Here is a 56,299-nt window from a genome sequence, read left to right as displayed (position 1 = left end):
ATTTAAGGTTTATTCTGAAAACTCTATTGAATTAAAAGATCTTGAACTAATACCTGAGGAGTTTTTAGAAAAAAAAGCCTCAGAGGTTTTAGCATTTAAGGCTTTGATTTTAAGAATAAAAGGAGAAACTTCTGAATTTGAAAAGCAGTCTTTAAAAGCCTATGAATTAAACCCTGAAGACAAATTAACCCTTACTGTAATGGGACTTCTAAAAACTGATAAAGGAAGATACAAAGAGGCGGTTGAGATTTTAGAGAAATTGACAAAATACAGTAATGATAGCCTTATTCTGCTTATAAAACCTTTAATTCATGCCAGAGCTGGAGAGCTGGATAAAGCAAAGGAATATTACAGGGAAATACCTGAAGAACTTTTAAAGACAAGAAATGCGCTATATAAAAGGCTTTTAAATGAGATAAGAGAAGTATTGAAATGAGCAAGACCTTCAAAATATTTTTTTTAATTCTCATAGCCTTGATACTCTGGACAGCATTGGCTTTTGTTGATGCTGGAGCAATTGGTATTGGAATAATTCTATCTGTTTTTGCATTTATTGATATAATCACAGGAAAATTCAAGGAAAATGAAAAAATAATCTGGATAGTTGTGGTCTTGATTGCTATTACCATAGGAATGCTTGGAATTTTATTAAAAAAACCCGCTGAAGATAACAATTCCATGAATTTTCTATTCGGTCTGATTGCTGTAATTTTAAGTTTATCTTATTTTTTAGTTGGCAGGAGAGGAAAATTGAAATAAAAAGGTGGGGTTCAAATGTGAAAATTACCTTGAAAGTATAAAAAAAAGAATAAAATTGCTTTATAGCCCATTTTAAAATATAAACAAAAAATAAATACTATGGAGGTGTAATATGAAAAATTTGATTACACTTATTTTAGTAGCAAGTCTATTTATAACATCTCAGCTTTTTGCTCGGACACCCTTTGAAGAAGCTGTGGACACAGCGATCGAGAGCAAAAGAGCAGAACAGGAAGGAAGATGGGGTGATTTTCCTGGTCCGGAACAACCACAGGAAAAAAGAGATGAATTTTTGAGACCAATTGAAGAGAAAATCCCTATACCAACTCCACACAAAGAAAAAGAAGATTCGAAATCGTTTAACAAACCTTGTTTTGAGAAGATTATTCTTGCAGCTAACAATGAAAATAGTTACTCTGAATGGAGCATGCAAACCAATGGATGTTATGAACGAGTATGCTGTTGTGATAAAAACGGACAAATGTGGTGTGAAAGATGTTGTCCTGATAGTTCAGGAAAATGCATAGCTTATAAGATCAGATGCCAGTGAAAGTAGTTTTTTTAAAAAACAGGATGGAACTATGGTAATACCAGAATGCTTTCTGGGATTGCCATATTCGTACAGTCGTTCACTGTTTTTTTAATGACAAAAGAGCAGTTAGAGACATATTATTTAGGAGCAGAAAAAGTGAAGTTGTAGAGGTTTTTGTGAAGAAAAATTTTTTAACCTCATTAACTATATTTCTTATTCTCTCCTGTTCATGGAAAACAGATTTCTTTGTGCTCAACAGTTCAAAAAACTCAGTATTAATCAACTTCAAATATTCAGTAGATTCCACAAAAACTACCCCTTATCTTGAAAAATTAAAAAGGGAAAAACCAGAACTTTACGAAAAAATAAAACGAACGCCCTGCAAGTTTGAAAAAGAAATAAAAAATGGCTGGTTCCCTATGCTATGTGATGAAAATTTAGAAAACTGCAGTTTATTGCAGGCTGATGAATTTATCTATAATCAAGATGAATGTTTTATAGAGGTAACATTAAAACCCAAGCAGTCCATAAAATTATTTGAAATTTGCTGTAACTATACTGGCCCAGAAGAAGAAAAAGAGACAGAAAAAAACGATAGTAAATCTGTTGCTAAAGACAGCAATGTCATAACCCTTACCATCAAATCTCCTGATGAGACAAAAGTGTACAAAGGGATTAAACTTATGAGGGCATTTGAGAAAATTGATAAAAAAATATGTGCTTAATTATGAAGGAGACAAAAAATGAGACAGATTAAACCCGGGCATGTTCCATCTAAGATAGGATTTTTTTCTTCAATAGCAGCTATAATCTTTGCGATATTTTGGATATTAGGCGCTGTTGAGATTGGGGCTCCATTTGTTTTCCCATTATTCGGAATAGTATTTATAATTATCGGAATAGCATATGCAAGGTACTCATACAAAAATGCATTCGGAGAGAAATTGATATCTGTATACGACATAGTCGATTATTCAGAAGAGAATGAGATTATCGAACGAAAAATAAACGATACTGGTGTCATCAACTACAGCCCCTATTGTGGAAACCCTGTAAAAGAGAGTTTTTCTTTTTGCCCCAAATGCGGAAAAAAGATTAAGTAAATATCTCTGGAGGTATATCATGGTTAATTTACCTAAATATTTTATGCTGGCAATCATACTTGTGGCAGTTTTCATTTTTAATCCCCTACCCTGTAGGGCTGAAGATATTGCTGATTCAAATAATAAATTTACATTTGAACTATACTTAAAACTCATACAGGGTAAAGAGGGGAGAAATGAGTTCTTCTCACCCTTCAGTATTGTTACTGCTATGGGTATGACTTACGAAGGTGCAAGGGGACAGACAAAAGATGAGATGCAGAAAGTCTTTCATTTCCCTTTAAATGATAAAACTCGGAGAGATGGATTTTTCAATCTAATCAACGAGATAAACAAAAAAGACAAAAAGTATCAACTCCACACCGCAAATGCCCTCTGGGTAGAGAAGACCTATAAACTGCTTGATGATTATTTAAAGGTGATAGAAAGGTATTATCAAGGCAAGGCAACAAATGTGGGATTTATTGACCCAACTGAAAGAGAGCAGGCAGTGTTTACGATTAACGGCTGGATTGAGGGTAATACAAACCGCAAAATCAAGAATATAATAACGCCACAGGCAGTTTCGCAGGATACAAGGCTTATCCTTACAAATGCGATATATTTCAAGGGGAAATGGCAAACACAGTTCAAAAAAAATTTGACAAAAGATGAGGATTTCAAGGTTTCACCGAATAAAAAAGTAAAGGTGCCGATGATGACAATGGATATGAAAGGATTTAATGAATATCCAGAGTTTAACTATACTGAAACAGAAGACCTACAAGCCATCGAACTTCCCTATGAAGGAAAGGAACTCTCAATGATAATATTACTTCCAAAAGTAGATCTTGAAAGCATAGAAAAGACATTAACCTATGAAAGGATAAGCGAGATAAAAAGAAAATTAAGTATGACACCCGTAGATTTATATCTGCCAAGATTTAAGTTTGAAAGGGAATATACACTCAAGGAAGTATTTGCAGGCATGGGTATGCCAACTGCTTTTTCTGATGATGCAGACTTTTCAGGCATGGATGGAACAAAAAAACTCAAAATAGATGATGTAATCCACAAGGCATTTGTGGAGGTCAATGAAGAGGGGACAGAGGCGGCAGCAGCCACCGCTGTGATAATGTTATCAAAAGCCTCTGTGGAGCGAACAAAGAAGCCCGTGGTCTTCCGCGCAGACCATCCCTTTATCTTTATAATCCAGCACAATACAACCGGTGCTATACTATTCATCGGTAAGGTATACGAGCCGAAAGAAAATTCTCACTGAAAATTTACAACTGATAAAGAAGAGATAAAGGTTACAGTAAAACTCACAGACACAGGTTCTGGTATTGGAGACATAAGGCTATATCTCAATGAAACAGCAGTTCTTGTTGACAGTGCAAGGGGAATAAAGATCACACCAAAGGCTGGAGAGAAGTCTATCTTTAAGACATATACGGTAAAACTTCTAAATGGTGAAAACATCATAAAGGCAGTAGCCTTCAATGGTGACAACACCATGCAGAGTAACCCTGCTGTGCACAAGGTAATTGCAAGTATAAGCATTAAAAAGCCTTCCATGTATGCAGTGGTCATAGGGATAAATGAATACAAAAACCCAAAGCTTGAGCTCAAATACGCAGTGGCAGATGCAAAACTCTTTGCAGAGACCATCACTCAGATTGCAAAGCCTCTGTTTGAAAAAGTAGAGGTAAAACTTCTCACAACAAAGGAAGAAACTACAAAGGAAAATATCAAAAAGACCCTTGAAGGCTATAAAAACCTCAATCCAGAGGATGTCTTTGTCTTCTATGTGGCAAGCCATGGAACAGTGGATGAGGGAGAGTATTTTCTCATAACGAGTAATGTAGGTTCATTAAGCACCTTTAGGCTTAAAGAAGATGCCCTAACACAGGCAGAGCTAAAAGAACTCATAGCCAATGTACCGTCAACAAAGAAGTTCATAGTGATAGACACCTGCAATGCTGGAAAACTTGGTGAGGCACTGCAGATGGCAATGCTTACCCGTGGTATGAGTGAAGAGACTGCGGTGAAGATACTTTCAAAGGCAGTTGGTTCCACAATTATTTCAGCATCCACATCCCTTCAGGAAGCCCTTGAAGGTTATCAGGGACACGGGCTGTTTACCTATGTGCTTGTAGAAGGCTTAAAAGGCAAGGCAGATACAGACAGAGATGGATTCATAAAAACCCTTGAGCTTGCAAACTATGTGGATAGTGAGGTTCCAGCCCTTGCAGAGAAGATTTTCAAACGAGCTCAGTATCCAACAGCTACACCGACAGGCCAGTCATTCCCACTTGGTAAAATAAGGTGAAAATTACCTTGAAATCATTTCCATAAAACTTTATAATTTGAAAAAAGCGAAGGAGTGCAGCATGAAAAAAACTCTGTTTCTTCTTTTACTACTATCTCTTGTCTTTTCTTGCGCTCCTGTTTCTGAGATAAAAAAAGAGGCTCCTGAAGTAAAAATATCAGATGAAGAACTTCCTAAAACAGTTGCAATCCTTCCATTTGAGAATAAAACAGAGGAAATAGGAATAGCAAATCAGGTTAGAAAGGCTTTTTACAATCACTTCAGTTCAAAGCCTTACAGGGACATTGAACTCAGCATCGTTGATGAGAAAATTATTCAGCTTGAAAAATCAAAGGGTAAAAACATTCTTGAAATTCCACCAGCAGAGATTTGTGAAGCTTTGGGATGTGATGGATTGATTTATGGAAGGGTTACTGATTACAAAAAGATTTATGCTGTTGCCTACTCTCAGCTTGGAGTGGAAGCTGAAGTCTGGATGGTAAACACCAGAACAGGAAAGGAAGTTTTCAGGCTGAAAGACTCTGTGAGATACCATGAGGGTGGAGTTCCACTTTCTCCATTGAGTGCTGTCATGACAGCAATATCAACTGCAATGAATATAAGAGACATTCAGCAGGTAAGAATGATCAACGAACTTTGTTACAAATTTAATGAAAAAATCCCTTCTCCTGCGGGAACTGTTGAAGAAAGACCAACTATTAGAGAGGTTCTTACAAATGCAAAGGACTCTCCCTTTGGAAAAGGAAAAGTCATACAGGTTGGTGTTGAAGGAGACAAAGGCATGGTTGCAACCTTTGACATCGGTAACTTTAAAAAAGGTATCCCGATGAAGGAAACACAGCCAGGGATTTACATTGGCGAGTATGTTGTTATGCCCGGTGATAACGTTAAGGAAGTTCCCCTAATTGTGTCTTTACGAAAACCCGGTGGATACGAAACTCAATGGATTGATGTAAGCGGATTTGTCACAATTGATACAACCCCGCCTCCTCAGGTAACAGGATTGAGGGCTAAAGGATTCCATGACAGAATTGAAGTATCTTGGCAGACCCTGAGAAATGTGCCTGACTTAAAGGGTTATAAGATTTTAAGAAGCGACAAACCCCTCACTGATTTTAAAGAGATTGGCATAACAGAGCTAAACTCCTATGAAGACAGAACCGCAGAGCACGGAAAAACTTACTACTACAGAGTTGTTGCCTACGATAATGCAGGAAATGAATCAGAAATACAGGATGCTGTACGGGCATCCCTGACAACAAAAGAGCCTCAGATGATTTCAGGAGAAATCACAAGAGATACTGTTCTTTCAGGAGTTTACATTGTTAAAGATAGCCTCATAGTTCCAAAGGGGCTAACTCTAACAGTTGAGCCAGAGACAAGAATAATGTTTCACGAAAACTCAGCGCTTTCTGTTGAGGGCAAACTCATCTTAGATGCGAAGGACTCTCCAGTAGAATTCATCTCAGTTTCTGATAAAAAGTGGAGAGGAATATCTGTAATATCAGGGCAGATAAATATAAGTGGTTTCAGGATTAAAAATGCAAAGACTGGATTAACCTTAAATTCATCACAGGGCTTTATTGAAAATGGAATAATTACAGATTGTGAAACAGGGATTTCACTAACAGGAATTCCTTCTCCATCAATAAAGAATTCAACAATTTCAGGTAATAAAACAGGAATTGGGCTCATAAGGACAAACTCCGTAGTTTCCATGAACAGCATATTTCAGAATGAAACAGGCATTAAAATTAATGGATTTTCAGGTGAAATAAGGGATAACAACATTTATGATAACAATCTGAATATTTCTTCGGAGACGGTTTTAAAAATTCATCCAAATTACTTTGGTTCAACAAATATTGATGAGATGAGGCTTAGAAATATTGAGATAAGCAAAGTTTACGATGGTAAAGTTCCAGAAGGAAGAGTTGTGAATGCAGTCTCAAATCCCTACTCAGGGCTTTCTCAGGAAGAAAGACAAAGGAAGGCAACAGAGCTTTTAATTGAGGCAGGAGCATACTTCAGGCAGAGAAACTACGGAAAAGCTGTTACACTCTTTGAGGAAGCGCTGAAAGCCTTTGCAACAGCTGAAACTTATTACTATCTTGCTATATGCTATCAGGAGATGAAGGAAGATGAAAAAGCATTGAACTATCTTAGAGAGGGGGTGGAAAAGTTTCCAAAGGATTCAACACTTCAGAAATCACTGGGATTAATGTATTACCAGACTGGCAGGGAGGAGGAAGCAAAAAAGGTATTTGAAGAGGTCCTGAGGCTCAATCCTGAAGACAGACAGGTAAAATTTTTACTTGAAAGATTAACAGCTAAATAAAAGGGAGGTTTTTATGGATAGTGAGAAAGGATTTTTTGCACAGCTTTTTGACCTGTCATTCAAAAGTTTTATTACTGTAAGAGTAATCAAAATACTGTATGTATTTGCGATAATTATTTCAGTACTTATTGGACTGGCTTTCTTAATCGGTGGAATAAACTCTATGAAATACTCACCCTTTGGAGGATTTTTGCGAATAATAATCGCTCCAGTGATTGTTTTTTTAAACATTATTTGGGCAAGGGTTGTTCTTGAAATAATTATCGTCTTGTTTAAAATAGAGGAAAACACAGCTAAAATTGCTGAAAAAAATTGAACTTTGAATTTTGAACTTTGAATTGCCCGAAGGGCAGTTGAACTTTGAACTTTGAATCACCCGTCAGGGTGGTTGAATTGCCCGAAGGGCAGTTGAACCTTGAACTTTGAATCGCCGAAGGCGGTTGAATAACCCGTAAGGGTGGAGGAGGAGTAAGATGAAAAGATTTAGTTTAATTACTATTTTAATGGTTTTAATACTTATCTCTGCTTCATCAGCGCTTTCAACCATGAATGTTGATGAAAAATCAGGTTTATGCAGTATTGGTTCTGAAAACTATCTTCTTGCAGCATCGGCAAACTGCAGTGAATGGAGTGTTCAGCTTAATGGTTGCTATGAGAGAGTATGTTGCTGTGATCAAAATGGTCAGCACTGGTGTGAAAGATGCTGTCCTGACAAAAGCGGTAAATGTATAGCACAAAGAGTAAAGTGTTAAGGCAAACTATGGGAAGAATTTTTTACCTTCTATTGATAATCCTGATATTTAGCTCTACTGCCATTGCTTCCCAGTCTGCGATAACAGAGTCAGAGGGATATGCCTGCATGAGTGAAGACAGGTCAAAGAGGCAAACAGAGGAAACAGCACTTCAGGATGCAAAGAAAAAGGCAGTTGAACAGGTTTCCACCTATATTCAATCTGAAACAAAAGTAAAAGACTTTGAACTTCAGCATGATTTGGTTAATGCCTATGCAAATGCAAAGGTAAGGATAATTGAATCAAAAGGTGCATGGGATAATGAACCACCAAGAATTGGAGACTGCTACAGGATAAAAATAAAAGCTGAAGTAGTTCCCGATGAAGAGGCAATGAAAAGGATTTCTCAATCAAAAGAACTTGATGATCCCACCGCACCACTTAAGGTTAATGTATGGACAGATAAAAAAGAATACAGGGCAGGTGAAAAAGTAAAAATTTATATGAAAGGCAACAAACCATTTTATGCAAGAGTTTTATACAGACAGGCTGATGGAAGCCTTGTTCAGATTCTTCCAAATCCATACAGAAAAGATAACTACTTTCAGGGAGGAGTTGTTTATGAAATCCCCTCAGGTCCAGACAGATTCGAACTTGAGGTAACACCACCTTTTGGTGAAGAAAGCATTATTGTTTATGCAAGCACTGGCATGCTCGGTGCAGTTGATGTTGAGCCAGCTGGTGGAGTTTACAAGATAAGAACAAATTTTGACGAACTTGGCGATAAAATAAGAGGAGTACAGATTGTTGAAAAAGGTGTTCAAATTACAGGAAATGGTAAGAGCAAAGCCTCTGAGTTTTACGAAACAAAGTTGAGTATTAAGACACAACGAGAGAGGTGAAAATTACCTTGAGAAAATTAGTTGAAATTTATACAATTTTATAGCTCCTTGAGGAGCTAACATCAAAACAGGGAGGTTGAAAATGAAGAAGAAATTTTTTCTGATTGCCCTGTGTCTTGTGATAGTTGCTTCCGGATTTTTATTCATTACACTCAACAAAGACACTGCTACTGCATCTCAAAAGGTTGATTACTGCCTTGCAATGAAAAGTGATGGAAAAATAGAAACAATGATAGCTGCAAAGCCATGCACACCATCTGGATGGTGGTGCACTTCAAACAGTCAGTGCTGCAGTGGCAAATGCACAAATAATGTATGCGATTAAACTAAGAGTAGGCAGGCTTATGCCTGCCTTTAAAATTAAAATTCAATGAAAAAGTTAAAATTTTTGATAAATTCGATAATTTTTTTATCCTTTCTTTTTACAGTATACCCTGCATTTTCAAAAACTCTTATTCTTGAGGGAACCCTTCAAAGCAGAATAAAAATAAACCAGCAGTTGCAATTTAATGTAACTGAGCCTCTTGAAAGCTTGAGTTTTAGATTTGCCCTTCCAAAGGATTTTTCAAATAAGTTTGTTTCACAAAGAATTTATAATCTTGACATAAAAATTGAACCAGAGCCTGAAAAATTTGAAAAAATAACTGACCGGTATGGCAATTATTGGGGTCTGGCAAGCTGGCGAAATCTCACAAGATCAGTCAGGATAACCATAACCTTTGAAGCCTCTGTTGGCTCAGAGTTAAAAGCGGAAAACTCTGTGACATCCTTTCCTCTGAAGGATATTCCTGAATCTGAAAAGATTTTTCTTCAATCTACACAACTTGTGCAGGCGGAACATCCTGATATTGTAAAACTCGCCAGAGAGCTCACAAAAGATGCCCAGACAGAGTATGAGGCAGTTACAAGAATTCTTAACTGGGTTGCTGACAATATAAAGTATACATACAATCCACCTCAATTTGATGCTCTATGGACACTTAAAACAGGAAAAGGAAACTGTCAGAATCTTGCTCATATTTCAATAGCACTTCTCAGAGCTTCGGGAATTCCTGCAAGAGTAGTTGGTGGACTTACTTTAAAACAGCAGTGGAAAATTCCTCTTGGAAAGAACTTTCTTGTTCAGAGCATGGGTCAGGGAGGACATGCCTGGATAGAGGTTTATTTTCCTGATCTTGGGTGGCTGAGTTATGATCCCCAGCAGTCAAAACAGTTTACATCATCGAGGCATATAAAACAAACCCATGCTCTTGAATCTGATGAGGTAAATGATACATGGAGAGCTTCTCCCTATCTTCCCTCTTTTAATGAAACTGTTGAGGCAAAATTTCTTTCTGACAGAGTTTCTCTTTCACCTAAGGCATCTGAAACCTCACCAAGAGTCTATCTTTTAAGCAATAAAATTCTCGTAAAAAAAGAGAGCATTGAAAAGCCTCCTCCACCGCCTCCACTTCCTCCACCGCCTTTGCCAAAAGAGAAGGTATTTGAATTCGGAAACATGGATTTTCCAAGTCTTGTTGAACTATACCAGATTTCAGGGGACAGGGCAGTGAAAATACTTGACAAAGAAACAGCCGAGTATGTCACATCAAAATATATCTATGCTCAGGCATTCAGAGTTGATGAACCAGTTGAAGTTGAAAAAATATCCCTTGCAATGAGAAAATTCGGCGGTGACGGAACTGTATATATTGATCTTGTTGAAGATGAAGGAGGTAAACCTTCACTTAAAGGATTCAGATCAAAGCCAGTTTTTCTGGAAAGCATTCAGAAACGTCCGGGTTATTACTGGGTTGATTTTACATTTCCTGAAAGGATTAAAATCAACAAGGGAAAATATTGGATAGTGCTCAGACACTCTGGTGATGTAGTAATGAACTGGTTTTACATACCCGGGAATCCCTACGGAGATGTCGATGATACTCGCTCAACTCTTAAAGGATATCAGTGGGAAGATATTTTAAACTACGATTTTGTATTTAAAGTAAGGGCAAAAAGATAGTAATGTCACCTGTTGGAGAGGTTTTACTTAGACAGATATACTTCACAGGAATTCAAGCATTGCCTGCAATAACAATTTCAGGATTGCTTATAGGTTTTGTTATAGTTCTTCAGACAGCTTCAATAGCAGGAGCAGGCTCAAGCAATGTTATTGGGAAAATACTTTTATGGCTTGTTTTAAAAGAAATTGGTCCGTTTTTTACAGGTCTCATAATTCTCACAAGAAGTGGCTCTGCAATTGCAACAGAACTTGCCACAATGAAACTTAACAGAGAGATAGAGTATCTTGAGGCAATGGGAATAAAACCTGAAGTTTATCTACTAAAACCAAGACTTTATGGAGTTTTAATCTCTGCCATTGTTCTTTCCATATATTTTCAGCTGTCAGCCATTTTTGGAGGAATCTTTCTGGCAACACTGATAAGTAACATCCCTTTTTCAGATTACGCAGATGTAATTATTCTTAATCTTTCCTTTAAAGAGATTGCAATGTCCTTTTCAAAGTCAATGATTTTTGGTATTTCAATATCAGTAATCTGTATATGGCAGGGGCTTTCTGTCGCGAAAAGCTCAACTGAAATACCACAGAGAGCAACTAAAGCCATTACAGGGAGTCTTTTCTCAATATTTTTATTTGATGTTTTTATCGATTTTGTTGGAAAATTTATTGAATGATAAAAGCATTTGGTTTAACTGGTGAGTTTATTGATATGGAAATGGACTTTGAAATTGAAAGGGGTTCAAGAAATGTGTTTGTTTTTCGAAAGGAAGAACAGGGAAGTGAATTTTTAAAACTAATCATAGGGCTAAAAAATCCTAAAAAAGGAGAAGTAATTATAATGGGACAAAAACTTAAAGAACTTACAAGGGATAAAGTCCTTGAACTGAGAAAAAAAATTGGCATAGTTTTTAAAACAGGAGGATTAATTAGCAATTTAAAGGCATGGGAAAACCTTACACTTCCAGCAATTTACCATAAAGTTGACAGGGAAGAAAATATTATCAGAAGAGGGATTGAAATTCTTAAAAATCTGAATTTTAAAAAAGAGCCTATGATTCCTTTATCAGAACTTACACTCTTTGAGAGAAGATTAATTGGGATTGCAAGAGCTTTTTTAATAAATCCTGAGATTGTAATTTTTGAGTATCTTTTTAATGGACTTGAGGAGTCTGAAAAAAGAGAACTCATTGGGAAAATACAAAAGATTGCAGATGGGACTACACTAATTTATATTCTTGATTCAGAAAGGGACAGTTTACTGATTGAAAAAGCCAGTATAATTAAATATGCAGAAAATTAGACAGACAGATCCAAGATTTGTTTTTCTTAAAAGCAAGATTTTTTTATTCATTTCAATAGCTCTGATAGGAACTATTATCATTCTATTTTTCATTGCAAAGCAAAAGGGAATCTTTACAAAAACAGAATATTTCTACTTTAAAACAAATAAAGCAACAGGGCTTTACAATGGTATGCCTGTTAAAGTCTCAGGCTTTAAAATAGGAAGACTACAAGAGATGAAACTTGAAGATGATGGAACAGTAAGAGTTATTCTTTCAATAGAACAATCCCACACAAAATGGTTCAGAGAAGGCTCAGTAGCACTACTTACAAAAGAAGGCTTCATTGGTGAGTCTTATATTGAGATACTACCGGGCAGTGGACAGCCCCTTAAGCCAGGACAGTCAATAAAGTTTTTCAGACAGGCAGGATTTGAAGAGATAGCAGCAGAACTTAAAACAGAAATATCGGAAATATTATCGGGCATAAGAGAGACAGTAAATTACATAAATAATCCAGAAAGTAATATCAGAAAAAGCATTGAAAATATTGAGAAAATATCAGAAAATCTCATAAAAACAACAGACAAGATAAATCAACTTCTTGATGAGCTAAATAGAAAGGCTCCTTCTATAACTGAAAAATCAGAAAAATCACTCGAAGAGCTCATACAATTAATAAAATCAGCAAAAAACCTTTTAAATGAACTTAATGAAACAGCTCAAACAATTAAAGGAACTACAAAACAAGATTTACCTGCAATGGTTGAACAGGCAAAAAAGAGCATGCAGGACCTTGATGAAATACTTCAGAGTATAAAAGGCCTATGGCCCATAAGAGAAGGTATAAAAAAGCCTGAAATAAAGCCTATAGAGGCAGACAGTTATGAAAGATAGATTAAAGATTACTATAACGTTTTCGTTTTTATTTTTTTTGATAATTTCTGGATGTTACAGAGCTCCAGTTGAACAACCTTTCATAATAAAAGAGTTGAATAGTTTGATTTTACAGGCAAACAAAGCCTTTCAAAGGGGTGAGATTGAGAGAGCAAAAAATTTATATAATGAAGCTCTAAAAAAATCCCGCCTTATTCAGGATGACAATGCAACTGCGATAATTTTAATTAGTCTTTCAAGACTTTACAGCTCAGAGAGTGAGATAGGGGAAGCAAAAAAATTCATTGATACAGCTATGGAACTTTCTAAAAAAGCATTGTTACCTGAAAATACTATTGAAGAGCTTGATTTTGAAAGAGCAAGAGTAGGTTTTTTACTTAACGAGGATGTGCAAGAGCTTTTAAAAAAATTAAGCCTCTCTAAATTCAACAACATAAAGATAAAATCATTGAATCTACTTGCAAGATTAAAAATAAGACAGAATAACTATGAAGAAGCAGATAGACTGTTACAACATGCTCTTGAGATAAATCAGAAAATAGATAAAATTGAAGAAGCTAACACATTAAGACTTCTTGGAGAGATTTATTCAACTAAAAATCAAAAACAGGCAGAAAGCTATTTTCTTAAAGCACTTGAGATTGACAGAGAAATTGCAAATCCTCAAAAAATAGCCCTTGATATGGAAACCCTTGGCAGATTTTATAAAAATACAGGGGATAAAAAGAAAGCTAAGGAATACTTTATTAGAGCCATTGAAGTATGGAAAGCTCTTGGGAAAGAAGAGGTAGTGATGAAAATTGAAAAAGAACTCGAACCCTGAACTTTGAACCTTGAACTTTGAATCGCCGAAGGCGGTTGAATCGCCCGTCAAGGCGGCGGGCTTTTGAATCCCGAAAGTGTGTGGAGGGAAACATGAAAAAAACAGTTTTAGTTATCATATCCATACTATATCTATCAACACTTGCCTATGCCTCGATTGGAGAGATTGAAAAAATTGATGGAATAGTTCTCTACAGGGAGCATTCTGGTATTCCCTATAAAAAAGCCAAAGCAGGACTTTCTTTAAACACTGGCTTCTGGATAAAAACAGAGGAAAAAAGCTGGGCAGTTATCAAAATGGTTGATGGAAGCAAGTTTACACTTGCCGACAACACAGAGCTTGAGATTTCAGAGTTTTTAATTGACAAAAGTAAAAAGAATGGAGTCTTTCATATAACTCAGGGCAAAATAAGAGCTACTGTAGTAAAACTTACAGGACAGGCAACAAACTTAAGAGTTAAAACTCCCACAGCAGTTGCAGGCATAAAAGGGACAGAATTCCTGATGCTTTCAAAAGGGCTGGCTAATGTATTTTTTGGCAATGAAAATACAGTCTATATTGCTGGTTACGACACTTCAGAAAAGACTCTCTTACCTGATACGATGGTTCAGAATACGAGAGGACTAACACCAACAGAGCCTGTAAAAGTAGAAGAGGGTAGTCTTCTTTATGATGCAAAAAAAGGTCTTTCAGAGATAACAGCACCAACTCCACCAGAGGAGTGGGAGATATCGGGTGTTCTTCCAGACATTATTGCAAGATGGAATATAAACTATGGACACTATCTTGCTGATAGTGGTAGATATGAGGAAGCTCTTTATGTATTTCAGATAGCACTTGATCTCAGTGACAATCCAGAGATAAAAGCAGATGCAAGACTTGAAAGAGGTACTGTTTATTCAAGGTTTCTCAGAAATCCTGAAGCTGCCTTAGCTGAGTATTTGATAGTTCTTGATGAGTATCCAGAGGTGCCTCAGAAAGAGGCAGCACTTTATCTTGCAGGAATGACACTTTACGAACTGGGATTTAAAGAGCAGGCAAAACAAAAACTTCTTCAATATAAAAAGAACTATCCCGATGGAAAATATCTGACAAATGTGGAGACAATTTTAAAACTTTTGGAAAATGAAAAATAAACTTCCGATTTTTCTTTGCATTGGATTTTTCTCAGCTCTATTTGTTTTTCTCTTATACATAATGAAGATTGATTTTTTAACAGCCCTTGACTACAAACTCAAAGACGCAAGATTCAGAATGAGAGGATCCATGGAGCCTGACAGCAGAGTTCTAATCGTAGCCATTGACTCAAAAAGCATTGACAAATTCGGTAGATGGCCCTGGGATAGAAAAATTACTGCAAAATTAATAGAAAAGCTTAAAAAAGCAACAGTTGTCCTTGATATAGTTTTTTCAGAAAATTCTGATCCCTACTCTGACAGGATTCTCTCTGAAACACTAAATAAAAACAATGTGATTGTCGGATACTACTTTAGAGAAGATGAAACATACATAAATTATAAATCTTATGAAAATCTGAGGCAATCAAGAATAAAAATAGTCAAAACCGAGCAACAACCTCCACCCATACGGATGATTCAACTGCCCTTCGGGCAATTCAAAGTTCAAAGTTCAAGGTTCAAGGTTCAAGAAACAATCCCTGTAAGAGAATTTCCTTATGTAGAGCTTAATATTCCATCTATAAAAGCTCAGGCAGGCTTTTTTAATATCTTTCCAGACAGAGATGGAGTTTACAGGAGAATAAATCTCCTCGCCATTTACAATGGAGAACTATATCCTCATCTTGCACTTATGGCAGCCTCAAAGTTCAAGGGAAAACCAATAATTGTTGAGATTGCTCAATATGGAATAAAAAGTATAAAGGTAGGAGATGAGACAGTGCCTGTTGATGAATCTGGTAGCCTTGCACTCAATTATTATGGAAAAGCTGGCACATTCAAAACAATATCAGCAGTAGAAGTTTTTGATGGAAAGGTGCAGGTGTCAGAGGATTCCATAGTTTTCATAGGAGCCACAGAGATAGGAATCGCTGATATCCGTAGCACTCCGGTTGATCCTGTTATGCCGGGAGTTGAGATATCTGCCACTTTAGTTTCAAATATTCTCAAAAAGCAGTATTTGATATCCAACGCATGGGTAACATTCCTTGATATTCTCTTTATTGCAGTTCCAGTTATTTTATTGAGCTTTATTTTTATGAAAACATCAAAAACTCTCTACTCTCTGAGCTTTTTTATGGTTTCTCTATTTTTAACTTATTCAATAAATCTTCTGCTATTTAAAAACTACTTCCTTGATCTTTCCTTAATCTATCCTTTTCTGGCTCTTTTACTGTGTTATGTGTTATCAGAGGTATATAGAAACTTAATCATTGAGAAAAAAAGCAGATTTCTCAAAAAAGCTTTTTCAAGCTATGTCTCACCTGAACTTGTCAACATAATAATAAAAAATCCCGATACTTTAAAGCTCGGTGGAGAAAGAAGAACAATAACAGTGCTTTTTTCAGACATACGAGGTTTTACCACACTATCAGAACAGCTTCTTCCAGAGCAACTTGTTATGTTTCTTAATAACTATCTTGATCCCATGACAAAAATTGTGCTTAAACACAGAGGAATGCTTGACAAATACATTGGTGATGCCATAATGGCAGTGTATAATGCACCAGTGGAAATTCCTGAGCATGCTAAAGAAGCTGTCTTAACAGCCATTGAGATGATAAAAGAGCTTAAATCTCTAAATGAAAAGTTTGTTAAATCTGGATTTCCCGAGATTGACATCGGAATAGGAATAAATACAGGAGAGGCAGTAATAGGAAACATGGGAACTAAAACAAGATTCGACTATACTGCAATAGGAGATACTGTAAATTTAGCATCAAGACTTGAAGGATTAAATAAAATATACGGAACAAGAATAATAATAAGCGAAAACACTTTTAATGCTTTAAAGGAGACAAACAACCTTACTGGTGAGTCAACCGCTCTGCGGGCGATTCAACCGCCTTCGGCGATTCGAAGTTCAAAGTTCAAGGTTCAAATAAGAGAGCTTGACCTGATAAGGGTTAAAGGGAAAAAAGAGCCTGTAAAGATATATGAAGTAATAGAAAACAATGATTTTGAGCCCGCAGTCAAGGAGTTTGAAAAGGCATTAGATCTTTATAGAAATTGCAGATTTAAAGAGGCAATGGAAATATTCACCAAAATTAAAGAAAAATTTAATGATAAAGCCTCATCTGTCTATGAAGAAAGATGCAGGTTTTATATTCAAAATCCTCCACCTTCAGATTGGGATAAGGTTTACACTGCCACAGAAAAGTAATACAATAATTATATGATCGACTTAAATACAGTGCCTTCTCTGCCAGGCGTTTATATATTTAAAGACAGCAGAGGAAAGGTTCTTTATGTTGGAAAAGCGAAAAGTCTTAAAAACAGACTGAGAAGTTATTTTCATGGCAATATTGACCAAAGAAAAGCAAAAATGGTTCAGCTCGTAAAAGACCTCTCCTACATCGTCACATCAAGTGAGTATGAAGCCCTTGTACTTGAGGCAAATCTCATAAAAGAGCATAGACCACCTTATAACATTTTATTGAGAGATGATAAAAACTATCCCTATTTAAGAATAACAATTACTGAAGAGTGGCCACGAGTAGAGGTGGTAAGAAAACCAAAAAGAGATGGAAACTTATATTTTGGTCCCTATATCCCAGCTCAATCAATGTGGGAAGCTCTATCTTTTATCAGAAAAAACTTTCAAGTAAGAACCTGTAAATATAGCTTAAATAAGCCAATGCGACCCTGTGTTCAGTATCAGATGAAAAGATGCCCTGCTCCCTGTGCTGGGTTTATCAGTAGAGAAGACTACATGAAAGGGGTTAATGAGGTTATTTTATTTTTGAAAGGCAAAAAAACTGAACTGCTTGATAGATTGTATGAAAGAATGCAAAAACTCTCTCATGAACTCAAATTTGAAGAAGCTGCTATAGTTAGAGATCAGATAAAAAAACTTGAAAAAATATTTTCTCAACAGAGAGTTGTATCTCAGAAGATTGAAGATATGGATGTGCTGACTTTTTATCAGGAAGACTCTAAAATCTCAGTCAATGTTCTTTTTGTGAGAGACGGACTTCTAATTGGCTCAAGAGACTGGATTATTAAGAAATCTATTTATGAAAATCGGGATGAACTTCTCAACTCAGTTATTGAAGCACTTTATCTTAAGGAATCTTTAATTCCTCCATCTGAGATCATTCTTGAAAATCTGCCTCAAAACCATGAACATCTTGAACTCTGGCTTAAAGAAAAAAGAGGAAGTGATGTTATTATCAGAACTCCTTTAATACAGGAAGAAAAGGAACTTCTTGAGATGTCTTTAAATAATGCAAGAATTCATCTGAAATCAAAGAGTTCGCCTGTAGAAATTGCCCTTGAAGAGTTAAAACAAAGACTCAGTCTTGATGAAACTCCATCAAAAATTGGTGCTTTTGATGTATCAACTCTTTTTGGAACTTATTCTGTTGGAAGTTTTATCTACTGGGAAGATGGAAACTTTAATAAAAGCTTTTACAGACATTTAAAAATCAAGGAAACTCACGGAATTGACGACTACTCTGCAATGAAAGAGATTGTTTTAAGAATAGTAAGGAAGTTTAATGCTCAGGAAGGCTTACCAGCGCCTGATTTAATTCTGATTGATGGTGGTCTTGGACATCTAAACACTGCATTAAAAGTCATAAAAGAATTAAACGAAGAAATTCCCTGCTTTGCCATTGCAAAAGAACCTGACAGACTTATTTTTCCTGATAGAAAAGAGATACTTCTTGAAGACAAAAAACCCTCTTCTCTTTTACTAAAGAAGATAAGAAACGAGGCTCACAGATTTGCCATTTCCTATCATAAAAAACTAAGAAAAAAAGCAACCTTTCAATCAGTTCTTGAAAAAATCCCAGGAGTTGGTAAAAAAAGAAGACTTACTCTCCTGAAACACTTTGGTAGCATTGAAAAGATAAAATCTGCATCTGCAGAGGAGATAGCAAGTCTTCAGGGATTTAATCTTAAGCTCGCAGAAAAAATTATTGAACAACTTAATAAGACATCCCACCCTGACGGGTGATCCAAAGTTCAAGGTTAAAGGTTCAAGGTTTGAGGTTTAGGGTTCTATTTAGAATTTCCTGGGCAAGCTCTTTGTATGCGATAGCCCCTTGAGCATCAGGTGCATAAAAAATAGCAGGCAGTCCATTCATGGAAGCTTCAGCAAGTGCTATGTTTCTCGGTATACAGGTCTCAAAAGTTTTTGAGCGAAAAACTTTTTTTATATCTTCTGCAATTGTTCTACTTAAATTAAGATGCCTGCTGAACATGGTAAGAAGAATTCCTTCAAGCTCTAGTGCTTCATTGAAGTTACCTTTTATTCTCCATAAAAGCTTAATAAATATTCTCAGAGCTTCCAGAGCAAATTGTTCACATTGAACAGGAATTATTACAGAGTCTGACGCAACAAGGGCACACAGGGTAAGAAACGAAAAAGAAGGAGGACAGTCAATAAAAATATAATCAAACTCATCTTTACAGCAATCAAGCAAAAATTTCAGTCTTTTTTCTCTCTCTTCAGTTTCAAATATCTCAAGTTCTGCCATGAATAAATCAATTCGTGAGGGAATTACATAGAGATTTTCTATTGGCTGAATTAATACCTCCTGCAATATAGCTTTGCCTGCGTAAAGTTCATATAATCCTTTGATTTTCTCTCCATTTTTTCTCATTCCCAAACCAAAGGTAAGACTTGCCTGAGGGTCTGAATCAATGACCAGAACTTTTTTACCTTTTACTGCCAGAGAAGCTGAAAGATTTATAGCTGTTGTTGTTTTACCAACACCGCCTTTCTGACTGGCTATTGCTATAATTTTACCCATTTATCTCAATTTGAACTTTGAATAACCCGAAGAGCTCTTGAACTTTCATATTTTTCAAGATAAAAATACACCAAAGTTTTTTAATTTTTCAATAAGTTTGTCTCTTGCCTCTTGTAGTGAAGCTTTTACTCTATAACCTGCTGCATTTTTATGACCACCACCACCAAATTCTACTGCTATCACACTTACATCAATATCTCCTTTAGAACGAAGACTTACTTTTACTAAATCTTTTTCTATTTCTCTGAAAAGAGCTGAAAGTTTAACATCTTTTAAAATTCTCAAAAACTCCACAAACCTTTCAGTATCTGACTCGGTTGTTTCTGTTTCTTTAAAGTCTTCTTTACTTATCAAAGCTGTTGCCACTGGAGGAGTTATTTCTACTTTGTTTAGCATTTTTACAAAGAGTTTAAATCTGTTTTCACTCCATGATTCAAAACTTTGTTGATAAATATATGAAGGTTTAGCTCCGAATTTTACCAATTCTGATGCTATTGACAAAACCTCTTCTGAAGTATTGTCAAACTGAAAATTACCAGTATCTACAATTATTGCCGTATAAAGATTTGTAGCAATTTGAGGTGTTATTTTGCCACTCATTGCTTTTATAAGATAGTAAATCATTATACCTGTTGCTGCAGCCTGAGGTTCAATCCATTTTATTGAGATGGACTCTCTGTTTCTCTCACTCTCAATATGATGGTCAATAATTAATTTGAGACTGAATGATGAAGTAAGTTCTTTAAGTTCTTTCCTGTAGCTAACTCTTGAAATACTATTACAGTCAACCAATACTAAAACAGAGTCAGGATTAAGTACATGGGGATTAAAACTTTCAATATTATTAATAAGCTCGATGCCTGGAAGAAATTGATATTGCACTGGAGGTGGTTCTGCATAAATTTCTGCTTTTTTATTGAATTGTTCAAGTAAAAACTTCAAAGCAATTGCTGAACCAAAGGCATCACCATCAGGAGTTGTATGGGTAAGTATTATAAAAAAATTGTTACTTGCAATCGTATCAATCAACTCCTTAGGTGGTTTCAAACCTCCTCCTCCGCCCTGCGGGCAATTCAACTGCCCTACGGGCAATTCAAAGTTCAAGGTTCAACAGGCTTTTTTATTTCTTTTAAAAGTTGATCAATTCTAAATCCACGCTCAATGGATTCATCAAAAACAAATTCAAAAGTGGGTATTATCTTTATTCTGAGTCTTTTAGCAATCTCACTTCTAATAAATCCTTTTGCTTCATTCAAAATTTGTAAAGTAAACTCTCTTTCCTCTGATTTAAGAACAGAGATAAAGACTTTAGCCTGCCTTAAGTCATCAGAAAGCTCAACATCAGTTACTGTAATAAACCCCAGTCTGGGATCTTTTATTTTATGTAAAATTATCTGAGCTACTTCTTCCCTTAATAGAATCCCCAGTCTTTGAGATCTTTTGTAAGGATGCATTTTAAAATCCTTTTACTGGAATTTTCTCAAGGACATAGTTTTCAAGAATATCTCCCTCTTTAAAGTCATTGAAATTTTCTATTGTTAAACCACATTCATAACCAGCCTGAACCTCTCTTACATCTTCTTTAAATCTTTTAAGTGAACTTATTTTACTCTCATAAATCACTATATTGTCTCTTATAACCCTTATTCCATCACTTGCTCTTGATATTACTCCATTTAAAACATAGCAACCTGCAACTGTTCCAATCTTTGAAATCTTAAATACTGCTCTTACTTCTGCTCTACCTATAACCTTTTCTTTAACTTCCGGTTCAAGCATTCCCTGTAGAGCTTTCTTCACATCATCAACTACTTCATAAATAATGCTATAAAGCTTTATTTCTACTCCAAGCTGTTCAGCCAATTCCTGAGCTTTAACTTCTGGGCGAACATTAAAACCTATTATTATTGCATTTGTAGTAGCTGCAAGATTTACATCAGACTCTGTTATACCTCCCACAGCTGTATGCAATACTTTAACCTTAACTTCAGGGTGAGTTATATCTTCTACTGCTTTTTTCAATGCTTCAATTGAACCCTGAACATCACCTTTTATAATCAGGTTAAGTTCCTTAACCTCTCCTTCTTTGATTTTTTCATATAAATCCTGTAATGTTAGTTTTTGAGCTTTCTGCATCTCTGCAAGTCTCTTTTTCTGTGCCCTTGCATTAGCTATCTGGCGAGCTATCTTTTCATCTTCAACAACTGTGAAACTGTCTCCTGCTTGAGGCACTTCTTCAAAACCTACAACTTCAACAGGTGTAGAAGGTGGAGCTTCATTAATTCTTTTACCTGTATCATCAATCAATGCTCTTACTTTTCCATAGGTTGTACCTGCAACAAAGGCATCTCCAACTCTGAGAGTTCCATTCTGAACAATAACAGTTGCTACAGGTCCACGACCCTTATCAAGTCTTGATTCAATTATAGTACCTCTTGCAGGTTTATTTGGATTTGCCTTAAGCTCCATTATCTCTGCCTGAAGAAGAATCATCTCAAGTAAGTCTTCTATTCCTATTCTCTTTTTTGCTGATATATCCACAAATATATTCTGCCCACCCCATTCCTCAGGAATAATACCGTAGTCACTAAGTTGAGTTCTTACTCTTTGGGGATTTGCCTCTGGTTTGTCTATTTTGTTTACAGCAACTACTATTGGAACACCAGCTGCTTTTGCATGATTTATTGCTTCAATTGTCTGTGGCATTACTCCATCATCAGCGGCCACTACAAGAACCACAATATCAGTAACTTTTGCTCCCCTTGCTCTCAAAGCTGTAAAAGCTTCATGCCCAGGTGTGTCGAGAAAAGTAATGTCTTTACCTTTAAGAGTCACCTTATAGGCACCTATATGCTGCGTTATCCCTCCTGCTTCCTGTTCTGTCACCTTTGTCTTTCTTATTGCGTCAAGAAGTGAGGTTTTGCCGTGGTCAACATGTCCCATAACAGTTACAATTGGAGGTCTTGGCTGAAGAAGTTCTGGAGCATCCTCTGTTTCTTCAATTACATCAATCTCTTCAGTCTGCGAAAGCTCTACTTTAACTCCAAAACTTTCTGCTACAAGTTGTGCAGCATCTAAATCAACAGGCTGATTAATCGTGGGCATGTATCCAAGTTCCATAAATTTCTTTATTACGTCAGATACTTTCTGCCCGATTAGTTCTGCAAACTCTTTAACTGTTGTTCCTTCCTCGATCTTTATAGACTTCTTTCTTGGAGCAGTTGAAGGAGTTTGAACTGGTTCTTCCTTTTTAATTTTGTTCTTAGCTTTCTTTTGGTCCTTAATGTCAAGCCACTTTTTTGGTTCTAACTTCTTAGGGGGGATTTTGGTTGTAATAGGTTTTGGCTTTATTTTTTCAATTTTTTCAAATGATATCTCTCTTCTAAATCTACCTGGAAGATGCAGTTCTTCTTCATATTTTTCTTCTTCAATAATTTTAGATGTTACTTCAACTTTTGGCTCTACTTCCTCTTTTTTTTCAACTTCTTCTATTTTTTCTTCTTTTACTTCCTCAATTTTCACTTCCTCAATCTTTTCAGCCTTGACAGTTTCTATTTTCTCCTCCATTTTTTCTGATTCTTTATCCTTCTTGAAATGCTCTATTATCTTTTCAACTTCTTCAGGTTCTATGTTAATGTTTGTGGTTCTCTTCTTAAACTGAACATTTCTGAGGGTCTCAACAAATCTTACAATATCTGAAGGCTTTACCCCGAGTTCTCGTGCTAATTCTATGCTTTTAACTACTTTATCAGACATAAATTACTTCTTCCCCCCTTGTTTTTTAAATGACCTGTTTCTGAGTCAATAAAAAATGTTATCATAAATAATTAAGTATATGCAAATTGAAGGAGGGCAAAATGGCAAGCTGTTATGTATGTGGTAAGAAGAAAGTAGTAGGACATAATGTAAGTCATGCAAATAACAAAACAAAAAGATACTTTTTCCCAAATCTTCAAAAAATGAAAATTATAACTGAAAAAGGTCCAAGAAGAGTCCATGTCTGCACAAGATGTCTTCGTTCAGGATTAGTTAAAAAAGCAATTTAAAGATGGAAAAAATAGGAAAAATTTTGCCTTACTTACTCAATGATTTTGGTATAGATAGTGCTGTAACATTAAAATTTATAAGAAAAAAATGGGGTGAAATATTTGATTTTTCTATAACAGAACATACTTTTCCGAAGAATTTGAAAGATGGCATTCTTCAGGTAACTGTTAACTCTCATACATGGCTTGTTCAACTAAGTCTGTTAAAAGATGAGTTTATAAAAAAACTTTCTCCCTATGGGATAAAAGATGTGGAATTCTGTTTTGGAAGAATTTACAGGACTCAGAGAGTAAAGAATGAGGAAGATGAGCCCATGAGCTTAACACTACAGCAGCAGGAATGGCTAAAAAACATTACAGAAAATATAAAAGACAGCGAAATAAAGACAACTGCTGAAAGTATCTTAAAAAAATACCTGATCTATACAAATCAAATGCTAAAGAGACAAAATATAAGTTAAGGAGTTTAACATGTCAGAATTCAACTTTATTTTTAAAGAATACTCAGAAGAAGAAAGCAGAATTTATGAAAAAGCTATCAAAGAAATAATGGAGAATTTTAAAAATGGAATGCCCTTTCAGGATGCAGTTGATAAAGTAGAGGTAAAGGATCAACAACTGAAGGCTCTAATAGAGGATGACGCATTAAAAATACTTATTGCAGAGCTTGCTTATGTTGCAAAAATTCCTTTTGAAGAACTTGCTGAGATTTTAAAGCTTCCAATTGAGAGAATTAGGACAGCTAACCTGGAGATGCTTGAGGATGTTCAATTGACTCTTGATAATACTTTTAACAAAAATAGGAGAGGAAATGCTTAGGAAAGTAAGATTATATTCATTAAGCACATGCCCTGTATGTAAAAAAATAAAAGAGTTTTTAGATAAAAACTCTGTCGAATATGAACTAATTGAAGTTGATATACTTGAAAGCGGAGAACAGTGGCTTGCCTTAAAAGAATTGAAAAAGATCAATCCTCAGGAAACATTTCCAACATTGGTAGTTGAAAAAGCTGTAGTAGGGTTTGATGAAGCAACTCTTAAGGAAATACTTGAAATAAATTGATATGACTCCTGAAAAACTCTATGAAATTCTGGATAAATATGCCAAATCAAAAGGGCTTGAGTTAAACAAAGATAAAGATTTTGTTCTTGAGCTTATAAAGGGATTGCTGAAAAATGAGGAACGTTATGGATACAGATCATGTCCCTGTAGATTGGCTTCTGGAGATAAACAAAAAGATGCTGATATTATCTGCCCCTGTATATATAGTGTAGATGATATAAAAGAGTATGGAAGATGTTACTGCGGGCTTTATGTAAAAGAGGAATATAATCAGGGTAAAATTCCAGATAAAATAGTGCCAGAAAGAAGAAAAAAATGAAAAGGAGGTGATATAAAGTGATTTGGGAAGAACTTTTAACTCTTGAAGATATCAAAAAAGAATCTTACTATATTCAACATATTCTATGGGATTACGATCCAACAAAAATTATGGAACCTATAGTATTGCAGGAAGGTTCAAAAATTGTACGTAAAGAGCCTACAAAGGGCTACTGTTTTTATATTGAAACATCTGGTAAAAAACCAGAACTTTTTCTGATGATGCTCAAGAGTAACTGTTTTGGTGAAACTATAGCAAAAATTGAAGAAATACCAAATGAACTGCTCAGGGAAGCAATTGAAGAAAATAAAAGTAAAATAAAATTTGGGATATGTCCTATAAATGAAAAAATAAAAATATGGTTAAAAAAAGAATTCGGGTTAATGTAATTAATTTTAAATAGTCCAAAGTTCTTTAAAATTTTTGATGGTTATAAAATGTTTTGACCTTTTTTCCTTAGCTTTAGAGCTTGATATCGCTCTTAATATGGGAAATTTTATCCCTGAATTTTTAGCTGTATGAAGAATTTCCTCTGTATCATCTATAAAAACTGAATATTCTGGTTCAAAGAAAATCTTTTTTCTGAGTTCTTCCCAGAATTCAGGTTTTTCTTTTGGATATCCAATGTCAAATGATGTAAAAGTGCCATGAAAATATTTATCAAAACCTGTTTTCTTGAGCTTGAGTTCCATAACCCTATTGTGAGCATTTGTCAAAAGATAAACTTTTTTGCCATTTGAATTTACAAATCTTAAAAAATCCTCTGCATCTGGATGAGGATTGATAAGATGAGCTACCTCTTTTTTTAGTTGAAATATGTTTAATCCTGTTTTCATTGACCAGAAATCTATATCTGTCCAGTTAAGAGTGCCTTCCTCTGCTTTGTACATAGAAAAGAGTATTTTTTGAGCTTCATCAAAGCTTATCCCTTCCTTTTCAGCATATTTTTGAGGAACATAAATCTCCCAGAAATAGTCATCATAAAATTTATCCAGTATAGTTCCATCCATGTCTAAAAAAACTGTTTTTATTTCATTAAAAATTCTCATCTTCTGCTCCATACCAGGACATATCAATGTAAAACCTGGTTTTTTCATAAATTGTACGGAGAATGTTGCTTAAATCAAAAAACATCTCTTCATAAAACTGAAGATCCTTTAATTCCTCTAAAGATGCCGGATAGGAATAGACAATCTCATATTCTTCTGAAGGCACTAAATCTTTTCCGATAAATTCTTTTTTTACTAAAACCAAATCTAAATCAGGATATTCATTCACTATCTCATCAAAAAGCTCACTCACATTGTTGTATCCTTCAAGAAATGGAAGATTTATGACAACCTCAATTTCCACCATATTCTCAAAACTATCAGAATCCTGATTATCTTCATCTTCATCATAAAACATAGAATAACTTGTCTGATGAGCATTATAAGAAAAAGACACTGTAGCGTTTATTGGATAGGGAGGTTTAATTTCAGGTAAAGTCATCGAAAGTCTGCTTTCTTTATTTAATGAGTATTGTTCAATGAATGTAGACATTTCATAAACATCCATGTAATTCTTTGCTGCATCCATTATTCTCATCTGTAACTCTTCAAATCTTATCACTATTCCTCCTCAATAGTTGCCTTTAGTTTATATAACATTATACCATATAACGATGAAATTCTTTTAAAAGGAGGCTTGCTATGAAAGCTGGATATTTTGTTACAGGAACAGATACAGGTGTGGGAAAAACTATTGTTACAGCTGCCATACTGAGAAGTTTTATTAAAAAGGGGTTAAAAGTTGGAGCTATGAAGGTTATTGAAACTGGATGCATTAACAAAGATGGAATACTGCTACCAAGTGATGGAATGTTTTTAAGAGACATGGCTGAAATGAATGACTCTATTGATTTAATAACTCCAGTAAAGCTTGAAAATCCTCTAAGTCCTCTTGTTGCATCAAGACTTGAAAATATAGAAATTGATATAGACCAAATCTTTAAATCTTTTGAAGTTTTAAAGAAAAAATACGACTATATTTTAGTTGAAGGTGTTGGTGGATTAATGGTACCTCTCTTTAAACAGGAAAAAAAGAAAGTTAACTTTTATTTTGTAAGAGACCTGATTAAAGATTTAGAATTACCAGCAATAATAGTAACAAGACCAACTCTTGGCACAATTAATCATACACTTCTTACAGTTGAAGCACTAAAGAACAAGAAGATTCCTATCAAGGGATATATTATCAATTTTTCTGAATCTGCCAGAAATGATATTGCTGAAAAAACAAATCCTGAAATTTTAAGAGAACTACTTGATATACCCTGTCTTGGAGTGCTTCCATATCTAACAGAACTTAATAAAGACAAAATAGGAGAGACAGCTCTAAAACATATTGATATTGAGACATTGATTCAGTTGTAAAATTATTTAGACTCATTAACTGAGCCAAAATAAATATTTACAGGATTGTTATTTTCATCAAGAATTATAATCTTTGGTTTGTGTGATGGAATCTCATTTTCCATAAGATAACCATAGGAAAAAATAACAATCCTGTCTCCTACCTGAGCTTTTTTAGCAGCAGGTCCATTAAGTCCCACTATTTTTGAGCCTCTTGGAGCAGGGATAACATAGGTATCAAATCTCTCTCCATTATTCATATTGCTTATCCATACTCTCTCATAAGGCAATATTCCTGCAAGCTCAATTAACTCAGTATCAATGCTTATTGAGCCTTCGTAAAATAAATTTGTCTCTGTTACTTTTGCTAGATGCAGTTTTGCTCTTAAAAAACTTCTAAGCATTCTATTCTATTATCTTAGGAACTTTAAAAAATTTATCTGTAGCCTGAGGTGCATTTTTTAAAACTTCTTCTCTTGGTAAAGACTCTTTAACAACATCTTCCCTGAATACATTATTTAGTTCAATAACATGGGATGTCGGTTCTATTGCTTTTGTATCAATTTCATTCAATTTTTCAACATACTCAAGAATACGACTCAATTGATCTTGATAAAGCTCTATTTCTTTTTCTTCAAGTTCAAGTCTGCTAAGCATCGCAATATGTTTTACTTCTTCCTTTGAAATTTTCATCTCTACACCCTCTCTAAGTTTACAATTTTTGGGGCTAATTTTTTAACCCCTATTCCGGGAAAGTTAACAACAACCTTTAAATCCTCTCCTTCACCATAATAGTCCCTGACAACTCCAATCCCCCATGTTGGATGTTTAACCTTACATCCTATCACAAACGGAGGCTTAACCTTCGGTGTCTCAACCTCTTTTTTATGTGGCGTAAATGTAGAGTAATCCTTTCTAATACATGTACAGTATTCAGATGGGATGTCTTTGATAAAGCTGGATGGCTCTTGCTTTTGAACTTTTGAATAAAGCTTTCTCTGTTTTGCACTTGTAATAAACAGGAGATTCTTTGCCCTTGTCATTCCCACATAAAAAAGTCTTCTTTCTTCCTGTAATTCAAGAGGATCTTCAAGAGCCTTAAAGTATGGCAAAATCCCTTCTTCACATCCTGCTATAAAAACTACTGGAAACTCAAGCCCTTTTGCAGCATGAAGAGTTAACAGAGAAACTCCATTTTTCTTCCTTTCCCATGTATCAACGCTTGAAACGAGAGAAACTTTATCAAGAAATTCTTTTACAGAGACTTTTTCAGCCGAACTTAAAAGCTCAAGGACGTTCTGAATCCTATCTTCTTCAATTTCCTCAAGATATCCTGTAAGATTCAGTATGTCCTTTATCATCGATGCAGCATCTTGATAGTTCTTCTCAGAGAGTTCATCTATAATTATGGTAAAAGACAAAAGCTTTTCTTTTAAATTACTTGCAACAGAATCGTCTTTTATAATCCTCTTTATTGCTTCATATAGTGAAATCATATGTTTTTTAGCTTCATTTTCAATTTTCAGTAGAGCTCCAGCTCCTATCCCTCTTGGTGGAGTATTTATAATTCTTAAAAGGCTAACATTGTCCTCTTTGTTTAAAATAAAACGCATATAGGCAAGTACATCTTTTATCTCCTTGCGATGGTAAAAGCTAACTCCGCTTATCACCTGATAGGGAATTCCTTCTATGCGTAAAGCCTCTTCCAATGCTCTTGCCTGAAGAACTAATCTGTAAAGGATTGCAAAGTCTCTATATTCATACTCACCTTTTAGATAAAGTTCTTTAATTATTTTTGTAATATACTTTGCTTCTTCTTCCTCATTGCATAATTGACAGTAAAAAATTTTCTCTCCCCAATCCTTTTCTGTCCAAAGATTTTTTGGTTTTCTTAATGGATTTTTTGAAATCATAGCAGTAGAAGCCAGAATAATGTGCTTTGTAGAGCGATAATTCTGTTCAAGTTTGACTATCTTTGTCTGTGGAAAATCCCTTTCAAAATTCAAGATATTAAAAACGTTTGCTCCTCTGAATTTGTAAATACTCTGGTCATCATCTCCTACAGCACATATATTTTTGTGATATTTGCAAAGAAGTTGCAACAGTTCATACTGAGATTTATTTGTATCCTGAAATTCATCAACAAGTATATATCTAAATTGCTCAGAGTATCGTTTCAGTAAATCCTCGTTTTCACTAAATAATCTGATTACACAAAGAATCAAATCGTCAAAATCCAGAGCATTGCATTTTTGAAGTTCTGTCTGATAACGCATGTATATTCTACCAAGTCTTTCTTCAAATTCATATCCTTCGGTAGTTGAAATATAGTCTTCTGGAGTAATTAAGTTCGACTTTAAGTTACTTATCTTATTTACCACGCATTTACATAGAGCTTCGTGCATGTTTAAATCTTTAAGAATTCTCTTTATCAATCCTGCCTGATCGTCTTCATCGTAGATAACAAAATCTTTTTTGTAACCAATTCTTTCAATATGAGCCCGCAGGATTCTCACACATAAAGAGTGAAAAGTTCCTATCCAGGTATTTTTAAGACTTCCATTGCACATCTTAAAAATTCTTTCCTTCATTTCATCAGCTGCTTTGTTAGTAAATGTTACGGTAAAGATGGAAGAAGGGTGAAATCCCATTGCTTCTTTGAGATATGCATACTTATAAGTGATAACTCTAGTTTTACCACTTCCTGCTCCTGCAAGCACAAGAAGTGGACCTTCACAATAAAGAACTGCTTCTTGTTGGGCCGGATTTAAATCCGACAGAGGGAAATCTTTCATGGCTATAACCCCTCCTTACGCCTTAACCGCCCAAAGGGCGATTCAAAAACCCTAACGGGTGAATAAAATTTTAAATTCAAAGTTCAATTTATTCAACAGTAACACTTTTTGCAAGATTTCTTGGTTGATCCACGTCGCATCCTCTGAGAATTGCCACATGATAAGCAAGCAACTGAAGAGGAATACTGAAAAGCACTGTGTTAAGATAACTGTTTATTCCTTCCACATAGATAAATCTATCAGATAACTTTTTAAGTTTTTCTTCTTTACTGCTTGAAATGGTTATTATAAAACCATCTCTTGCCTTTATCTCTTCCATATTAGATAGTGTTTTTTCAAGATATAGATCATCGGAAACAATGAAAACAACCGGGAATCCCTCTTCCACAAGTGCGATTGGTCCATGTTTCATCTCACCGGCAGCATAACCTTCTGCATGAATATAGGAGATTTCTTTGAGTTTGAGAGCTCCTTCAAGGGCAACAGGATAGTTAAGCCCTCTTCCAAGATATAGAAAATTCGGTTTTTTGTAAACTTCCTTTGCAAGTTGATGAATTTTATCTTCAAGCTTTAAAGCCTTCTCTGCCATTGTTGGAAGATGAAAAAGCTTACTTAAGAAAATTTCGTTAATATCAGCTGGATTTGCTCTCTTTGCCTTGGAAAGAGCAAAAGTAAAAATATATAGAGCTACTATTTGAGAGGTAAAAGCCTTCGTTGATGCTACTCCTATTTCAGGTCCTGAGTGAGTATAGAAGACTCCATCAGCCTCACGGGATGCAGTACTTCCTACTACATTACAGATAGTAAGGGTTTTTACTCCCGATTTTTTAGCATACCTGAGTGCTGCAAGAGTATCTGCTGTTTCTCCAGACTGGGTTATGGCTATAAAGAGAGAGTCTCTCTCAAAAGGAACTTCTCTATATCTAAATTCAGAGGCAATATCAACCTCAACAGGTATTCTTGCTATTCTCTCAATCATGTATTTACCGATTAGACAGGCATGATAGGAAGTGCCGCAGGCAACAAGATATATCTTTTTTGTAAGGGCAAGTTCTTCATAGCTAATCCCAATTTCTTTATAGACTATTCTTGAACCATCGGGAAGAACTCTTCCTCTTATTGTATCTGCAATGGATCTTGGTTGCTCATGTATTTCTTTAAGCATAAAGTGTTTGTATCCACCTTTTTCAGCCATTGAAGCTGTCCATGTAATAGTTTGGGGCTTTTTCTTCTTCTCTTTGCCTTGTAAATCAAATATTTTAAAATCATCCTTTCTTAAGACAATTATTTCACCGTCATCAAGAAAAATTACTCTGTTACAGTGATTAAGGAAAGCTGGTACATCAGATGCGATGAATTTTTCATCATCCATCACTCCAACAACAAGAGGACTTTCCATTCTTACCCCGATAATCTTATCAGGCTCTTTTTCGTCAATTACTACCACTGCATAGGAACCTCTAAGTCTTTTAACTGCCTCTCTTACTGCTTCCTCAAGACTTAGGTCAGCTCTATATTTATTTATCAGGTGGGCAATAACTTCTGTATCAGTCTCAGAGGTAAATTTAAATCCTTCTTGCATTAGCTCTCTTTTAAGTTCAGAATAGTTTTCAATAATTCCATTGTGAACCAGAGCAATTCCACCTGAGCAATGAGGATGGGCATTTACATCTGAAGGTTTACCATGGGTTGCCCATCTTGTATGACCTATTGCAACAAAGGGTTTCTGATTGGAATTTAAAACTTGATGATTCTCATGTTCCAGAAGTTGTTCAAGATTTTTAATCTTTCCTTTGCATTTTACAACTTTTATTCTGCCATCAACAAAGTAGGCTATTCCTGCTGAGTCATAACCTCTGTATTCAAGCCTTTTTAGTCCATCAAGCACTATCTCAACAGCCCTTTTATCTCCTATATAACCAATTATGCCACACATTATTACTCCTCCCTCTTTTTCTTTGCCCAACCTTCAATATTTCTCTGGGGTGTTCTTGAAATTGCAAGAGCATCTTCTGGAACATCTTTTGTAATTGTAGAGCCTGCACCTATGTATGCACCTTTCCCAACTCTTACTGGTGCCACAAGCTGGGTGTCACTTCCTATAAATACTTCATCTTCTATAATAGTTTTATGCTTCTTTTTGCCATCGTAATTGCAGGTAATAGTACCTGCTCCGATGTTTACATTATTACCTACTTCTGCATCGCCAATATAACTAAGATGAGCAGCTTTTGTTGAATCTCCGATAACTGATTTTTTAACCTCTACAAAATTGCCAATTCTACATTCTTTCCCAATCACGCTTTCAGGTCTTATATGGGCAAAAGGACCTATTGTTGAACCTGATTTTATATTTGAACCTTCAATAACTGTACAATCCTTTATCTGAACTCTGTCCTCAATTATGCTGTTACGGATTCTTACTCCCTGATAGATAACGCAACTGTGTCCTATTTTGGTATCTCCTTCAAGTAAAACATTAGGATAAATTACTGTATCCTGCCCGATTTTAACAGAAGGAGATATCCAGACAGAGTCTGGATCATAAAAGGTAACACCCTTTGACATCAATTCCTTAACAACTCTATCTCTTAAGTACTTCATTGCAAATGAAAGTTCCTCACGAGTGTTAATTCCTATTAACTCATCTTCTTCTGCCATGCAGTACGCATCTACCTTATATCCTTTAGCCCTGGCTATCTCTACAATATCAGTTAAATAAAACTCTCCTTTACGGGGATTTTCTCTAATCTCTTTAATCAACTCCAAAACTTCTCTTTTAATAAGATAAACTCCACTGTTTGCTTCATCTGACTGAAGTTCAGAGTAATCAGTTATTTCAACAATTTTTTCCACCTCTCCCTTAGAGTTTCTTATAATTCTTCCATAAGAGTGTTCTCTCTTAGGATAAAAGGAAAGAACTGCCATATCAATAGAGTTTTCATCAAAAACTTTTACAAAATTAAGAAGTGTATCACTTTTTATTAAAGGTGTATCACCATTGAGAACAAGCACTTTTTCACTCTCTAAATGGGGTAAAGCAACTCCTAAAGCATGAGCTGTCCCTTTAGGTTCATCCTGAAAAACTGTCTTCACATTTTTATTTTTTAAATGCTCTATAACTTCATTTAAAGAAGGATTAACAACCACAAATACACTGGAAGGGTCTAACTCTTTAGCAGAATCTATAACATAATCTATGATTGGCTTATCAAAAATCCTGTGAAGCACCTTTGGCAGCTTGGACTTCATTCGAGTTCCCAATCCTGCTGCCAAAATCACTACATCCACTATTTATCACCTCTTATTATCTGGGGTGCTGCTATTCCACCAGAAAGAATAATTTTTATTCCCTCCTGAATTGGAACATTAGTGTGAATAACACTTTCTTCATCAAAAAGTACTACTTCTCCCAAATATAAATTATTTGTAGGAATGTAGACTGCAATAAGCTTTTTTTCTCTACCATTTTCTTCTAAAACACATTCCTTTGTCTGAAATCCAAAAACAAAACTACCCTTTCTTGGATACTCTACAATCACAAACTTCTGAAAAGAAGTCTTATTTTCAGGGGAAAAAGCATCTATTAGCTGTTTCAATGAAGAATAGAGACTTTTAAAAACAGGAATTTTTAAAAAGAGCAATTTCTCAATCTGATCCAAAAGTTTTTTACCAAATACATTGGTTGATATAACACCTATTACAAAAACTAGTACAAGTGCCGTAATAAATCCTAATCCGGCAATATGTCTACCAAAGATATAGTCATATATTGGTCCCAAAAAACCATCTATAATTTTAAAAAGCTGGATAAGTATAAAGATACTTATTGCTATAGGGATTGTTACTATTAGACCTGCAATAAATTTTCTCTTAAAAGTTAGTCTAATAGATGGTTCCATGATATATTTATGCCTTACTCATTGCCTCATCTGGAATGTCAAAGTTTGCATAAACATTTTGCACATCATCATGATCTTCCAATGCATCCATAAGTTTTAACATCTTTTCTGCATCTTCTCCTTCAATGGAAATGTAATTTTTAGGCAACATCGTAACCTCTGCTAAAGCAACATTTATACCAGCCTCTTCAAGACGACCCTTTACATCTCTTAGATTCTCCGGTGAGACAATTATTTCATAGTTTTCCTCTTTTGGATCATTTTTAACATCTTCAACACCTGCCTCAAGAGCAACTGATAAAAGAGTATCTTCATCTATGGTTTTTTTATCAACAAGTATATATCCTTTTTTCTCAAAAATCCATGAAACACATCCAGACTCACCAAGACTTCCACCATGTTTTGAAAGAATATGCCTTATTTCAGACACAGTTCTATTTTTATTGTCCGTCATTGCTTCAATTAAAAGTGCCACTCCTCCAGGACCATAGCCTTCATAAACCACCTCTTCATATGCAGCACCTCCAAGCTCTCCTGTGCCTTTCATTATTGCTCTTTTTATATTATCCATAGGCATATTAACTTCTCTTGCCTTTTCAATAGCTACTCTTAAGCGAGGATTTTTTTCGGGATCGCCTCCACCAAGACGTGCAGCTACCGAGATTTCTCTTACAAGCTTTGTAAAGATTTTTCCCTTTTTAGCATCTACTTGAGCTTTTTTATGCTTGATTTGTGCCCATTTGGAATGACCTGCCACAATAACCTCCCTGAGAAGGATGGAATATTTTTAATAATAATAAGATTTTCTAAGTTCTGTCAATTTTTTACCCCGTCCAGGACATTTAAAGCCTCAATAAATAAAGAATTTTTAACGCCTCCTACTGTAAGTTCTTTAACAAATAAACTTCTCTGCATCTTTACAAATTCAAATTTATCAACTTGAGCAATATTACATACTTCATCAATAAAATCAGAAATAATTGGAATCTCAAAAAAACCTTGCTCCTCTGTAATAAATTTTCTAAAAAAAGGACTGTTCTCACATTTAAAAAAGAGTCTTTCCACAATGTTTCTCTGAAAAACAAGATTCTGACGAAGTTCATAAAAATTCTCCTTAAGTATTGGATCTGTAAACTCACCGTTCCATACTGAAGGAGCATTATCATCAAATCCCTTACATGTCCGAAAAGCTCCTTTTTTTCTTTCCACTATTACAATGTCCTGTAGGTTCTCTGGAAAAGTAACTGAAAATGGAACAACACTACATTGAAGAGGTTTATTTTTATTATGTAATGAGCATAGGGCTTCTTTCAGCATTCTACATCTTTTCCTCAGGCGGTTTCCTGCAATAAAATCTCCGATTATGTAAAAACTTTTATACTTGATCGCAAAGTCTTCTATGTAAGCTTTATGAAAGTCATTAAAAGGATGCAGTTTCCTAAATCCTAATGTAATTGGAAAAATTTTATAAAATCTGTCGAGCTCTTTTAATGTAATAATTGTTGCTCCTCCGCAACAGGCAGAGGAGCATTGAATCATACATTGAAACTTAATCTGTTTTTTCACTTCTATAGAGTTTCATAACATCATCTCGTAAAACTACAGCCTGCAAGTCTGAAGGAAAACCACACTCTGATAAAAACTTTAAAATATTCTCTCTTCCACCTTCCTGTCTATCAACAAGAACAACCACTCTTTTCACAAAAACTCCTGCCTCTTTTAGTCTTGTTATAGCTTGAATTGTTGAACTTCCTGTTGTGATAACATCGTCAACAACAATGACGCTGTCTCCTGCTTTAATATTTCCTTCAATCCATTGCATTGTGCCATGTTCCTTAGCCTTCTTTCTTACCACAAAGGCTTCAATGGGATTGCCTTTCAGATAGGAGGTATAAGCTACTGCATAGGCAATTGGATCTGCTCCAAGAGTGAGTCCTCCAATACCTTTCACCCCGGAATCTTTAACCATGTCGTAAATAATATTCCCGATAAGATACATGCCCTCAGAAGAGAGTGTTACTCTTTTACAGTTAAAGTAATAATTACTCAAACCACCAGAAGTAAGGCGAAAAATAGGGGTTTCAGAATATTTAAATGCCTTTTCATAAATTAGCCTGATAAGTCTTTCCTTCATTTTTAATAGGTTCTTTCCTGTTTTTCAGACTCACAAATCTCTTTCACAGTGTCCTTTACAATTTTGCCATCTTCCCACACTTTTTCAGATACTTTCCTGCATTTTGTATAAGGATCTTTGTAGTAATAATCACTTACAGGCTCTGCTCTGTAATAGCCTCTTCCGTCTTCAGTTCTGTATTCAACTGGCTTACCACTCTGGTATGCTTCTCTTGAGGCGCGCGTTGAAATATCAGCAATAGTTGCACCAAATACAGCACCTAAAGCAGCTCCAATAACTCCACCACGCCAATGATTTTTTTTGTCAAGAAGTGCCCCAGCAACTCCACCAACAACCGCACCTGCACCAGCTCCTTCATAGTGAGACTGTTGCAACTGTCCACAGGCAACAGTAAAGATCATCAATACTGCTAACATTAAGGCCAAACCTCTCATTTTGAACCTCCTTTTTTTCTTTTATTCTACAATAAATGGCTCTAAAATTACTCTATTTCTTCCTGACTGTTTTGCTCTGTAAAGAGCTAAGTCTGCTTTCTGAATTATTTCGTCAACTGAAGATTCATCTTCACAAAAATATGTTGTGAATCCTATGCTTATTGTTATTTTAATTTTTTCTCCCTTGAATGTATAAAAATCGTTTTTTTCAACTTTTTCTCTAAAAGCTTCTAAAACTTCCATTGCAAGATTTTCATCAGTACCTGGCAAAAGAATACAGAACTCTTCACCTCCATATCTTCCCACCAATGCCCTATCAGGTAGACTACTATGAGCAAGATATATTAATTCCATTAAAACTTTGTCACCTGTTTGATGCCCAAATGTATCATTTATTTTTTTGAAAAAATCTATATCAAACATTGCTATGGTTAAAGGTTCTTTGTAAAGATTGCACCACTGAAGTTCTTCATTAATTCTTTCCATAAGAAAGCCTCTCTGATAAGCTCCTGTTAAAGGATCTTTTGTTAGAAGTCTGCTAAAATCCTTTTTAAGCTCTACAATCTCCTTTGCTTTATTTATTTTCATTAAAATCTCGCATTTCAAAAAAGGCTCTGTAACATAATCAAAAACTTCAAAATTGCAAATTCTTTTAATATTTTCAATAGTCTTCTTATTTTTCCTTCCAAGTATTAAAATAACTGGAATTTCTCTTAAAGAAGGAGCTCTGGTAATTTTTTCAAGCATTTTCCAGCAAACTCTTCCACAAACATCTAAAATAATTATATCAGGCTGTTTTTTATAAATTCTATCAATAGTTTCATTGTTTATGGGAGAAATAAACAGATTTTCCACTTCATCTCTTAGAAAATCAGACAACTTCCTAATATTTCTTTGTTTCCTTGAACAGATAAACAAATTCATCACATGTTTATCATTTTAAAAACTACCTCATGTGGAGAACTTGCATTGGTAATCGCTCTTCCAATTACAATGTAGTCAGCACCGTGTAAAAATGCCTCTTCAGGACTGGCAACTACTTTCTGATCATGAAAATCACTATTTTTAGGTCTTATTCCAGGTGTTACAACTATAAAATCATTTCCACAAAGCTCTTTAATTGTTTTTACTGAAGATACTGCAGAAACAACTCCGTTTAATCCTGCCTGTTTTGCTTTTAAAGAAAGATTTTTAACAAGACTGTCTCGAGAAATTGAAAGAGAGAAAATTTCATTTAATGCTCTTTCATCAAGGCTGGTAAGAACAGTAACTCCTAAAATCTTAGGTGGTGAAATATTTTCTTTGTAAGAGTATTCTTTTACAGCTAAAACAGCCTTTTGAATCATCTCTATACCACCAGATATATGCACAGTGAGCATATCAATCTCATATTGAAGCACAGATTTTACAGCTTTGTAAACAGTATTAGGGATGTCATGGAATTTGAGGTCAAGAAAAATTTTCTTGTCTCTTTTTTTAAGAATATTTAAAATTTCTTTACCTTCACTTAAAAAAAGCTCAAGCCCAACTTTATAAAAATTAATAAGCCCTTCAAGTTCATCAACAATCTTTAAAGCATCTTCTTTCTTTGAAAAATCAAGGGCAACTATGATACGTTCAGGGTCTATCATATCTTTGGCAAAACAATGCCCTGCTGAGCCTGATACTTTCCTTTTCTGTCAGCATAGGAGACTTCGCATTCTTCCTCAGCCTTTAAGAATATTAGCTGAGCGATTCCCTCATTGGCATAGATCTTTGCAGGAAGTGGTGTTGTATTTGATATCTCTATAGTTAAAAAGCCTTCCCAGCAGTTACTTGACCAGCATGCTTTTCCGTTTCTTCTTACATATAATGTATGATTTGGAACAGTCACATCATAGACATAATCATCATAGGGAACCTTGCTGAATGAGCTTTTATAAATTTTTGGCGTTAAATGTTTTTTTGAAATTCTTATTTTGTATATATCATGATCGCTCTTAACGATGTGATCTTTTAAGAATCTCTCTTTATGAGTTTCTTTCGGAATTTTTCTTATTATTGCTGCCCAGCCTGCTTTTAAAATAAGTTCCTGTAAATCGTCAGCAAGTCTCTTTGATGATGTTGTAAATGTCTCTGTCTGCATATTTCCATCGCCAAACATAAAAGCAGAAAGAAAAATTCTTATCTGTCTACTACTTAATTCCTTAATAAATTGTGGAACAAATTTTTCATGGGCTTTGCCAAACTGCATAAGATAGGAGGCAAGCTGTTTACTATTACACTGAAAGCCTGTATCTGTTTCAATAAAATGAAAGGGTAAACTTTCAAGCCACTCCTTTACAATCTGTCTATTCTTTCCAAAGCATGCTAATTTAACTATATAATTGCCATCTTTTCCTTTATAGGCACTTCCTTCAGCAAGCCATAAACCAAAAAATCTTAGCCAATCATCCATTTTTATTCTTAATGGAGGTAAATACTCGGGGATGGGGTCATATTTTATTTTTTTCCATAAATTAATTCCAACACTGTGACCTTTTATAATCTTCCTGCTCTTTTTCTTTTCAACAAAACCCTGTTCATAAAGTTTCTCCAGATGATATAAAAATGTTCTTTCAGAAACAGTAACTTCACAGGCTTTGTAAAGTTCTTCAGTCTCCATATAATCTCCATCAAGACATGTGAGAATTTTATTTCTTATTCTACATCCTCTTTTTTCTATGCTATCAAGCTCTATTGATGGTAGCTCAAAATAATCCACATCAGGAGCATTCCAAAGGCAGTCTCTTTTTAATTCGTAGTTATATTTTCCGTATAGCTTTTCTGCAGGTATAAACTCAAAGTAATTTTTATACTTATTTTTAACATACAACAAATGGGCGGGTGTAACCAAAAGATCAATATTTCTTCCTCTAATATGAATCATCTCACCGGTAAATCTAAATTTTTGCATTTTTAAAATGGGCTGATACTCTAAAACTCCATCTCTATTTATCGTTGCAACAGTCTCATCTCCTCTTAGATCGGCAAATTTTTTCCAGCCTTCCAGTGTCAAAACTTCTGTTTCCTTATCATAACAGGGCTCTAAGGGTGTTACATTTACGATAATTCCGCATCTTGCGTAGGTTGACTTTCCAATGCATATTACTAACACATCTCTTGGAATTCTGAAATACTCTACAGAACGGGCAAGAGCAAAAGAATTCGGAGGAATTATGCATACTTCTCCCTTAAACTCAACAAAGCTTTTTGGGTCAAAATTTTTGGGATCCACCACTGTGTTGTTTATGTTGGTAAATATCTTAAACTCATCGGCAACTCTCATGTCATAGCCATAGGAACTTACACCAAAAGAAATAACACCTTCTCTTACAAGTCCTTCTTCAAAAGGTTCAATCATTCCTTTACGAGCCATCTGTTTTATCCATCTGTCATTTCTTACCATAGGTCCTACTCCCTTTCATCAATTGTATTTCTTATTTTAAGTAAAATCTCCTCAGGAGATACTGTTTTCTCAACAGAAACAACATCTTTAAGTTGCACTGGATGACCGCTCATTATGATAACCTTTGCCTCTGGTTTTATTTTCTTAATATGTCTCATAACCTCAATCCCTGGAATCCCCGGCATAACAAGGTCAATAAGACAGAGGTCAATCTCGTCCTTGTATTTTTCATAAAGCTCTAAAGCTTCCTGCCCATTTTTAGCTTCATAAACAGCGTAACCGTATTCTTTAAGAAAGGATGAGACAAATCCTCTTGTCTGCTCATCATCATCAACAACAAGAATCGTCTCTTTACCCTTTAAAAGTTCAGGCTTTATGGAGTGTTTTGGTTTTCTGTCTTTTACCGGTAAATATATCTTAAATGTTGTTCCTTTGCCAGGCTCACTGTAAACATGGATGTGTCCATCATACTGCCTTACAAGCCCAAAAACTGTAGAAAGTCCCAAACCTGTTCCTTTTCCTTTTGGTTTTGTTGTGAAAAAGGGCTCAAATATTTTTTGTTTTGTCCCTTCATCCATTCCTGTTCCTGTATCAGACACGCATATGAGAACATAATCCCCAGGCTTTACAAGAGGATGCGTATATGAATACTCAACATCAATAAAAATTTCTTTCAGACCAATTGAAAGCTCTCCTCCTTCTGGCATTGCATCACGAGCATTTGTAACGAGATTCATAAGAATTACTTCAAGATGAGTTTTATCAATTTTATAAAAAATCTCTTCCTCAGGAACATGGAGGTTTAACTTGATATCTCTCCCGATAATTGGTCTGACAAAATCTGAAAACTCCTTAAGATACTTATTTAAACTGATTTCATGAATTTCTCCAAGCTCCTCTTTTCTGCTGAATGTAAGCAGTTTTTTTGCCAGGTCTCTTGCTCTTTCACCTGCATCAATGATTTTTTCAACAAAGTTTTTAAGTGTCGGCTCTTCTATTTTTGTATGAAGAAGTCCTGCAAATCCTATTATTCCAGTAAGAATGTTATTAAACTCATGGGCAACTCTTCCTGAAAGAAATCCCAAGGATTCCATTTTTTGAGAATGAATTAACTGTTCCTGTATTCTTTTTCTTTCGGAAATATCTATAATTGAAGCAACTGATTTTTTCGTATAGGGAATCATTGCAACATTTATAAGAACATCTTTAATTTTTCCGTTTCTGTCCTTCAGTTTTGATTCATACTGCCTTGGAGCAAGAGATGGAGAGATTCTTCTTAGTTTGTGATATTCTATCATTTTTTCAAACATCTCCTCAGCAAAAAACTCTGTCCACTTCATTTTACCTTCAATTTCCTGTGTTGTATATCCCGTTAAAGACTCAAACTCTTCATTGGTGAATTCAATGGTCATGTCTTCTTCAACAACTATGATGGCAACTCCTATGGAGGAGATAATTGTCCTTTGCTGTTCATAAAGATGAAGAATTTCTTCATCCTGTTTTTTAATGTCACTGATAAATTTCATGAATGTTTCTTTTTGTTTATTAATCAACTGACCGAGCATCCTTACAATTTCAATCTTTGAGTCCTCTGAAGCAGTTGCTGTGAAGTCTCCCTCATGAAGCCTTCTTAAAACATCAAAATGCTCACAGATGCCAATTGCAAGCTCATGATTGAGATTTATCAAATCTTCTATTTCCTGAGAAAGCTTATTTATGGAATCAATCAGTCTCTGAACAGCATATCTCTGAACTTTTATTTCTATCTTCTGTGATGTATCTCCTTTTGAAATGTTTTCAAGAACGTTAGAGCATAAATGTAAGATTTCACTTAAACTATGCCCATATTCACAGAAAAAGTTCTGACAATTAAGAAAACCACCATATTGGCAGGGGTGCTTTTCCATCACTAAATCCTTATTGTCACCTTAAGTTTATTTCCCTGTTTTTCTATGTTAAGTATGGGTTTTCCAAGTTTTTGGCACCATGCCTTTATATCTTTTTCAAAGGTAGGACAATCTCCGATTACTTCAATAATTTCACCCTGCTTGAACTGAGGATATTGAGCACTTAATTTTAATATAGGATAAGGACATTTTAGTCCGCTGTAGTCTAAGACTCTGTCTGCCAACTTTTTTCCTGTTCCTCCATCTCCTTAAATATTTTCTCAAAAATTTTCAGAGCTTCTTCTGCCTCTGCTGGTTCCATCTTATTTATTGCAAAGCCTGCATGAACCAAAACATACTCACCAATTTTTGGTTCCTCAGGAAGCAACATTAAACTGACCTGTTTTTTTAATCCCATTACATCAACAGTAGCCATAGGACCATCAATCTCTATTATTTTTGATGGGACTGCAAGACACATTTTATCCCCCAGCCTTGTAATATTTTTATAACTTCTTCAATTAGTTCATTTAGTTTAACAGTCAGAGTAGGTGTAAGGTCAAGACCGAGGTCAATGCTTTCTGGTTGAATTCCTACTAAAACTAATTCTTCAGGCATGTAACCCATCAGTCTTGCCACTTCAATTAAATCCTGAACTCCTACATGATGAACAGAAAGTTTTGTCTTAAGATATGGCGGAATTTCTTCTCCTTTTAATACTTTTATAAAACCAGGCTCTTTATGGAAATTTACCACATCAACAAGCAATATTTTATTGAATCTTTCAATATAAGGAAGCAGATCCAGTCCAAGTGTTCCCCCATCAATTATTTCTATTTGAGGGTCAAATTGATATTCTTTTTTTAGTATTTCAGCTACCTTTGGACCAACTCCCTCATCCTGCATAAGTATATTTCCAACTCCAATTACACAGACATCCATTTTCTCCCTCCTAACCCAATAAAAAACCCTCCCACACGGGGAGGGTTTATATTTTTTAAACTTTAAACTTTAGACCTTGAATATTATTCCTCCCTGACCTCAATCATATGCATACCACATGCCATGCAAGGGTCAAATGAATGGATTGTTCTCAAAAGCTCAAGAGGCTGTTTTGAGTCTGCAACAGGTGTTCCAACAAGTGCTTCTTCCACTGGACCTCTTACTCCTTTGTGGTCTCTTGGTGAAAGATTCCATGTGGAAGGAACAACCATCTGGTAATTTTCAATCTTTTTGTTTTTAATCACTATATAATGGGAAAGAGCACCACGAGGCGCATCATGCCATCCCATACCTTTTGCCTCTGCAGGCCAGGTTTTTGGATCCCACTTTTCTGTGTTTGCAATTTTGTAATCGCCATTTTTAATGTTGGCTGCAAGCTCACTTATGAAATCCTTTATCTTGTATGCTGTTACCAGAGCTATAATTCCCCTTGCTGCAGTTCTTCCAAGAGTTGAAAACAGAGCTTCAGGACCTACGCCAAGTTTTTTCATAACCATATCTGCCACTTCTTTTACTTCCTTGTGTCCAGATGCATATGCAACAAGGACCCTTGCAAGAGGTCCAACTTCCATTGGCAGTTCCTCATATCTTGGTGCTTTACCCCAGCTGTATTTACCGTCTACATTGAGGTATTCATAGGGTGGCTTTGGACCTGTATAATTTGGTGTGGTCTCGCCATCCCATGGATGAAGTCCTACTTTGTCTCCTTTTGAATAGGTATAGTAGGAACGAGTTACATATTCCAGAATCTTTTTGTGGTCAAGTGGGTATACTTCTTTGAGGTTCTTATTCTTGATAACTCCAGCTGGTAACCAGAGTTTTCCATTTGCCTCTGGATATTCACCGCAGGCGAGGAAATTCACATTTCCACCATAATTTGCCCAGTCTTTGTAGAATGAAGCAATAGCAAGAAGGTCTGGTATATATACTTTCTCTACAAACTCGATTCCCATATCAGCGTATTTATTAAGAGCAGCAATTGTTCCAGCATTAATTGCATTCTGGCTATCTGGGTCAATAGGAATTGCCATTCCACCAACAAGGAAGGTCTGGGGATGTGGATTTTTGGCACCAAGTATTGCCATCATCTTTATTACTTCTTTTTGCCAGTCAAGAGCTTCAAGATAATGGGCTACAGCAAGCAGGTTTGCCTCTGGCGGAAGTTTATAAGCTGGATGTCCCCAGTATCCATTGCTAAATATTCCAAGCTGTCCTCTCTCTACAAAAGCTTTAAGCTTGTCCTGAACAGCCTTGAAGTAGGTTGTTGAATTATTGGGCCATGAAGATATACTTTTTGCAAGTTCTGATGTTTTTGCAGGGTCTGCCTTTAATGCTGAGACCACATCAACCCAGTCAAGAGCATGGAGGTGATAAAAATGAATCACATGGTCCTGTACACATTGATTTCCCATTATGAGATTTCTAATAAGGTCAGCGTTTCTTGGAACTTTGATTTTTAAAGCATCCTCTACTGCTCTAATTGATGCAATTGCATGAACAGTAGTGCAGACACCGCAAAGTCTCTGTACAAAAACCCATGCTTCTCTTGGGTCTCTTCCTTTAAGTATTATTTCTATTCCACGCCACATTGTGCAGGATGAATAGGCGTCTTTTACTTTACCATCGGAGACAACTGCTTCACATCTTAAATGTCCTTCAATTCTTGTTACTGGATCAATTACTAATCTTGCCATACATGCCCCCTTTATTTATTCCTTATTTTCTTTTTTGGTTAATCCGGCTACTGCCATGGCACCAAGTCCAATCTTGGATGCCTTTGCAAAAAAGCCATCTTTATTTTCAACTCCTGCATAGAATGGAGCATTAGCATCCCAGAATTTTGGCTCAGAACAGGCTACACAGGGATGTCCAGCCATAACAGGCCAGCTTGTACCATCATTCCATCTTATAGTTGGACAGTTGTGATAGGCAAAAGGACCTTTACAGCCCAATTCATAGAGGCACCAGCCAAGCCTGTGACCTTTATCACCCCATGATTTTGCAAACTCACCGGTATCAAAATGTCCTCTTCTTTCACAGTTCTCATGAATAAGTATTCCATGGGCAAAGAGAGGTCTTCCAAGATTGTCTGTCTTGGGAAGTTTTCCAAAGGTAAGGAAGTAAACTACTGTGGCAGTAAAGTTTTCCACATTAAGTGGACAACCTGGAAGATTAATTACTGGTTTATCCTTAATAATGTCTCTTACACCAACAGCACCTGTTGGATTTGGTTTTGCTGCTGGAATTCCACCATAGGTTGCACAGGTTCCTATAGCAATGATTGCTGCTGCGTCCTTTGCCACTTCTTTAAGAATATCAACAGCTGCCCTGCCGCCGATGCAACAGTAAAGTCCTCCATCTTTTGTGGGAATAGCTCCCTCTACAACCACAAGGTATTTACCCTTGTATTTTTTGATTGCATCATGAAGGGATTTTTCAGCCTGATGTCCTGCAGCTGCCATGATTGTTTCATGGTATTCAAGGGATACCACATCAAGAACAATCTGACCAATTGTTGGTTTTGTTGCCCTGAGCACACTTTCAGAGCATCCTGTGCAGTCCTGAAAGTGTAGCCAGACAACAACAGGTTTTTCCTTTTTCTCCATTGCCTCTGCGATCTTTGGAACAAATGAAGAGGAAAGTCCTAAAACTGCTGCGGTAGAAGCGCAAAATTTAAGGAAATCTCTTCTTGAAACCCCTTTACGTACCAATCCTTCATAGATTGTTTCTCTTTCCATACATGCCCCCTGAAAAGATTTTTTTCGTAGTGAAAGTTTATAATTTTTTTTTGAATTTGTCAAGAGGTTTTTTATGGATGTGAAGCAATTTTAAACTTAATTATTTTCAGAGATCAAAATTTTTACCTTTGTTCCCTTATTAACCTCGCTTTCAATGTTAAGCTGCCAGCCATGAGCTAAAACAAGATGTTTAACTATTGCCAGTCCAAGCCCTGTTCCACCAAGCTGTCTTGAACGGGCTTTGTCAACCCTGTAAAATCTTTCTCCTATTCTATGAAGATGTTCTTTAGGGATTCCTATTCCTGTATCTTCTACTGAAATAAACTCTCTGTCATTCTCCTTGAAAAATCTTACTTTTACATAGCCTTTTTCAGTAAATTTGATAGAATTATCTATAAGATTTATTAGTATTTGAATAAATCTGTTTTTATCTGCGTAGATAAAAGTCTTTGGTGGAATCTCCTTTTCTAAAATAATTCCTTTTTTCTCTGCTTTTTCTTTAAAAATCTCAAAAACTGAATCTACTAAGCTCTCAAGCATTACTTTTTCTTTTTCAATCTTTATATCTCCAAACTCTATCCTCGATAAAGTTAATAAATCTTCTACAAGTGCATTGAGTCTTTCTGCCTGGTTTTTTATGATTTCAACAAATTTTATTGCATTTTCCTTGTCATCAAGAGCTCCGTCAAGAAGAGTTTCCGCATAGCCTTTTATAGCAGTAACAGGAGTTTTGAGTTCATGGGAAACATTGGCAACAAAATCTCTTCTGACATTTTCAAGTTGTTTAAGTCTTGTTATGTCATGAAGAAGAATTATTAAGAATAGAACATTACCTTCTGAGTCAAATACAGGCATAGCTTTAGCAAGAATATAGATATCCTTTCCTGCTTTTTTAATTTCTATTTCCTCTGCCAGGTCCTGCTTTTTACTCATAACTGAACTAATCAGATTTATTAAATCTATATTTCTCACAACTTCAATAACCTGCTTACCTTCTGGAGATTCATCTATCTTTAAAATATCCCTAAAGCTTTGATTAGCAAGCATTATGTATCCCTTTGGATTAATAATGAGAAGACCATCTGTTATTGACTTTAAGATTGTTTCAAAACTTTGAGGTGACTTGATTTGAGGAATTTCGTAAATATCTCTATTGGTCTGTAACTCCTGTATCTTTTGATAAAGGGTTTTTATTTTCGCTGAAAGTATCAAAATTATAAGAATTAAAATAAAAATCAGAAAAATTAATAATTCCACTATCATTAATCCTCAATATAGTAACCAACTCCGCGAAGAGTCTTTATATATTCTGGATTATCTGGATCATCTTCAATTTTCAAACGAAGTCTTCTTATATGGACATCAACGGTTCTTGCATCTACATAAATATCCTGTCCCCATACAGCATCAAGAAGATGGTCTCTGTTAAAAATTTTATTTGGTCTTTCTGCAAGGTATAAAAGAAGCTTAAACTCAGTTGCTGAAAGTCTTTTTGGCTGACCTTTTACTGTTACCAGATATTTTTCCTTATCTATTACCATTTCTTTTATTTTTATAATTTTCTGCTCAGAATGTGCTCGGATTGTTCTTCTTAAAACTGCTTTTGTTCTTGCCAAAAGCTCTTTTGGACTGAAAGGCTTTGTAATGTAGTCGTCTGCTCCTGCTTCCAGTCCTGTGATTTTGTCAAGCTCTTCACCTTTTGCGGTTACAATTATTATTCCTGTTTTCTGCATCTCTGGGTTATTTCTAATAATTTTGCATATCTCAAGCCCCTGAATCTTGGGTAACATGAGGTCAAGAATCACAAGGTCAAAGAAATTCTCTCTCAGTTTCTTTAAAGCTGTCTCACCATCAAGAGCTACTGAGACATCAAATTTTTCCTTTTTAAGAGTGTAAGCTATTAAATCAGCGATCTCCTTTTCGTCCTCAACAATTAAAATTTTTTCATTCATTTAAAACCTTTTTTAAATCTTCCTCTGATATTTCAAAGTTTATTTTCATTTTGCCTATTGCCTCTGGAAAGACCATTCTCAGCTTGCCTTCAATGTTCTTTTTATCAAGCAAAATGGTTTTTATCATGGCTGAGAAATCCATATTAAGGGGTAGATTTATGGGTAACCCGAAGTTTTTCAAAATATTCTTTATTCTTTCCAGACTTTCCCTGTCAAGAAAACCAAGAATGCTACTAAGTTTGGCCTCATAAACCATTCCAATTGAAATTGCCTCTCCATGAAGATAACTACTGTAACCTGTCAGAGTTTCAATGGCGTGTCCTATGGTATGTCCATAATTTAATATAGCTCTCAAGCTGCTTTCTCTTTCATCCTTTGATACAACCTCTGCTTTAATTTCACAGGCTCTTTTTATTATCTGAATTAGTATTTCCTTTTCTTTTCTTAAAATTTTTTCTTTGTTTTTATCAAGTAACTCAAAAAACTCGTTATCCCATATAATACCGTATTTTATAACCTCAGCCAGTCCTGAAATAAACTCTCTTTCTGGTAAAGTATCAAGAGTGTCAACATCAATCCATACCAGAGAAGGTTGCCAGAAACTACCAATCATGTTTTTGCCAAGAGGATGATTAACAGCTGTCTTTCCTCCAACTGAACTGTCAACTTGAGCAAGCAAGGTTGTAGGTATCTGAATATAAGGTATCCCTCTCATGTATATGGAAGCAACAAAGCCTGTTATATCTCCAATAACTCCTCCTCCTAAAGCAATCAGACAGGATTTTCTGTCAAATCCTGATTCAAGAAGTCTGGTTATAATATGATATGCCCAGAAATAGTCTTTGTAAAGCTCTCCATCGGGAATTAAAACTACATAAGGATCAAAGCCTTCTTTTTTTAGGGAAGATGTTACTTTTTCGCCATAAAGCTCAAAAATCTTTGGATTGCTGATCAGAGCTACCTTCTTTCCTATAGAGAATCTGAGTAATCTCTCTCCAATTAAAGGGATGTTCCCTCTGTCAATGAGAACTTCATAGCTTCGTTCACCAAGTTCAACTCTAAGTTTCTCCATCTCTCAACCTCTCAATTATTTTTTCTGCCACCTGCTCAGGAGTTAATCCTTCGGTGTCAATGCAAAAATCTGCTTTTTCGTAAAGAGGTTTTCTTCTGTTAAGAAGTTCCTTTATCCTTTCCTCAGGATTTTCAACCTGCAGTAAAGGTCTGTCTTTACAACCTTTCACTCTCTCAAAAATAACATTTTCTGAAGCTTTAAGGCAAAAAATCACTCCATTTTCTTTAAGCTTTTTCATATTCTCTTCTCTTAATACAACTCCACCTCCAGTGGCAATAACCTGTGAGTCTTTTTTGGTTATGAGATTTATAACTTCTGATTCAATGTCTCTGAAACGAGGCTCTCCAAATCTTGAAAATATCTCACTTATTTTCATTCCTGTGGTTTTTTCAATAACTTCATCAACATCAATGAACTTAAAACCAAGCTTTTCTGACAGAATTTTCCCAACCGAGCTCTTCCCTGTGCCCATGAATCCTATGAGAACAATGTTTTTCATGCTAAAATTAAATTATGCAATACTATTATACTAAAAATTTCATAGGACTCGGGACTGTCCTTGCTCTGGTCTTTTTCATTTTTACCACTGCCTGTGCAAAAAAGGATGTTGAATACTATAAAGTCACTGAAATCAATGATGGTGACACTGTTACCATCATTACAGGTGGTTTTTTAGGATTTTTTGTTAAAACTGAAAGAGTTCGCCTTATTGGAATAGATGCACCAGAACTTGCACAGGAACCCTGGGGAAGAAGGGCTAAAAATCATCTAAGAAAACTTATTAAGGAAAGTGACTGGCAGGTAAAAATTGAGCTTGATGTTCAACACAGAGACAGATATGGAAGAATTCTCGCATATCTTTGGGATAAACAGGGAAGAATGCTCAACTATATGATGGTAAGAGATGGATATGCTGTTATTTATACAGTTCCACCAAATGTTAAGTATGCTGAATGGCTTTTACAGGCACAAAGATTAGCAAGAGAGGAGAAAAAAGGAATATGGGGCAAAGATGGACTCACAGAGGCTCCTTCAGAGTGGAGGAAGAAGCATCCAAGAGACTAAATTATGAATCTCGGCTTTTTTAAATAGGTTTTAATTTCCTCTCCTTCTGTCTCAAATCCTCTTTTACCAAGAGCTCCGTATGTGAGTCTTTTGCCAAGCTCAACTCCTGGCTGATTGAAAGGATTAACTCCGTAAAGAAGCCCTGCCATTGCAGTTACAACCTGTAGATACTGAAAAATCTGACCAATTCTATAAGGATCAATCTTTGGAAGGATTAGTTTAAGATTTGGTTTTTTATTCATTGTTAAAGCCATTTCTGTGGCAAGCTGTTCTGTATTGATAAGTTCCTCAAGAGTATGTCCACCAAGAAATCTTAAACCTTCCAGATCATGGAACTCCTCGGGAATCTCTTCCTGATATCCATGCCTCTCAACACAGACAAAGAGGATAACCTTGTCTTCAGGACCTTCCATCCATAACTGGAGTTGAGAGTGCTGGTCTGTTGTCCCTAATGAAGGATAGGGGGTGGTTCCATTTCCTTCTTTGCCAAGGCTTTCTGCCCAGAGCTGACAGAACCACTCTGAAAGTGTTTTGAGTCTATCAGAGTAAGGAAGAAAAACAACCACTTTTCTTCCTTTAAGTTTGTCCATTAAATATAAGGACGATGCGGTAACAGCCATTGAATTTTCCTGTAATGAGGTCTTTAAAGCCCTTTCTGAGATATCTCTTGCACCTTCCAGCATTTCTTCACTCTTAATCCCAAGAATTTCGAGTAAAAATAGACCAACAGGAGAAAGAACAGAGTATCTTCCAACAACATTTTTTGGAATTGAAAGACAGGGTATTTCATACTCATTAGCAATTATTCTTAAATTCCCTTTTTCTGGGTCTGTGGTAAATACAAAGTGCTCATTTACTTCAAGTTTTCTGTCTCTTATTAGTTTCCAGAGAATCAAAAAGGAGGCTAAAGTTTCTGAAGTAGCTCCAGACTTTGATACAACATTTATAAGAGTTCTATTTAAATCAACTGTTTCAATAATGTTTTTAAATGTTACAGGATCAACATTATCATAAATAAAAATCTTAGGTTTTCTCTTAAGATTATGCATGGGGCTGAGTGATTCAACTATAACCTTAGGACCAAGTGCACTTCCTCCTATTCCAAGAAGTATAAAATATTCATAATCTCTTGCTTTTTTAGCAAGCTCTTTAATCATGGTTAGGTCTTGCCTGTATATATCCAAAAATTCAAGTTCTTTATATGGCATTTCTGAAAATAAACTTATTGCCTTTTTAGCAGTAGACTCAACCTCAGAAGCAGAAAGCCCATTGTCTCCTATCTGTTCATATAAAATATTGGAAAAATCTAATTTAACCACCTCTGCCTCCTTTCTTTGAAAAATAGGCTACTACAAAAACTATCAAAACAGATAAAATAATAATCGTTGCTAAAACCTTTGTAATTTTGAATGCCATAATTACAAGAAGTGCAAGAGCAAGAAGAAGGTATAACTGCCAGCTCAAGATTTTTGCCCCCTGATGAATAAATAAGCCTCTTTTGTAGAGATTATCAAGATAGCTATAAATCCTATCAATAATCCTTTAATACTGAACAAGCCATGAATTGCAAGGAACATTAAAAACAAGAATATGACACCAAGTTTAAGATAACTTAATCCAATCACAGTAAGCTGAAACATTGGTTTCCCAAAAAATTTCTTTACAGCCCATGCAAGCTCTCTTAAACTTAACCAGCTTATAAATCCTCCAAGAAGAACATTAAATGTAACTATCCAGTCTTGCCAGATTAAATAAGTTGCTAAAGCAAGGCTTGGTACTAAAATTAAAGTCTGCCTATTGACTCTCCTTATTACTTCCCTGTCCATCTGCTTTGTTCACCTTCCTTATAAATCTAAAAATTTCTTTTACACCTGCCACAAATCCGGCAGCTAAAAAAATCAGAGAAAACAATGGAAAAGTTTTACCAAATACAAATTTATCTATCAAATATCCAAGAACCGCTCCAATAATTACACAAAGAACGAAATTAATTCCTAAAGCTGAAGCTTCGAGAATTACCTTAAAGATGGATTTTTTAGGACTTTCCTCACTCAATGCTTCCCTCACATTCTGATAATACAAACTCTTTTAAAAAAGTTGCAACCTCTTTGTAAAAATCAGTTTTTGCTTTTTCATACAAAGTATCACAAAACAGAGGAATCCATTCACAGAGTCTTCTAAGAAACTCAATCTGTAAATCTCTAAGATTTTGCTCAATCAGATAGCTCATAAAGAGAAGTTCTACTGATATATGATCATGTGGAAGGTCTATTTCTTCATCTATGGCAACTCCAGCAGTCCAGTAAAAATGCTGAACATCCTTAAGTTCAAAACTTACAGGAACATCTTTGTAAATTTCTGATAGATAAAATCCTTCATAGTTTGGAACTTCACCTTCCACAAACAACTCTATATAATCATCACAAATCTCTTCATAGGTATCATTAACTGAGATTTCAGCAATGCTCTTAAAATCCTCAATATGTTCAATTTGAGGAATTGCCATAAATAGATAAGCCAAAAGTCGGTAAACTTCTGCTCTTTCTAAGTCCACAGGGTCAAGAAAGTTCATAGCTTTTTAAAAACTTCATAAGCTGCTTTTACAGTTTTTTCGATATCTTTTTGAGTATGGGCAAGTGAGATAAAACCTGCTTCAAACTGAGATGGTGCAATATAGACTCCTCGCTCAAGCATCCCCCAGAAAAACTTTTTAAACTTTTCAGTATCAGAAGTTTTAGCTGTCCGAGCATCAATAACATCAGTTTCAGTAAAATAAGTACAGAACATTGTTCCTGCTCTGTAAAATTTAACTTTTATGCCTGCTCTTTTGGCAGCATCTTTTAGCCCTTCTTCAAGATGCTGCATAATTTTGTCAAGCTTTTTATATGTTGAAGCTTTTGAAAGAATCTTTAGTGTTTCAATCCCTGCTGAGACTGCAAGAGGATTTCCAGAAAGTGTTCCAGCCTGATAAACTCCTCCTTCAGGTGCAACAAAGCTCATTATCTCCTTTTTACCTCCATAGGCACCAACAGGAAGCCCTCCTCCAATAACCTTTCCAAGACATGTTAAATCAGGTTTAATTCCAAAATAAGACTGCGCTCCACCAAAGGAAACTCTAAATCCTGTCATAACCTCGTCAAAAATTAGAACTATTTCGTATTTCTCTGTTTCCTCTCTTAAGGCTTCCAGAAACTCCTGTCTTGGCAGGATACATCCCATATTCCCTATAACAGGCTCTAAAATCACACAGGCAATTTCTTTTCCGTGCTCCTTTAAAGTTGCCCTGAAAGCTTCTATATCATTAAAGGGTAAAACAATTGTCTCCTTAGTATAAGAAACAGGCACTCCAAGACTGTCTGGAATTCCAAAGGTAGCTCCACCTGAGCCAGCTGAAACCAGAAGTCCATCAACATGACCATGGTAGCATCCTTCAAACTTTATAACCTTATCTCTCTTTGTAAAGCCTCTTGCCAGTCTTATAGCAGACATGGTAGCTTCTGTTCCTGAATTAACCATGCGGATTTTTTCAATTGATGGGAAAGCTTTTTTTACAAGCTTTGCAAGTTCAATTTCCAGCTCAGTTGGTGCACCATAGCTCGTTCCCCTTTCAACTGCTTTTTTCAAAGCCTTTACAACTGCTGGATGGGCATGTCCAAGAATAAGAGGACCCCAGGAAAGAACATAGTCTATGTATTCATTTCCGTCAACATCATAGATTTTTGAACCCTTTGCTTTTGCTATGAATAATGGATTGCCTCCTACTGCTTTGAACGCTCTTACAGGGCTGTTGACTCCTCCTGGCATAAGTGTGAGAGCTTTTTTATAGAGTTTCTGAGATTTTTTAGTTTTCATCTTTACCTCCAAATTTTTATTTCAATAAAAAAATAACAAAAAACTCAATAAAATCTCAATTATGGTATAATTAGTTATGACAAAAAAAGCACTTGTTATTGATGACAACGAACTTGTTAGAGACACACTAAAAGCAATGCTTGAATTTCTTGACTTTGAAGTTGCAGTTGCTAAAAATGGAGAGGAAGCTCTTGAAAAATTCAAATCTTCTGATAAACCATTTGATGTTGTCTTTGTAGATCTTGTTATGCCAGGCATTTCTGGTATAGAGGTTATGCAAAAAATTAGAGAGATTTCATCTCAGGTAAAAGCAATAATATCAAGCGGATACTCTAATAATTCATCTATTACTGAATATGAAAAAATAGGTTTTAAAGGCATTCTCAATAAACCCTACACACTTGATGAACTTAAGGAAATTCTAAAAAAATTAAATATTCTCTGATGCCGGAATATATATTCTAAATGTTGTTCCCTTACCTACAGTGCTTTCAACTTCTATTTTACCTTCCATTTTTTCTACTATGCTCTTAACAATACTTAATCCAAGCCCTTTACCTTCTTTTTTCATCGTAAAGAAAGGATCAAATATTTTATCAATGTATTCTTCAGGAATTCCAGGACCTGAATCAGTTATTGTGATACAAACATATTTGCCTTTTTTTAAATCCCTTATTTCCCCGTCATTGTTGATATTTTTAAGCTGGATTCTGATATCACCCTCATTATTCATGGCCTGTTTTGCATTCATTAAGATATTTTGAAATACCCTGTAGAGTTGTGCGCTGTCAGCATAAATGGGCAACAAAGAAGGCTCTGATTCAATTGTATAATTTATTTTACTCTCACCTAAAACAAAGGCTGCCGAAGTTTTAACTATATCTTCAACACTAATTTTTTCTCTTTTTGAAACAAGATCAGGGCTTAAGTCTCTCAATTGTTCAATAATTGTGCTCATCATCTTTGTCGCCTCTAACATTTTTTCTATATTTCTTTTTTTATCTTCTGAAGTCTCAAGTTCTCTGAGCAAAGAAAGATTGCCTGTAAGCACCATAAGATAGTTATTAAAATCATGAACAATTCCAGCAGAAATCTTTGTAATTACATTTAATCTTTCCAATCTTTTTGCCATTTCCTGCCTTTGTATTATTTCTGTAGCATCCTTAATTGTTATTACATCACCAAATTTAACTCCCTTTATAGCTATTGGATTTTCGCTATGAATAACAGGAATTTCCTTTCCCTTATATTTTAAAATCTTAAATTCCGGGTTTTCATGAGCCTTAAAAGATAGTTCTGTAATATTTTCTTTTTCCTCTTCAGAAATATCTAAAATTCTCATTGCTTCTTTATTTAGGTATTTTATTTTGCCTGAAGTATCAGTATAAATTATTCCTGTATCCATTGCATCAAAGGCAATTCTTTTTTCCTCAACTTCTTCAGCAAGATTAAGGAAAATGTTTCTTACTCTTTCAAAACCTCTTACGGTAAAATAATGAGAGACAAAGGCAAGTATGATCAAACCAGCAAATAGAAAGGCTTTATAATTTTCATATAATGAAAGATTTAAAAAACTTGCAAGATACCAATCTTCTGCAAGTTTCCATTTAATAATCTGCCATTTTTCCCCTTTAAAATCCTCGAAAACATCTTCGCCTATCTGTTTAAATTCTGTCGGTAAAAGTTTATCATTGCCGAATATTTTTTCTCTGTAAATTCTGTTGATCTCCTCTTCTGCAGTATTAAAAATTAATCTATTTCTTAACTCTGGCCTTCCTATCAGAATACCACCTGAAGAATGCATTACAAAAGCATTTTCCATGGCAATCTGCTTTTTAAAATTCTCACTTATCTCAAATTGAAAAACAAGTACACCTATTATTCTGTCTTTATCATAAATCGGGTAGGAAACTTTTATATCATCTCTTCCTGTATAAATTCCTCTTGCCAAGAAAACCGAAAGATTTCCATTAATTGATTCTCTGAAATACTTCCTCATACTAACATTTTCATTTATAATAATTTCTTTGTATTCTGCAGAGCTGGCTTTTACATACCCATTTTTATCTACAAAAAACATCAAATCCGTATCAAGACTTTGATTGAGATAGGAAAGATATTTGTCAAGTTGTTCGGTTTTTCTTATGGCAAAGTTTTTAAATTCTTCTGAAGTGGCGATAATTTTTATAAAATCGCTGTAAAACTTAATTTTATCCTTAACTTCAAGAGAAATTCTCTGTAAAGTTAATTCTTTATGATAGGCATCCATATTTTTTTTGTCTTCAATAAACTTCAGGGAAAAATAAAATAAAACGGTAGTGTAAAATTTTTTATGTGTAAAATTGACAGAGCAATAAAAGAGGGTGTATCCTCCATTAAATTACCCAAAAATCAAACAAAGAAAGGAGGAATACACCCATGAAAGAAAAACCTTTAACTAATTTAAGGTTACCAGATTTATGGAAAGAATTCAACAGAAATTTTAATGAATCTTTCTGGGAAGAACTTGAACAAAGAATGAAGTTAATGAAGAAAAAGTTTATTGAATTAGCATTACAAGAGGAGATAACAGCACTTACAGGGGCTCAAAAATATGAAAGAACCCC

General features: G+C 35.2%; 66 protein-coding genes and 3 pseudogenes (1 of these 69 cut by a window edge). 30 read left to right on the top strand and 39 right to left on the bottom strand.

Going from position 1 to position 56,299, the window contains the following annotated elements; all coding sequences use genetic code 11:
- The 6 genes from TAGGR_RS04370 to TAGGR_RS04345 all read left to right on the top strand — a co-directional run.
- On the top strand, nt 1–436 hold the 3' end of the coding sequence (locus TAGGR_RS04370; RefSeq protein ID WP_059176129.1) for a tetratricopeptide repeat protein. It extends 1,478 nt beyond the left edge of the window; the window shows 436 of its 1,914 coding nt (coding positions 1,479–1,914); the start codon falls outside the window, past its left edge; it ends in the stop codon at nt 434–436.
- Nucleotides 433–759, top strand: a complete 327-nt coding sequence (locus TAGGR_RS04365; RefSeq protein ID WP_059176128.1) for a hypothetical protein — start codon at nt 433–435, stop codon at nt 757–759. Before TAGGR_RS04370 ends, TAGGR_RS04365 begins: the two co-directional genes overlap by 4 nt.
- Before the next feature lie 112 nt (nt 760–871).
- On the top strand, nt 872–1,309 hold the full coding sequence (locus TAGGR_RS04360) for a hypothetical protein (protein ID WP_059176127.1): 438 nt from the start codon (nt 872–874) through the stop codon (nt 1,307–1,309).
- A gap of 158 nt (nt 1,310–1,467) precedes the next feature.
- Nucleotides 1,468–2,016, top strand: a complete 549-nt coding sequence (locus TAGGR_RS04355) for a hypothetical protein (RefSeq protein WP_059176126.1) — start codon at nt 1,468–1,470, stop codon at nt 2,014–2,016.
- An 18-nt stretch (nt 2,017–2,034) separates the two neighbouring features.
- Entirely contained in the window at nt 2,035–2,394 is a 360-nt protein-coding gene (locus TAGGR_RS04350) for a zinc ribbon domain-containing protein (RefSeq protein ID WP_059176125.1), read from the top strand.
- A 19-nt stretch (nt 2,395–2,413) separates the two neighbouring features.
- Nucleotides 2,414–3,655 carry a serpin family protein gene (locus TAGGR_RS04345; RefSeq protein ID WP_059176124.1) on the top strand — a complete coding sequence of 414 codons (1,242 nt, stop codon included), beginning with the start codon at nt 2,414–2,416 and terminating at the stop codon, nt 3,653–3,655.
- Here the strand turns inward: TAGGR_RS04345 and TAGGR_RS04340 are convergent.
- Complete coding sequence (locus TAGGR_RS04340; RefSeq protein WP_059176123.1) at nt 3,649–3,891, bottom strand: hypothetical protein; 243 nt, start codon at nt 3,889–3,891, stop codon at nt 3,649–3,651. The genes TAGGR_RS04345 and TAGGR_RS04340 overlap by 7 nt on opposite strands.
- Between TAGGR_RS04340 and TAGGR_RS04335 the strand changes: the two genes are divergently transcribed.
- The 14 genes from TAGGR_RS04335 to uvrC all read left to right on the top strand — a co-directional run bounded on the left by TAGGR_RS04335 (nt 3,890) and on the right by uvrC (nt 18,814).
- Nucleotides 3,890–4,705: a caspase family protein gene (locus tag TAGGR_RS04335; RefSeq protein WP_059176122.1), complete on the top strand. Its 816-nt coding sequence runs from the start codon at nt 3,890–3,892 to the stop codon at nt 4,703–4,705. The genes TAGGR_RS04340 and TAGGR_RS04335 overlap by 2 nt on opposite strands.
- Before the next feature lie 61 nt (nt 4,706–4,766).
- On the top strand, nt 4,767–7,043 hold the full coding sequence (locus TAGGR_RS04330; protein WP_059176121.1) for a GNA1162 family protein: 2,277 nt from the start codon (nt 4,767–4,769) through the stop codon (nt 7,041–7,043).
- A 13-nt stretch (nt 7,044–7,056) separates the two neighbouring features.
- Nucleotides 7,057–7,359 (top strand): DUF4282 domain-containing protein, encoded by a 303-nt coding sequence (locus tag TAGGR_RS04325; RefSeq protein ID WP_059176120.1) that lies wholly within the window; start codon nt 7,057–7,059, stop codon nt 7,357–7,359.
- Between the two features lie 157 nt (nt 7,360–7,516).
- Nucleotides 7,517–7,795 (top strand): hypothetical protein, encoded by a 279-nt coding sequence (locus TAGGR_RS04320; protein ID WP_059176119.1) that lies wholly within the window; start codon nt 7,517–7,519, stop codon nt 7,793–7,795.
- 8 nt (nt 7,796–7,803) lie between these two features.
- Nucleotides 7,804–8,676, top strand: coding sequence for a DUF4384 domain-containing protein (locus TAGGR_RS04315; protein WP_059176118.1), 873 nt, complete (start codon nt 7,804–7,806; stop codon nt 8,674–8,676).
- Between the two features lie 82 nt (nt 8,677–8,758).
- On the top strand, nt 8,759–9,001 hold the full coding sequence (locus TAGGR_RS04310; RefSeq protein ID WP_059176117.1) for a conotoxin: 243 nt from the start codon (nt 8,759–8,761) through the stop codon (nt 8,999–9,001).
- 45 nt (nt 9,002–9,046) lie between these two features.
- On the top strand, nt 9,047–10,678 hold the full coding sequence (locus TAGGR_RS04305) for a transglutaminase-like domain-containing protein (protein ID WP_059176116.1): 1,632 nt from the start codon (nt 9,047–9,049) through the stop codon (nt 10,676–10,678).
- A gap of 2 nt (nt 10,679–10,680) precedes the next feature.
- Nucleotides 10,681–11,352, top strand: a complete 672-nt coding sequence (locus tag TAGGR_RS04300; RefSeq protein ID WP_059176115.1) for an ABC transporter permease — start codon at nt 10,681–10,683, stop codon at nt 11,350–11,352.
- On the top strand, nt 11,349–11,978 hold the full coding sequence (locus TAGGR_RS04295; RefSeq protein WP_059176114.1) for an ATP-binding cassette domain-containing protein: 630 nt from the start codon (nt 11,349–11,351) through the stop codon (nt 11,976–11,978). The genes TAGGR_RS04300 and TAGGR_RS04295 overlap by 4 nt, the downstream gene beginning before the upstream one ends.
- Nucleotides 11,965–12,855: an MlaD family protein gene (locus tag TAGGR_RS04290; RefSeq protein ID WP_059176113.1), complete on the top strand. Its 891-nt coding sequence runs from the start codon at nt 11,965–11,967 to the stop codon at nt 12,853–12,855. Before TAGGR_RS04295 ends, TAGGR_RS04290 begins: the two co-directional genes overlap by 14 nt.
- Entirely contained in the window at nt 12,845–13,678 is an 834-nt protein-coding gene (locus TAGGR_RS04285; protein ID WP_059176112.1) for a tetratricopeptide repeat protein, read from the top strand. Before TAGGR_RS04290 ends, TAGGR_RS04285 begins: the two co-directional genes overlap by 11 nt.
- A 92-nt stretch (nt 13,679–13,770) precedes the next feature.
- Nucleotides 13,771–14,814 carry a FecR domain-containing protein gene (locus TAGGR_RS04280; RefSeq protein ID WP_059176111.1) on the top strand — a complete coding sequence of 348 codons (1,044 nt, stop codon included), beginning with the start codon at nt 13,771–13,773 and terminating at the stop codon, nt 14,812–14,814.
- Nucleotides 14,804–17,017, top strand: a complete 2,214-nt coding sequence (locus TAGGR_RS04275; protein WP_059176110.1) for a CHASE2 domain-containing protein — start codon at nt 14,804–14,806, stop codon at nt 17,015–17,017. The genes TAGGR_RS04280 and TAGGR_RS04275 overlap by 11 nt, the downstream gene beginning before the upstream one ends.
- 12 nt (nt 17,018–17,029) lie before the next feature.
- Nucleotides 17,030–18,814 (top strand): excinuclease ABC subunit UvrC, encoded by a 1,785-nt coding sequence (gene uvrC, locus TAGGR_RS04270; RefSeq protein ID WP_059176109.1) that lies wholly within the window; start codon nt 17,030–17,032, stop codon nt 18,812–18,814.
- A 22-nt stretch (nt 18,815–18,836) separates the two neighbouring features.
- On the opposite strand, the gene TAGGR_RS04265 is transcribed toward uvrC, so the two are convergent.
- The 4 genes from TAGGR_RS04265 to infB are packed head-to-tail and all read right to left on the bottom strand — an operon-like array spanning nt 18,837 to nt 23,369.
- Complete coding sequence (locus TAGGR_RS04265; RefSeq protein ID WP_059176108.1) at nt 18,837–19,613, bottom strand: ParA family protein; 777 nt, start codon at nt 19,611–19,613, stop codon at nt 18,837–18,839.
- 54 nt (nt 19,614–19,667) lie between these two features.
- A complete protein-coding gene (locus TAGGR_RS04260) occupies nt 19,668–20,660 on the bottom strand; it encodes a DHH family phosphoesterase (protein ID WP_059176107.1) in 993 nt (330 codons plus the stop codon).
- A 53-nt stretch (nt 20,661–20,713) separates the two neighbouring features.
- A complete protein-coding gene (gene rbfA / locus TAGGR_RS04255) occupies nt 20,714–21,067 on the bottom strand; it encodes a 30S ribosome-binding factor RbfA (protein WP_059176106.1) in 354 nt (117 codons plus the stop codon).
- Between the two features lies 1 nt (nt 21,068).
- A complete protein-coding gene (gene infB / locus TAGGR_RS04250) occupies nt 21,069–23,369 on the bottom strand; it encodes a translation initiation factor IF-2 (protein WP_059176105.1) in 2,301 nt (766 codons plus the stop codon).
- Nucleotides 23,370–23,470: 101 nt separating this feature from the next.
- On the opposite strand from infB, the gene rpmB reads away from it, so the two are divergent.
- The 6 genes from rpmB to TAGGR_RS04220 are packed head-to-tail and all read left to right on the top strand — an operon-like array spanning nt 23,471 to nt 25,430.
- Complete coding sequence (rpmB, locus tag TAGGR_RS04245) at nt 23,471–23,659, top strand: 50S ribosomal protein L28 (protein WP_059176104.1); 189 nt, start codon at nt 23,471–23,473, stop codon at nt 23,657–23,659.
- A gap of 2 nt (nt 23,660–23,661) precedes the next feature.
- Nucleotides 23,662–24,120, top strand: a complete 459-nt coding sequence (locus TAGGR_RS04240; RefSeq protein ID WP_059176103.1) for a DciA family protein — start codon at nt 23,662–23,664, stop codon at nt 24,118–24,120.
- A gap of 10 nt (nt 24,121–24,130) precedes the next feature.
- The gene (locus TAGGR_RS04235; RefSeq protein WP_059176102.1) at nt 24,131–24,478 is read left to right on the top strand and encodes a hypothetical protein; all 348 of its coding nucleotides are present in this window, start codon (nt 24,131–24,133) and stop codon (nt 24,476–24,478) included.
- Nucleotides 24,471–24,722 carry a glutaredoxin family protein gene (locus TAGGR_RS04230; protein WP_059176101.1) on the top strand — a complete coding sequence of 84 codons (252 nt, stop codon included), beginning with the start codon at nt 24,471–24,473 and terminating at the stop codon, nt 24,720–24,722. The genes TAGGR_RS04235 and TAGGR_RS04230 overlap by 8 nt, the downstream gene beginning before the upstream one ends.
- Before the next feature lies 1 nt (nt 24,723).
- Nucleotides 24,724–25,041, top strand: a complete 318-nt coding sequence (locus TAGGR_RS04225; protein ID WP_059176100.1) for a ferredoxin-thioredoxin reductase catalytic domain-containing protein — start codon at nt 24,724–24,726, stop codon at nt 25,039–25,041.
- Between the two features lie 17 nt (nt 25,042–25,058).
- The gene (locus TAGGR_RS04220; protein ID WP_059176099.1) at nt 25,059–25,430 is read left to right on the top strand and encodes a DVU0772 family protein; all 372 of its coding nucleotides are present in this window, start codon (nt 25,059–25,061) and stop codon (nt 25,428–25,430) included.
- 6 nt (nt 25,431–25,436) lie between these two features.
- On the opposite strand, the gene TAGGR_RS04215 is transcribed toward TAGGR_RS04220, so the two are convergent.
- Entirely contained in the window at nt 25,437–26,102 is a 666-nt protein-coding gene (locus TAGGR_RS04215) for an HAD-IA family hydrolase (protein WP_161936174.1), read from the bottom strand.
- Nucleotides 26,077–26,652 carry a hypothetical protein gene (locus TAGGR_RS04210; RefSeq protein WP_059176097.1) on the bottom strand — a complete coding sequence of 192 codons (576 nt, stop codon included), beginning with the start codon at nt 26,650–26,652 and terminating at the stop codon, nt 26,077–26,079. Before TAGGR_RS04210 ends, TAGGR_RS04215 begins: the two co-directional genes overlap by 26 nt.
- Nucleotides 26,653–26,732: 80 nt before the next feature.
- Between TAGGR_RS04210 and bioD the strand changes: the two genes are divergently transcribed.
- Nucleotides 26,733–27,455, top strand: coding sequence for a dethiobiotin synthase (gene bioD / locus TAGGR_RS04205; RefSeq protein ID WP_059176096.1), 723 nt, complete (start codon nt 26,733–26,735; stop codon nt 27,453–27,455).
- Between the two features lie 2 nt (nt 27,456–27,457).
- Here the strand turns inward: bioD and panD are convergent, their stop codons facing one another.
- From panD to TAGGR_RS04090, 25 genes and pseudogenes are all read right to left on the bottom strand, one after another.
- Nucleotides 27,458–27,838 carry an aspartate 1-decarboxylase gene (panD, locus tag TAGGR_RS04200; RefSeq protein ID WP_059176095.1) on the bottom strand — a complete coding sequence of 127 codons (381 nt, stop codon included), beginning with the start codon at nt 27,836–27,838 and terminating at the stop codon, nt 27,458–27,460.
- 1 nt (nt 27,839) lies between these two features.
- Entirely contained in the window at nt 27,840–28,127 is a 288-nt protein-coding gene (gene gatC, locus TAGGR_RS04195; protein WP_059176094.1) for an Asp-tRNA(Asn)/Glu-tRNA(Gln) amidotransferase subunit GatC, read from the bottom strand.
- A gap of 2 nt (nt 28,128–28,129) precedes the next feature.
- The gene (locus TAGGR_RS04190; protein ID WP_059176093.1) at nt 28,130–30,229 is read right to left on the bottom strand and encodes an ATP-dependent helicase; all 2,100 of its coding nucleotides are present in this window, start codon (nt 30,227–30,229) and stop codon (nt 28,130–28,132) included.
- Between the two features lie 88 nt (nt 30,230–30,317).
- Nucleotides 30,318–32,165, bottom strand: coding sequence for a glutamine--fructose-6-phosphate transaminase (isomerizing) (gene glmS, locus TAGGR_RS04185; RefSeq protein WP_059176092.1), 1,848 nt, complete (start codon nt 32,163–32,165; stop codon nt 30,318–30,320).
- A 2-nt stretch (nt 32,166–32,167) separates the two neighbouring features.
- Complete coding sequence (gene glmU / locus TAGGR_RS04180; protein WP_269083328.1) at nt 32,168–33,511, bottom strand: bifunctional UDP-N-acetylglucosamine diphosphorylase/glucosamine-1-phosphate N-acetyltransferase GlmU; 1,344 nt, start codon at nt 33,509–33,511, stop codon at nt 32,168–32,170.
- A gap of 8 nt (nt 33,512–33,519) precedes the next feature.
- Nucleotides 33,520–34,131 (bottom strand): DUF502 domain-containing protein, encoded by a 612-nt coding sequence (locus tag TAGGR_RS04175; protein ID WP_059176090.1) that lies wholly within the window; start codon nt 34,129–34,131, stop codon nt 33,520–33,522.
- A gap of 7 nt (nt 34,132–34,138) precedes the next feature.
- The gene (locus TAGGR_RS04170; protein WP_059176089.1) at nt 34,139–34,888 is read right to left on the bottom strand and encodes a YebC/PmpR family DNA-binding transcriptional regulator; all 750 of its coding nucleotides are present in this window, start codon (nt 34,886–34,888) and stop codon (nt 34,139–34,141) included.
- A 59-nt stretch (nt 34,889–34,947) separates the two neighbouring features.
- On the bottom strand, nt 34,948–35,697 hold the full coding sequence (locus tag TAGGR_RS04165; RefSeq protein ID WP_153000443.1) for a hypothetical protein: 750 nt from the start codon (nt 35,695–35,697) through the stop codon (nt 34,948–34,950).
- Nucleotides 35,681–36,265, bottom strand: coding sequence for an orotate phosphoribosyltransferase (gene pyrE, locus TAGGR_RS04160; protein ID WP_059176087.1), 585 nt, complete (start codon nt 36,263–36,265; stop codon nt 35,681–35,683). The genes TAGGR_RS04165 and pyrE overlap by 17 nt, the downstream gene beginning before the upstream one ends.
- 2 nt (nt 36,266–36,267) lie before the next feature.
- Entirely contained in the window at nt 36,268–36,699 is a 432-nt protein-coding gene (locus TAGGR_RS04155) for a YMGG-like glycine zipper-containing protein (RefSeq protein ID WP_059176086.1), read from the bottom strand.
- Nucleotides 36,700–36,720: 21 nt separating this feature from the next.
- Nucleotides 36,721–37,578, bottom strand: coding sequence for a diguanylate cyclase (locus TAGGR_RS10440; protein WP_161936173.1), 858 nt, complete (start codon nt 37,576–37,578; stop codon nt 36,721–36,723).
- 44 nt (nt 37,579–37,622) lie between these two features.
- Nucleotides 37,623–38,330, bottom strand: coding sequence for an orotidine-5'-phosphate decarboxylase (gene pyrF, locus TAGGR_RS04145; protein ID WP_059176084.1), 708 nt, complete (start codon nt 38,328–38,330; stop codon nt 37,623–37,625).
- Nucleotides 38,327–38,506, bottom strand: a pseudogene (locus TAGGR_RS11155) (dCTP deaminase); the annotation flags it as partial. The pseudogene TAGGR_RS11155 and the gene pyrF, both read right to left, overlap by 4 nt.
- Before the next feature lie 186 nt (nt 38,507–38,692).
- Nucleotides 38,693–38,932 (bottom strand): annotated as a pseudogene (locus tag TAGGR_RS11150) (LAGLIDADG family homing endonuclease); the annotation flags it as partial.
- A gap of 828 nt (nt 38,933–39,760) precedes the next feature.
- Nucleotides 39,761–40,126 (bottom strand): annotated as a pseudogene (locus tag TAGGR_RS11075) (dCTP deaminase); the annotation flags it as partial.
- Between the two features lie 5 nt (nt 40,127–40,131).
- Nucleotides 40,132–42,033 (bottom strand): ATP-binding protein, encoded by a 1,902-nt coding sequence (locus TAGGR_RS04135; protein ID WP_059176083.1) that lies wholly within the window; start codon nt 42,031–42,033, stop codon nt 40,132–40,134.
- A 2-nt stretch (nt 42,034–42,035) separates the two neighbouring features.
- A complete protein-coding gene (locus TAGGR_RS04130; protein ID WP_059176082.1) occupies nt 42,036–42,257 on the bottom strand; it encodes a sulfurtransferase TusA family protein in 222 nt (73 codons plus the stop codon).
- A complete protein-coding gene (locus TAGGR_RS04125; RefSeq protein WP_059176081.1) occupies nt 42,239–42,493 on the bottom strand; it encodes a HypC/HybG/HupF family hydrogenase formation chaperone in 255 nt (84 codons plus the stop codon). Before TAGGR_RS04125 ends, TAGGR_RS04130 begins: the two co-directional genes overlap by 19 nt.
- On the bottom strand, nt 42,466–42,954 hold the full coding sequence (locus TAGGR_RS04120; RefSeq protein WP_059176080.1) for a HyaD/HybD family hydrogenase maturation endopeptidase: 489 nt from the start codon (nt 42,952–42,954) through the stop codon (nt 42,466–42,468). The genes TAGGR_RS04125 and TAGGR_RS04120 overlap by 28 nt, the downstream gene beginning before the upstream one ends.
- Nucleotides 42,955–43,037: 83 nt before the next feature.
- Complete coding sequence (locus TAGGR_RS04115) at nt 43,038–44,708, bottom strand: nickel-dependent hydrogenase large subunit (RefSeq protein ID WP_059176079.1); 1,671 nt, start codon at nt 44,706–44,708, stop codon at nt 43,038–43,040.
- A 15-nt stretch (nt 44,709–44,723) separates the two neighbouring features.
- Nucleotides 44,724–45,752 (bottom strand): hydrogenase small subunit, encoded by a 1,029-nt coding sequence (locus TAGGR_RS04110; protein ID WP_059176078.1) that lies wholly within the window; start codon nt 45,750–45,752, stop codon nt 44,724–44,726.
- A 96-nt stretch (nt 45,753–45,848) separates the two neighbouring features.
- Nucleotides 45,849–47,015, bottom strand: a complete 1,167-nt coding sequence (locus TAGGR_RS04105; RefSeq protein ID WP_059176077.1) for a sensor histidine kinase — start codon at nt 47,013–47,015, stop codon at nt 45,849–45,851.
- Nucleotides 47,015–47,704 (bottom strand): response regulator, encoded by a 690-nt coding sequence (locus tag TAGGR_RS04100; protein WP_059176076.1) that lies wholly within the window; start codon nt 47,702–47,704, stop codon nt 47,015–47,017. Before TAGGR_RS04100 ends, TAGGR_RS04105 begins: the two co-directional genes overlap by 1 nt.
- Nucleotides 47,697–48,776, bottom strand: a complete 1,080-nt coding sequence (gene aroB, locus TAGGR_RS04095; protein WP_059176075.1) for a 3-dehydroquinate synthase — start codon at nt 48,774–48,776, stop codon at nt 47,697–47,699. Before aroB ends, TAGGR_RS04100 begins: the two co-directional genes overlap by 8 nt.
- Nucleotides 48,763–49,275: a shikimate kinase gene (locus tag TAGGR_RS04090; RefSeq protein ID WP_059176074.1), complete on the bottom strand. Its 513-nt coding sequence runs from the start codon at nt 49,273–49,275 to the stop codon at nt 48,763–48,765. Before TAGGR_RS04090 ends, aroB begins: the two co-directional genes overlap by 14 nt.
- A 14-nt stretch (nt 49,276–49,289) precedes the next feature.
- Between TAGGR_RS04090 and TAGGR_RS04085 the strand changes: the two genes are divergently transcribed.
- Nucleotides 49,290–49,841, top strand: coding sequence for a thermonuclease family protein (locus TAGGR_RS04085; RefSeq protein WP_059176073.1), 552 nt, complete (start codon nt 49,290–49,292; stop codon nt 49,839–49,841).
- Here the strand turns inward: TAGGR_RS04085 and TAGGR_RS04080 are convergent.
- Genes TAGGR_RS04080 through hemL form a run of 6 tightly spaced genes read right to left on the bottom strand, consistent with a single transcriptional unit; the run spans nt 49,838 to nt 53,693 of the window.
- Nucleotides 49,838–51,160 carry a phosphoglucose isomerase-related protein gene (locus TAGGR_RS04080; protein ID WP_059176072.1) on the bottom strand — a complete coding sequence of 441 codons (1,323 nt, stop codon included), beginning with the start codon at nt 51,158–51,160 and terminating at the stop codon, nt 49,838–49,840. The two genes, TAGGR_RS04085 and TAGGR_RS04080, sit on opposite strands and share 4 nt — an antisense overlap.
- Nucleotides 51,153–51,305, bottom strand: a complete 153-nt coding sequence (locus tag TAGGR_RS10435) for a hypothetical protein (protein WP_153000442.1) — start codon at nt 51,303–51,305, stop codon at nt 51,153–51,155. The genes TAGGR_RS04080 and TAGGR_RS10435 overlap by 8 nt, the downstream gene beginning before the upstream one ends.
- Nucleotides 51,302–51,667 carry a hypothetical protein gene (locus TAGGR_RS04075; protein ID WP_059176071.1) on the bottom strand — a complete coding sequence of 122 codons (366 nt, stop codon included), beginning with the start codon at nt 51,665–51,667 and terminating at the stop codon, nt 51,302–51,304. Before TAGGR_RS04075 ends, TAGGR_RS10435 begins: the two co-directional genes overlap by 4 nt.
- Nucleotides 51,636–51,896: an AtpZ/AtpI family protein gene (locus TAGGR_RS04070; RefSeq protein ID WP_059176070.1), complete on the bottom strand. Its 261-nt coding sequence runs from the start codon at nt 51,894–51,896 to the stop codon at nt 51,636–51,638. The genes TAGGR_RS04075 and TAGGR_RS04070 overlap by 32 nt, the downstream gene beginning before the upstream one ends.
- Nucleotides 51,889–52,413: a TorD/DmsD family molecular chaperone gene (locus TAGGR_RS04065; RefSeq protein WP_059176069.1), complete on the bottom strand. Its 525-nt coding sequence runs from the start codon at nt 52,411–52,413 to the stop codon at nt 51,889–51,891. The genes TAGGR_RS04070 and TAGGR_RS04065 overlap by 8 nt, the downstream gene beginning before the upstream one ends.
- Complete coding sequence (gene hemL / locus TAGGR_RS04060; RefSeq protein WP_059176068.1) at nt 52,410–53,693, bottom strand: glutamate-1-semialdehyde 2,1-aminomutase; 1,284 nt, start codon at nt 53,691–53,693, stop codon at nt 52,410–52,412. Before hemL ends, TAGGR_RS04065 begins: the two co-directional genes overlap by 4 nt.
- A 76-nt stretch (nt 53,694–53,769) precedes the next feature.
- Between hemL and TAGGR_RS04055 the strand changes: the two genes are divergently transcribed.
- Nucleotides 53,770–54,138 carry a response regulator gene (locus tag TAGGR_RS04055; protein WP_059176067.1) on the top strand — a complete coding sequence of 123 codons (369 nt, stop codon included), beginning with the start codon at nt 53,770–53,772 and terminating at the stop codon, nt 54,136–54,138.
- Here TAGGR_RS04055 and TAGGR_RS04050 read toward each other — a convergent pair.
- Complete coding sequence (locus TAGGR_RS04050) at nt 54,124–55,962, bottom strand: sensor histidine kinase (protein ID WP_059176066.1); 1,839 nt, start codon at nt 55,960–55,962, stop codon at nt 54,124–54,126. The two genes, TAGGR_RS04055 and TAGGR_RS04050, sit on opposite strands and share 15 nt — an antisense overlap.
- Nucleotides 55,963–56,111: 149 nt before the next feature.
- On the opposite strand from TAGGR_RS04050, the gene TAGGR_RS10625 reads away from it, so the two are divergent.
- The coding region (locus TAGGR_RS10625; RefSeq protein ID WP_153000493.1) for a hypothetical protein at nt 56,112–56,299 on the top strand (188 nt) is incomplete at its 3' end.

It is taken from the genome of Thermodesulfovibrio aggregans (genome assembly GCF_001514535.1).
Classification (GTDB): domain Bacteria; phylum Nitrospirota; class Thermodesulfovibrionia; order Thermodesulfovibrionales; family Thermodesulfovibrionaceae; genus Thermodesulfovibrio; species Thermodesulfovibrio aggregans.
The sequence above is the reverse complement of the archived record's forward strand: the minus strand, read 5'-3'. Positions and strand labels throughout refer to the sequence as shown.

Excerpts from the sequence above, each read along its gene's own strand:
- TAGGR_RS04330 (WP_059176121.1), top strand. The coding sequence starts at position 4,767 with ATGAAAAAAACTCTGTTTCTTCTTTTACTACTATCTCTTGTCTTTTCT.
- TAGGR_RS04135 (WP_059176083.1), bottom strand. The coding sequence starts at position 42,033 with ATGGAAAAGCACCCCTGCCAATATGGTGGTTTTCTTAATTGTCAGAAC.
- TAGGR_RS04175 (WP_059176090.1), bottom strand. The coding sequence starts at position 34,131 with ATGGAACCATCTATTAGACTAACTTTTAAGAGAAAATTTATTGCAGGT.
- TAGGR_RS04240 (WP_059176103.1), top strand. The coding sequence starts at position 23,662 with ATGGAAAAAATAGGAAAAATTTTGCCTTACTTACTCAATGATTTTGGT.
- TAGGR_RS04115 (WP_059176079.1), bottom strand. The coding sequence starts at position 44,708 with ATGGCAAGATTAGTAATTGATCCAGTAACAAGAATTGAAGGACATTTA.
- TAGGR_RS04265 (WP_059176108.1), bottom strand. The coding sequence starts at position 19,613 with ATGGGTAAAATTATAGCAATAGCCAGTCAGAAAGGCGGTGTTGGTAAA.
- TAGGR_RS04345 (WP_059176124.1), top strand. The coding sequence starts at position 2,414 with ATGGTTAATTTACCTAAATATTTTATGCTGGCAATCATACTTGTGGCA.
- glmS (WP_059176092.1), bottom strand. The coding sequence starts at position 32,165 with ATGTGTGGCATAATTGGTTATATAGGAGATAAAAGGGCTGTTGAGATA.
- infB (WP_059176105.1), bottom strand. The coding sequence starts at position 23,369 with ATGTCTGATAAAGTAGTTAAAAGCATAGAATTAGCACGAGAACTCGGG.
- rbfA (WP_059176106.1), bottom strand. The coding sequence starts at position 21,067 with ATGCATCCTTACAAAAGATCTCAAAGACTGGGGATTCTATTAAGGGAA.
- rpmB (WP_059176104.1), top strand. The coding sequence starts at position 23,471 with ATGGCAAGCTGTTATGTATGTGGTAAGAAGAAAGTAGTAGGACATAAT.
- TAGGR_RS04190 (WP_059176093.1), bottom strand. The coding sequence starts at position 30,229 with ATGAAAGATTTCCCTCTGTCGGATTTAAATCCGGCCCAACAAGAAGCA.
- TAGGR_RS04090 (WP_059176074.1), bottom strand. The coding sequence starts at position 49,275 with ATGAAAAACATTGTTCTCATAGGATTCATGGGCACAGGGAAGAGCTCG.
- TAGGR_RS04235 (WP_059176102.1), top strand. The coding sequence starts at position 24,131 with ATGTCAGAATTCAACTTTATTTTTAAAGAATACTCAGAAGAAGAAAGC.
- TAGGR_RS04305 (WP_059176116.1), top strand. The coding sequence starts at position 9,047 with ATGAAAAAGTTAAAATTTTTGATAAATTCGATAATTTTTTTATCCTTT.
- TAGGR_RS04320 (WP_059176119.1), top strand. The coding sequence starts at position 7,517 with ATGAAAAGATTTAGTTTAATTACTATTTTAATGGTTTTAATACTTATC.
- TAGGR_RS04125 (WP_059176081.1), bottom strand. The coding sequence starts at position 42,493 with ATGTGTCTTGCAGTCCCATCAAAAATAATAGAGATTGATGGTCCTATG.
- TAGGR_RS04155 (WP_059176086.1), bottom strand. The coding sequence starts at position 36,699 with ATGAGAGGTTTGGCCTTAATGTTAGCAGTATTGATGATCTTTACTGTT.
- hemL (WP_059176068.1), bottom strand. The coding sequence starts at position 53,693 with ATGAAAACTAAAAAATCTCAGAAACTCTATAAAAAAGCTCTCACACTT.
- TAGGR_RS04300 (WP_059176115.1), top strand. The coding sequence starts at position 10,681 with ATGTCACCTGTTGGAGAGGTTTTACTTAGACAGATATACTTCACAGGA.
- pyrF (WP_059176084.1), bottom strand. The coding sequence starts at position 38,330 with ATGATAGACCCTGAACGTATCATAGTTGCCCTTGATTTTTCAAAGAAA.
- TAGGR_RS04340 (WP_059176123.1), bottom strand. The coding sequence starts at position 3,891 with ATGGTGTTGTCACCATTGAAGGCTACTGCCTTTATGATGTTTTCACCA.
- TAGGR_RS04325 (WP_059176120.1), top strand. The coding sequence starts at position 7,057 with ATGGATAGTGAGAAAGGATTTTTTGCACAGCTTTTTGACCTGTCATTC.
- TAGGR_RS04350 (WP_059176125.1), top strand. The coding sequence starts at position 2,035 with ATGAGACAGATTAAACCCGGGCATGTTCCATCTAAGATAGGATTTTTT.
- TAGGR_RS04075 (WP_059176071.1), bottom strand. The coding sequence starts at position 51,667 with ATGGACAGGGAAGTAATAAGGAGAGTCAATAGGCAGACTTTAATTTTA.
- TAGGR_RS04110 (WP_059176078.1), bottom strand. The coding sequence starts at position 45,752 with ATGGAAAGAGAAACAATCTATGAAGGATTGGTACGTAAAGGGGTTTCA.
- pyrE (WP_059176087.1), bottom strand. The coding sequence starts at position 36,265 with ATGAAGGAAAGACTTATCAGGCTAATTTATGAAAAGGCATTTAAATAT.
- TAGGR_RS04120 (WP_059176080.1), bottom strand. The coding sequence starts at position 42,954 with ATGGATGTCTGTGTAATTGGAGTTGGAAATATACTTATGCAGGATGAG.
- bioD (WP_059176096.1), top strand. The coding sequence starts at position 26,733 with ATGAAAGCTGGATATTTTGTTACAGGAACAGATACAGGTGTGGGAAAA.
- TAGGR_RS04290 (WP_059176113.1), top strand. The coding sequence starts at position 11,965 with ATGCAGAAAATTAGACAGACAGATCCAAGATTTGTTTTTCTTAAAAGC.
- panD (WP_059176095.1), bottom strand. The coding sequence starts at position 27,838 with ATGCTTAGAAGTTTTTTAAGAGCAAAACTGCATCTAGCAAAAGTAACA.
- TAGGR_RS04215 (WP_161936174.1), bottom strand. The coding sequence starts at position 26,102 with ATGGAGCAGAAGATGAGAATTTTTAATGAAATAAAAACAGTTTTTTTA.
- aroB (WP_059176075.1), bottom strand. The coding sequence starts at position 48,776 with ATGGAGAAACTTAGAGTTGAACTTGGTGAACGAAGCTATGAAGTTCTC.
- TAGGR_RS04105 (WP_059176077.1), bottom strand. The coding sequence starts at position 47,015 with ATGATAGTGGAATTATTAATTTTTCTGATTTTTATTTTAATTCTTATA.
- TAGGR_RS04050 (WP_059176066.1), bottom strand. The coding sequence starts at position 55,962 with ATGGATGCCTATCATAAAGAATTAACTTTACAGAGAATTTCTCTTGAA.
- TAGGR_RS04295 (WP_059176114.1), top strand. The coding sequence starts at position 11,349 with ATGATAAAAGCATTTGGTTTAACTGGTGAGTTTATTGATATGGAAATG.
- TAGGR_RS04360 (WP_059176127.1), top strand. The coding sequence starts at position 872 with ATGAAAAATTTGATTACACTTATTTTAGTAGCAAGTCTATTTATAACA.
- TAGGR_RS04335 (WP_059176122.1), top strand. The coding sequence starts at position 3,890 with ATGCAGAGTAACCCTGCTGTGCACAAGGTAATTGCAAGTATAAGCATT.
- TAGGR_RS04275 (WP_059176110.1), top strand. The coding sequence starts at position 14,804 with ATGAAAAATAAACTTCCGATTTTTCTTTGCATTGGATTTTTCTCAGCT.
- TAGGR_RS04310 (WP_059176117.1), top strand. The coding sequence starts at position 8,759 with ATGAAGAAGAAATTTTTTCTGATTGCCCTGTGTCTTGTGATAGTTGCT.
- TAGGR_RS04085 (WP_059176073.1), top strand. The coding sequence starts at position 49,290 with ATGCAATACTATTATACTAAAAATTTCATAGGACTCGGGACTGTCCTT.
- TAGGR_RS04100 (WP_059176076.1), bottom strand. The coding sequence starts at position 47,704 with ATGAATGAAAAAATTTTAATTGTTGAGGACGAAAAGGAGATCGCTGAT.
- uvrC (WP_059176109.1), top strand. The coding sequence starts at position 17,030 with ATGATCGACTTAAATACAGTGCCTTCTCTGCCAGGCGTTTATATATTT.
- TAGGR_RS04365 (WP_059176128.1), top strand. The coding sequence starts at position 433 with ATGAGCAAGACCTTCAAAATATTTTTTTTAATTCTCATAGCCTTGATA.
- gatC (WP_059176094.1), bottom strand. The coding sequence starts at position 28,127 with ATGAAAATTTCAAAGGAAGAAGTAAAACATATTGCGATGCTTAGCAGA.
- TAGGR_RS04315 (WP_059176118.1), top strand. The coding sequence starts at position 7,804 with ATGGGAAGAATTTTTTACCTTCTATTGATAATCCTGATATTTAGCTCT.
- TAGGR_RS04055 (WP_059176067.1), top strand. The coding sequence starts at position 53,770 with ATGACAAAAAAAGCACTTGTTATTGATGACAACGAACTTGTTAGAGAC.
- TAGGR_RS04230 (WP_059176101.1), top strand. The coding sequence starts at position 24,471 with ATGCTTAGGAAAGTAAGATTATATTCATTAAGCACATGCCCTGTATGT.
- TAGGR_RS04280 (WP_059176111.1), top strand. The coding sequence starts at position 13,771 with ATGAAAAAAACAGTTTTAGTTATCATATCCATACTATATCTATCAACA.
- TAGGR_RS04065 (WP_059176069.1), bottom strand. The coding sequence starts at position 52,413 with ATGAACTTTCTTGACCCTGTGGACTTAGAAAGAGCAGAAGTTTACCGA.
- TAGGR_RS04285 (WP_059176112.1), top strand. The coding sequence starts at position 12,845 with ATGAAAGATAGATTAAAGATTACTATAACGTTTTCGTTTTTATTTTTT.
- TAGGR_RS04225 (WP_059176100.1), top strand. The coding sequence starts at position 24,724 with ATGACTCCTGAAAAACTCTATGAAATTCTGGATAAATATGCCAAATCA.